This window comes from Pseudomonas salicis (assembly GCF_057128705.1).
Genome location: NZ_JBSKHU010000003.1, coordinates 219,243 through 276,062, shown reverse-complemented (window position 1 = coordinate 276,062; position 56,820 = coordinate 219,243). Strand labels below are relative to the sequence as shown.

The following is a 56,820-nucleotide window of genomic DNA, read 5'->3' as shown; positions in this document are numbered from 1 at the left end:
CCGCCACCCCTGATGAGCGGGATCTGACCATCGAAAAATACGTCGATGACGCGGTGGCCTGGAGCCAAAAACTCAAGACCGACTCGCGGCTCGGCCAATTGATCATCCTCGGTCACAGCGAGGGGGCGCTCGTTGCCTCGTTGGCGGCGGAACGGGCGGGCGCCACGGCGTTGATCTCCCTGGCGGGCACGGGACGACCGGTGGACCAGGTCATTCGCGAGCAATTACAGGACCGGCTTCCGCCTCCCCTGCTGGCTCGCAGCGAGGCACTGATCGAAGAAATGAAGGCTGGCAAGACCGACCCGGACGTGCCCGATCCGTTGCAGGTCGTGTTCCGCCCGAGCGTTCAGCCGTACCTGATTTCGCTGTTCCGGCAGAACCCGGCCCAAGCGTTCGGCAAGCTGAAGATTCCAACGCTGATCCTGCAAGGGCGCAACGACATGCAGGTGGGTGTGGGCGATGCCGAATTGCTACACAAGGCCAAGCCCGATTCACAATTGGCGATTATCGACGGCATGAACCACGTGCTGCGCATCGTGCCGATGGACATGAAACGTCAATTGGCCTCCTATAAAGACCCGCAGCTGCCGCTGGCCAGCGAGTTGTCGGATCGCATACTTACGTTTATCGGGTCGGTGCCCAAGGCTTAGCGCCAAGCCTCACCCCACCCTGTGGGAGCGAATTTATTCTGGGCGGCATTCCGACGAGGCGTCCATACAGTCGACGGAGATGTATCGAATGTACTGGCCAATCGCGAATGAATTCGCTCCCACAGGCGTTTCATCGCCGCCCGCACGGCTTCTCCCTTCAGATTCAGCAAAAACGGCCGATATCGGGTTGCTGGCATTGTGTTGCCGGGCAATGTCGAGAACACAGGATCGCCGTAATGACAGAAGCAATCATGGAAGCCAACGCGGTCGCGCCAATCGAGAGCCAGGAAGGCGATGCTGCACCCGTCTTGTGGGAAGACGTGCAGGCCGAGCATTTTTCGATGCTGCGCCTGGCACCGCTGCCGACGGACCGGGCCACCGGGGGCCGTCCGCTGCGCTTCGTCGAATTCGGCCGGGCAGAACGTCACAGCAAGGACTTCAGCCTGCTGCGCATGACGTATCACCTGCCGGGCCAGAAGACTCGCAAGGAACAGAACAACCTTGATATCTGGGTCGACCACGCCAACCGTGCCGTGCGAGTGGGTCCCGAATCCGGCTTGCAGATCGAACCGTGGAACCGGGGGCTGGGCCGTTTCATGCTGGCGCAAGGCATTCATTGGGCGCAGAAACGCTGGTCCGAGTACCGTATCGAAGGCACAGCCTTGGCGAACAAGGATGCGCTGAACGAAGACACTCGCCTGCGCCGTGACCACTTCCTCAAGACCCAAGGCTTCGAAGTGGCCTATGCCGACCCTCAGCACCTGAAAGGTTCGGTCAAGGACGCCAAGATCGGCAACCTGAACAACACCTGGAACACCGAAAAGGTGCAACTGGTCGAGATCCTCGACGCCGCGCAGATGTTGCAGCAGGCCGAGCAGAAGATCCAGGAGCAGGAAGTCGCGATCAAGAAAGCCGAAGATCGCGTTAACAAATTCCGCCGCGACGACGCCGGGCTGCGTTTCACCATCGCCTGCCTGGTAACCTTTGCAGTGTTTCAGGCGGGGCTATTGATCTGGATCGCGACTCACCGCTGAACAGCGTTCGCTGCCGTCGTCACCTCTGGCGTCTCCCAGGTTTTGTGTCGTGCCCAGGTTGTATGGTCGCGGCTGAACCTGAGAGAAACGCCGGAGGTGACGGCAGTGGCGAATCGGTTGCTTAAACCCGCGACGCAAACACCGCCTGATGCTGACGGCACTGCTCGGCCGTCAGCATGAACACCCCGTGCCCACCACGCTGAAATTCCAGCCAGGCGAAGTCCACCTCGGGGTACAACGCCTCGACGTGAACCTGGCTGTTGCCCACTTCAACGATCAGCAAGCCCTTCTCCGTCAGATGATCCCCCGCCTGAGCCAGCATCCGCCGGACCAGGTTCAGACCGTCATCACCGCAGGCCAGCGCCAGCTCGGGTTCGTGCTGGTATTCATCCGGCATGTCGGCGAAATCCTCGGCATCGACATAAGGCGGGTTGGACACGATCAGGTCAAACCGCTGCCCCGGCAAACCGTCGAAGCCATCGCCCTGAACGGTGTAGACGCGCTCGTCCAGCCCGTGACGCTCGATATTCTGGTTGGCGACTTCCAGCGCTTCAAACGACAGGTCCGCCAGCACCACTTCGGCCTCTGGAAACTCGTCGGCACAGGCAATGCCGATGCAGCCAGAACCGGTGCACAGGTCGAGAATGCGCGCAGGGACTTGAGCCAGCCAGGGCTCGAATCGGTGCTCGATCAATTCGCCGATGGGGGAGCGCGGAATCAACACACGCTCATCGACGATGAACGACATCCCGCAGAACCATGCCTCGCCCAGCAGGTAGGCGGTGGGCACACGTTCGTCGATGCGGCGCTTGATCAAACGCTGCACATTGACCAGTTCGTCGTCTTCGAGGTTGCAATCCAGGTAACTGTCGGAAATCTCCCAGGGCAGGTGCAACGCACCCAGTACCAACTGCCGGGCTTCGTCCCAGGCGTTGTCGGTGCCATGCCCGTAAAACAGGTCTTCCCCATGAAAACGGCTGACGGCCCAACGGATATGATCGCGCAGGGTGCGCAGGCGGGAAGTGATCACGGCAGACTCCTTGAAAAAACGACGGGCGATTCTAGCAGCCATCCTCGCAACAAACGATGCCCACGCCCGACAGCGCCTGGCCTTGAAAAACTTTCCGCCACCTTTCGTCAAATTTGCAGGCAATATGACAGCAACCGCGACCTGCTCGACGGCTTGACGCCCGGTAAAAAGCGACGGCTGTGAGCATTGAGATTCACAGAATCGCTCAGCCAGTGGACAATGTGGCAAAAGCCCCACTCGAAGGAGCCCCAGATGTCTGTTTCAACCAACGGTCCAAAGACCATGTTTCAACTCAGTGGCCGTGAATACGCAGCGGCCACTTTGAGTAATGCCACGTTGATCATCATCGACGCGCAAAAGGAATACCTCAGTGGCCCCCTGGCGCTGACCGGCGTTCAAGCGGCCATCGACAACATCGTCAAACTGGTCGACGCCGCGCGTGCCGCGAAGTCGCCGATCATTCACGTGCGCCACCTCGGCACCGTGGGTGGCATGTTCGATCCGCAAGGCGAACGCGGCCAGTTCGTTCCCGAGCTGCAACCCCAGGGCGACGAGATCGTCATCGAAAAACGCTTGCCCAATGCGCTGAACGGCACCGTCACCACCGACGACCGCAAGACCCTGCACAAGCTGCTGGAAGACCTCGGGCGCCTGGACCTGGTGGTGTGCGGCTTCATGAGCCATTCAAGCGTCAGCACGACGGTGCGCGCGACCAAGGATTACGGTTTCCGCTGCACGCTGGTTGAAGACGCCTGCGCCACCCGCGATCTGCCAACGCCCACCGGCGTGATCAAGGCCGAACTCGTGCAGCAAGCCGAGATGGCCATCATGAACGACAACTTCGCCAAGCTCGCCCTGACCAAAGACCTGATCTGACTGCGCCGCTTCATCAGGAGCTGACCCGTGATCCGCAGAGCCTTGACCGCGCCTCGGGCATCATTTTCAGGCAGTTCCTGAAGAAAAAGCGTACAAATGCAGTCGTCAGGTTATGTGATCCGTCTCACATAACCGCCTATCCGTTAATCACTCGTGTTTGGCTTCGTGCGCTGACCCGACGGGAACCACCCGGGCATAAGCAGGTCAGAGCGCCGATACCCATAGAGGAAGTCGGAATGAAGATATCCGATGGTTTTGATGCCCGTCGCCTGCGCCCCAAAGGCCAGGGCAACTGGCGGATGCGCATTGGCGCTGCCATTTCCGCCATTTTCGCCATGGCGGGCGTGTTGCTGGCCATGGCCGGCGTCGCCAGCCTGATAGGTCACCCGGCTGCACTGGGCGAACTCAATGCCAGCCCCGCAGGTGCCGTGGTCACGATCGTGGTTGGCCTGTTGTTGCTGTATATCGGCGTCTGGCTGTGGCGCCGCAGCCGTCGTCGGCGCCGTCGTGCTGGCGAGTTGAACATGTCTCCGCACCTGATGAAGAAGCACGACTGACCTCCCCTTCCGCGTCTCCCAACGCCCTTTGAGCTTTTTAGTCGCGCCGACAACGGCGTGACTTGGTTAAACTGGCGCCCTTCGCGGAGACCGACATGCAAGACGACGACTTTTCCCTGTTCAGAAACGAGACCCGTGGCGTCAAGCCCATCAAGACTGAACACGCCGACGTAGGCAAACCCAAAACTGACCGTAAGAACCTGGCCAAACTGCGGCAGGCAGCGACCGTGCGCTCGGACGCCACGATTACCGTGGACGGCCTGTCCGATCAGTTCGTGATCGACGTCGGGCCGGAAGACACGCTGTACTGGGCCCGCGACGGCGTTCAGGAAGGCCAGATGCGCAAGCTCAAACTGGGGCAGATCAGCTTCGACGGCAGCCTCGACCTGCACGGCATGAGTGTGGAGCTGGCGCGGGAGACCATGTGGGAGTTTCTGGCAGAAGCGACCAAACTGGAGATCCGCTGCGTGCGCATCACCCATGGCAAGGCCGTGCGACTGGACGGCAAGCGTCCGATGATCAAAAGCCACGTCAACACCTGGCTGCGTCAGCATCAACAGGTGCTGGGTTTTACGTCCTGCATCGCCAAGCATGGCGGCGCGGGCGCGGTATACGTGATGCTCAAGCGCACGATGATGGATGGGCGGGACGAGTAGCTCGCGCCCTGACGCTGCACTTCACTTTGCTCCCACAGGTGATGCACCCACGCGACATAAAAGGTCGCCCTCTGGCGCAATGCCTGGCTCAGCCAGCCCCTGCCCCACCAACGCTTCAGGTACAAAAAAGCCGCGACGAGGAATCCCTCCAGTCGCGGCCTTTGTCGTAGTGGCTGTCGAGATCCCGGCATCCGGCCTGGGATCGGTTCAGCCTCGATCAGCGATGGTAGTAGCCCGGTCCGGGGCCACCGTCGAAATACCGATGGTCGTGCCACCCACCGCCGTGGCGTCCCCATCCGGGACCGAAGAAACAGCCCGAAACCGACGACGTCAGGGCGATAATCAGTGCGATTTTCGCGATTCGGCTCAACATACATTCACTCTCTTCATCCGGGCATCGTTCACCCATTAACTCAGACACCGATTTGACACATTTCGACATACGCACTCGGTAAAGGTTAGGTAAAGGTGCCTGACGCTCCGTTCGAGCGGCGACGTGCCGCAGGTTTGTCGGTCGCCCGCCGTACCCCTCCCCGCCGAGCTACGCTACTATGTGCGCCTTTGCAGGCCACCTGCCCTGCGTTTCTTCGAACCCACACGGAACACACCCCTGTGACACTGGAACAGAACTACACGGCGATCCTTGGTCAACTTGGTGAGGACGTCTCCCGCGAGGGCCTGCTCGACACCCCGAAACGTGCGGCCAAAGCCATGCAGTATCTCTGCCGTGGCTACCAGCAAACCCTGGAAGAAGTCACCAACGGCGCGCTGTTCAGCTCCGACAACAGTGAGATGGTTCTGGTGAAGGACATCGAGCTGTATTCGCTGTGCGAGCATCATTTGTTGCCATTCATCGGCAAGGCCCATGTGGCGTACATTCCGAGCGGCAAGGTCCTGGGCCTGTCGAAGGTCGCGCGTATCGTCGACATGTTCGCCCGCCGCCTGCAGATTCAGGAAAACCTCAGCCGTCAGATCGCCGAAGCCGTTCAGCAAGTGACCGGTGCGCTGGGCGTGGCCGTGGTCATCGAGGCCAAGCACATGTGCATGATGATGCGCGGCGTCGAGAAGCAGAATTCATCGATGATCACTTCGGTGATGCTGGGCGAGTTCCGCGAAAACGCCGCCACCCGTACCGAGTTCCTCAGCCTGATCAAGTGATCCGGGCGTCCTGAAGCGCCGCAACGACCGTTGCGGCCGCGAGGTTTCAAGCATGTTGATGAAAGCACTGAGGGTCGGCCTTGGCCAATTGGTCATTCTGGTCGACTTCCTGACCCGTCCCGGCAAGAAAAAACGTTCGCCTGAAGCACAGGCAGCGGTCGAAGCGTCGGCGAAAGACCTGACGTTGTATCAGTTCAACGCCTGCCCGTTCTGCGTGAAGACCCGCCGCACCCTGCGCCGTCTGAACGTGCCGGTGGCGTTGCGCGACGCGAAGAACAACGAGCTGGATCGCCAGACCCTGCTCAATGAAGGCGGCAAGATCAAAGTGCCGTGCCTGCGGATCGAAGAAGCCGGCAAGACCGTTTGGATGTACGAATCCAAGGTGATCATCGAGTACTTGAATCAGCGGTTTTCAGCGGCCTGATCGCGCCGCTGTCGCTGTAGCAATCCGGCTTGCCGACGTTGGCGTCCTTCGGTTCGCGTCAGCGGGCAAGCCGGACTGCTTCAGCTCACCTTGGGCAGCCTTCCTGCCGACATGCATTGAAGGCCTTCAATTGTTCGACCCGCACCTTGGTCTGGTCCGAGAGGCACATCAGCTGCGACATCGGCCACATGCTGCCCCCGTCTTCACGCTTGCCCACCTGGTACAGGCAATCGGCATCACGAAACGCGAGCCATTTTTTCTGCGTCTCTTGCAGCGCTTTCTTGCTGGCGGGCGTCTTCAGGTAGGCCATCTGCGCCTTGTATTGCGCGTTCAGTTCGTCGTCCAGCGCCTTGTATTGCTTGCTGGCGCATTGATTCATCGACGCCTGTGTCGAATCGCAATCCTCGGCCTGTGCCGAGCAGCCAATCCCCAGGGCCATGAACATGCCCACCGCTATCATCATGTAGCGCATCGAATGCTCCCTTTTCTTCAAATGATCGTCCGATCAAAACCAGACCGTGCGCAGCTTGAGCGCAAAAACCGTGGCGCGTGATGACCGGGCACACACTTCAGACATAAAAAAACCGGCCATGGTTGCCCAGGCCGGTTTTTTCTTTCGGGAGCGGTCAGTCGAGCATGCCGACGTAGCCCGGTTGTTGCTGAACCCGCGCCAGCCAGGCCTGAATCGCCGGGAACTGAGCGAGGTCGAAGCCGCCCTGATGCGCCACGTGGGTGTAGGCGTACAGCGCGATGTCGGCGATGGAAAACTGCTCACCCACCAGGAACGGCGTGCGCAACAGCTGCTGCTCCATAACCTTCAACGCCTTGTAACCGCGCTTGTGCATCGAGCGGTATTCCTCCAGCCGCGCCTCCGGTAGCCCCAGGTAAAACTGGATGAAACGCGCGACGGCAATGGTCGGCTCGTGGCTGTACTGCTCGAAGAATTGCCACTGCAACACCTGCGTACGCAGGCGGGGTTCGGTCAACAGATAGGGTGTGCCTTCGGCGAGGAAATTGAGGATCGCGTTGGACTCCCACAGGCACGTGCCGTCTTCCAGTTCCAGCACAGGAATCTTGCCGTTGGGGTTCTTCGCCAGAAACGCTTCGGTCTCGGTCTCGCCATTGAGGATGTCCACCGGGACCCATTGATATTCTGCGCCCAGCAGGTTGAGCATCAGCTTGATCTTGTAGCAGTTGCCTGAATTGTAATCGCCGTAAACCGTGTACATCTGCTGCTCTCCCCTCGTGGGTGCGGTGGTACGTGTGCGTAAGGTATCAGGCCGCGAGGGCCTGTTGCGCCTGCTTGATGACAGCGGCCAGTCGCTTCAGGCCTTCGTCCAGCCGCGCCGGGTCGATATGGCTGAAATTCAGGCGCAGGTAACCGGGATTGGCGTCCGGGTCAGTGAAAAACGGTTCTCCGGGCATGAACGCGACATTTTGCGCCAGCGCGGTATCGAGCAGTATGCGGGTGTCGAGTTTATCCTTGAGTGTCAGCCAGAAGAACAGCCCTCCTTGTGGACTGTTCCATTCAGCGAGATCGCTGAAGTGCCGCTGCAAGGCCGCTTCGAATTGATCACGACGGGTCCGGTAAAAATCACGCAATTCGACCAGATGCCGCTCGTAAGGCTCGCTGCCGATCCACTGCAAGGCCTGCCACTGACCCACCCGGTTGGTGTGCAGATCAGCCGATTGCTTGAGTTTCAGCAAGTGCGGGAACAGATCCTTCGACGCGATCAGATAGCCCACTCGCAGACCCGGCATCAGGGTTTTCGACACGGTGCCGGTGTAGATCCAGCTGGCCTGCTTCAAGCGACTGACGATGGGCCGGGCGCTGCCGCCGTCAAACGTCAGGTCGCGATAAGGTTCGTCTTCGATCAACGTCACGCCAAACTCGTCCAGCAAGGCGGCCACGGCATCCCTTGCGGTTTCGCTATAGCGCACGGCGGACGGGTTTTGGAACGTAGGAATCAAGTAAGCGAATGACGGCGTGTGCTGCTCCAGTCGCTGGCGCAAAACGCCCAGGTCCGGGCCTTCGGCGAGCAACGGCACGGTCAGGCAATCGGCGCCGAACAGCTGAAAAATCTGCAACGCCGCAAGATAGGTCGGGCCTTCCAGCAGGATTTCGGTGCCCTTGTCGATGTAGAGCTTGGCGGCCAGATCGAGCGTCTGTTGGGAGCCGCTGACAATCATCACCTGGCTCGCCTCGCAGGCAATGCCCAACGCCCGGGCTTGCGCCGCAAGCACTTCGCGCAATTGCGGTTCACCTTCGCTCATGCCGTACTGACCGATGCTGCGGGGCATGTCGGACCAATCGCTGTGGGGCAGCATGGTCTCGGCAGGCAGGCCACCGGCGAACGACATCATTTCAGGGCGCTGGGCAGCGGCCAGGATTTCGCGAATCAGCGAACTCTTCAAACGGGTGACGCGTTCAGAAAATGCCATGTGATCACCGCTGGCGGAAATAAATGGAAATACGTCAAACTGGTTGACCGAAACTACGATGCCAAGCCTGGATACGTCAATATGCTTGACCTTAAAAATTCATCGACGCAGCAAATTGCCATGGAGGCGTTTTTCTATGGCTATCAGGCGTTCACCGCGAAGGCCGATGAAATGCTCGACCGGCGGGGCCTGAGCCGCGTGCACCAGCGCATCGTCTTTTTCATCGCTCGCTACCCCGGTTTGAGCGTGAAAGAACTGCTGACCGTGCTGGGGGTGAGCAAACAGGCGCTGAACACACCGCTGCGACAGTTGGTAGAGATGGAGCTGGTGCTCAGCGTTGCCTCCGAAGACGACAAACGCAAACGGCTGCTGGCGCTGACCGAGGAAGGCGCGAAGTTTGAAGAGTCGCTGCGTCGCGAGCAGGTGAAACTGCTGCAGAAGGTGTTCAAGGACGCAGGACGGGAAGCGGTGGACGGCTGGCTGGCGGTGAATCAGGCGTTGGGTAAAACACTGAATCGAGGCTGAGCAGCTTCAAATCTGCGTTGCACAGCCTTCTGTGGGAACGAATTCATTCGCGAAAGGTAGGCCAGACGATAGAGATGTATCGGCCGTACCACCGTCTCGCGAATGAATTCGCTCCCACAGGTGTCCGAGGTGGCCGCAGATTGTGTGCCCCGGCTCAGGCTCAGCTGTGGGAGGTGGCCGCAGATTGTGTGCCCCGGCTCAGGCTCAGCTGTGGGAGGTCGCCGCAGAGACTGCGCCCCGGCTCAGGCTTAACTGTGGGAGCGAATTCATTCGCGAACGATAGGCCAGACGATGGAGATGTGTCGGCTGCAACGGCCTCTCGCGAATGAATTCGCTCCTACCGGTTCATTGCCGATCTGGCGATTCGAGACCGGCAGCACGCCGCCGCGAACTGTGCCGATTAATGCGCGGGCGGCTGTATCGCAACGAATTGTGACAACTGCGTATAGGCTTGCTGATCTGTTCACATTGCCGCTCCAAGGATCGACCGCATGACTGACGCGACCCATACGCCGCTGCGCCCGCTCACTGACACTTCGCCCTCGGCCATCGTGGCGGGCTTCATCGCGATGATGACCGGGGTCACCAGTTCGCTGGTGTTGATCTTTCAGGCGGGGCAAGCCGCCGGGTTGACCTCGGCGCAGATTTCTTCCTGGATCTGGGCGTTGTTCATGGGCATGGCGCTGTGCAGCATCGGCCTTTCGCTGCGCTACCGTTCGCCGATCACAGTGGCTTGGTCTACGCCGGGCGCGGCGTTGCTGATCACCAGCTTGGGGCATGTGGCTTATCCCGAAGCCATCGGCGCCTACATGACCAGCGCGTTACTCGTATTCATCTGCGGCATTACCGGCAGTTTCGAAAAGCTGGTCAAGCGTCTGCCCACCTCACTGGCGGCAGCCCTGCTGGCAGGAATTCTGTTCAAGATCGGCAGCGAAATCTTCGTCGCCGCGCAGCACCGCACCGGCCTGGTGCTGGGGATGTTTTTCACCTACCTGATCGTCAAACGCTTCTCGCCACGCTATGCGGTGCTGGTGACGCTGCTGGTGGGCGTGGCGTTATCGGCCATGCTCGGCATGTTGAATTTCACCGGTTTCAATCTGGAAGTCGCGGTGCCGGTCTGGACCACTCCCTCATTCTCGTGGGGCGCGACCATCAGCATTGGTATTCCGCTGTTCGTCGTGGCCATGACCTCGCAGAACATGCCGGGCATCGCCGTGTTGCGCGCCGATGATTATCATGTTCCCTCCTCGCCGTTGATCAGCGCCACCGGGCTGATCTCACTGATCACCGCCCCGTTCGGTGCCCACGGCATCACCATGGCCGCCATCAGCGCGGCCATCTGCACCGGGCCTCATGCCCACGAAGACCGCAACAAACGCTACACGGCGGCCATCTGGTGCGGGCTGTTCTACGCGATTGCCGGGATTTTCGGGGCGACGTTGGCAGCCCTGTTCGCGGCCTTTCCGAAGGAGTTGGTGCTGTCGATTGCGGCACTGGCCCTGTTCGGCTCGATCATCAATGGCCTGACCGTGGCGATGAACGAACCCAAGGAGCGCGAAGCGGCGCTGATCACCTTCATGGTTACCGCGTCTGGGCTGACGCTGTTCTCCATCGGATCGGCGTTCTGGGGGATCGTGGCGGGGGTGTTGACGTTGGTGATTTTGAATTATCGGAAGTAACGGCGGGCGCACCCTGTAGGGGCGTGGCATGCCTCCTACAGCGGCGACCGTTCGCACGATACCGTCAAAGCCGGAAGTGCCCCACCATGCCTTTCAATTCCATCCCCAGCGACGCCAGTTCGATGCTCGACGCGGCGTTGCCCCGCATCGCCAGGGCTGACTGATCGGCGCTGGCACGGATGCTGGTGACGCTGCGGTTGATCTCTTCGGCGACTGAGCTTTGCTGTTCGGCCGCTGCGGCGATCTGCTGGTTCATTTGCTGAATCAACGACACCGCCACTGCAATGCTCCCCAGCGCGCTTTCGGTCTGTAGCGCGTCGCTGACCGCCAACTTGACCAGTTCACCACTGCTCTGAATCTGCGCCACCGACGCTTGCGCGCCGCTTTGCAGGCGGGTGACCAGCCGCTCGATTTCTTCTGTCGACTGCTGGGTACGTTTGGCGAGGGCCCGGACTTCGTCCGCCACCACCGCAAAACCCCTGCCCTGCTCGCCTGCCCGCGCCGCTTCAATGGCCGCATTGAGTGCCAACAGGTTGGTCTGCTCAGCGACGCTTTTGATCACGCTCAACACCTTGCCGATGTTCTGAATCTCGGCACTGAGGTTTTCGATGCTGTGGCTCGCCGAGTCGGCCGACGTCGCGAGTTGCTCGATGCGCTGCATGCTCTGCCGCACCACCGCCTGACCGCTGTCGACCTTGTCGTCCGCCGTTTGCGCCGCCTGGGCCGCTTCTTCAGCGTTACGCGCCACGTCGTGCACGGTGGCCGTCATCTGGTTCATGGCCGTGGCGACCTGCTCGGTCTCTTCTTTCTGGGTGCTGACTTCCAGATTGGTTTGCTCGGTCACCGCCGAAAGCGAGTGCGCCGAGGTCGCCAACTGCTCGATCCCCGCCTGCAACCCACTGACGATGCCACTCAGGCCCGCGCCCATTTGCTGCATGGCCTGCATCAACTGACCGATTTCATCTTTGCGTGTCACCTGGACATTGCCACTCAGGTCACCCGCCGCGATGCGCTGGGCAATCGCGATCACGCTGCGCAATGGTGCGACGATAATGCGGGTGATGACGAACGAGGCGATCAGCCCCACGAATAACGCCAGGATCGACGAACCGATTATCTTCAGCGAGTTGGCCTTCAGCTCGCCCATCATCGACTGGTCTTCGGCGTCGTACGCCTGATTGACCTGTTGCACCACGGTTTTCGCGTTGGTCGCCAGTTGCTGCGAGACCCGGGCCTCGTCGGCCAGCAGACCGGTGTATTCGTTCAGCTTGTCGCTGAAGTTGGTGATATGGCCGCTGACCTCGGTCAACACCGTGAGGTAGCCGGAGTCCTTGATGACGCCTTTGAGCTGTTCCGCCAGCTCCTGGGCCTGCACCGCCTGTTCGATCTTGCCGGTCTTGGCTTCCTCACCCGAGCCGGTCTTGCGGCTCTTGTCCAGGCGAACGCGCGCCTCATCCATGGCCTGCATCATCAGTTTGGAAATCTGGCTGACCTGCCCCGATTGCTCGATGACGTCCGCCCCTTGCTGGCCTTGCGAGTCCTTGAGGCTGTACGCGCCATCGTCCGCAAGACCCGCCTGCAGCACGTCGAGGTTGTTGGCCACGCTGGAGACCGACCAACTGGCCATTTCCAGCGCCAGGTCCTTGCTCTGGCTGATACTGACAAACTCGTCGAACGACTTGCGGTAGGCAGCCAGCGCTTGCTGGACCTGGCCCATCACCTGTTGATTGACCGCCGATAACGCCTTGAGCTGCTCGGCTTGAGCGTTCAGGGCATCGAGCCCCGCATGAAGTTCCTCGACCACCTTGGGGTCGCTGTGCAGGGCGTAATCCTGCTCCAGCAAGCGAACACGGCTAAGACCCGAGTTGAGCGCAGTCATTTCCTTGAGGCTGTCGAAGTGCACGCTGATGGAGCGCAGCGACCAGACGCCGATCGCGGCAACGAGGGCAGTCAGCAGCAAGACGAGGACAAACCCGATACCCAGTTTCTTCGCCATTCCGAGGTTGGCGAAACGCGATTGCACGGCCGAAATCATGATGTTCTATCCCCAGTTACAGCTCAAAAGAGGCACACAGCGAGTCCATGTTCAGCACGGCCATACAATTTTCGTGCAGATTCGCAACAGGTCAGCAGCAAAACGTGAATTTGACGTCGGAATAATGGCAAATAGCTACGCCAAGGTCGCTTCCAGAATAGTTATCGGCGCGAGTTGAATCTTCATCAGGGAGAGACGTGAGGTTCACCCTTCAAATGAAGGGTGAATGCGACGAAAGGTAACGCGCTGGACGGACCGAAATCGGGCAACCGGTGACACCCGTGCGCCGGTAACGCTCTTATTCAGCGGACGGCAGCCGCCACCGTCAATGTGCCCGCATCGGCATCCAGCGTGGCGGCACAGCCCAACGCCACCGCCCGGTTCCGGTCGCCGTGACCGATGGACAACCCGCCCAGCACGGGAATGCCCAAACCGCCGAGGCGCTCGCGCAAGACATCGGGAGGACGGATCGCGTTATTGCCGTGCCCCGGCTCGCTGAATTGGCCTATCGCGATGCCGGCCAGGCGCTGGAGCACTCCAGCGTTGCCCAGGTGGGTGAGAGAACGGTCGACGCGGTACGCCAACTCGCCCACGTCTTCGATCAGCAGAATCGCGCCGTCGACGTCTGGAAAAAAAGGCGTTCCAATGCAGGTGCTCAAGATGGTCAGGTTGCCACCCAACAAAGTGCCGTGGGCGATGCCCGACGTCCGCACGCTAAAGGTCGGCTCGTCCTGCTCGGCCTCGACCACCAACGGTTCATGGCTCATGAGCGCATGTCGCAAGGTGCTGGCAAACAACCCTCCCCGCTCAAGTTGTGCCGCGACCGGACCATGAATGGTCGCCAGCCCCGTGTGAGTCCACAACGCCGCGTGCAACGCCGTGATGTCGGAAAAACCGACCACCAGCTTCGGATCGCGGCGCACGGCGTCGTAGTCCACGTGGGCGAGAATTCGCTGAACGCCGTAGCCGCCCCGTGTGCACAACACCGCCCGGATCTCCGGGTCGGCCAGCGCGTCGTTCAGGTCCGCGACGCGATGGGCATCACTGCCCGCGAGAAAATGCTCGGCCTCCAGCGCATGGGGGTAAACCCGGGGGCGCAACCCCCACGACGCCAATTCGCGGACCGCCGCTTCCACTCTCGCTTCGGCCACCGGGCCAGCGGGCGACACCAGCGCGACGGCATCACCGGCACGCAGGATTTGGGGGTTGAGGGTCGGGCGGACTGCAGGCATTTCAACGACTCGGCTGACTTTCGAATGAGCGAGCAATTTAGAGCACTCCCTGTATTGAATCCAGAGGCGGGTTTCGCCGCGCCTCGTGTGATATCCCTGAAACAGAGCGAGAATCTCGCCCCGTGCGTGTGCGAAACATCAGCTCATTTTGTCAGTCGGCCCCGGTCCAGCACCCGGCCCACGACCGACCTGGAAGCGCGTCACGTTCTTGCGCAGCCAGCCCATGAAGCCGCTCGGGTCGGTGATCACCGGCTTGACGTCAAGCATCGAAGCGCGGGCTTTGGTGCGGAACTTCGCCAGCCCCGCCAATGCGCCGATGAGTTCGCTGTGCTCTTGCAGCCACGGCTCCAGATCGGCCTTGTCGATGCGGTAAATCATGCAGTCGGTATAGGCACAGAAACGGCCTGCGGTCGGCGTGCCATCGACGAACCCGGTCTCCCCGAACAGTTCGCCAGGCCCCATACGCCCGATTTCGAGCCAGCCATCGGGGCGCTGGATCGACACCGACATCACCCCGGACTCAATAATGTACAGCGCGTCCGGCACGATGCCGTCCGCGAGCACCACGTCCTTGGCCCCGTAGGCACCCAAATGCATGTGCAGTTCAAGCTGGGCGCGGTCTTCGTCGCTGAGCATGCGCAGCGCCCCGACCGTGTTGAGCACGGCAGACGGCCGGGTGGCAGGCCGAGACTGGTCGAGCCGGGTTTCCGTGGCCGCGAGTTGCCGGTGAATGAGGTCATACAGCTGATTGCGCACCGCCGAGCGTCGGTCGCGTGATTTCACGTAGCCGGTGACTTCGTATTCAACGCTGCGTAACCCGGTCTTCACCACCACGGCGGAAGACTTGGGCGTGACCAATAATTCGCGGCACCCGAGGATGGCCTTGTCGAGCGAGTCCAGCACCAGACTCGGCCGCAGGCGCGTCGGCAGCTCGATGCTCAAGGTGACGGAATGAAAATGGTCAGGGCGACTGAAGTTGACGATGCGGGTCTTGGCCGCCATGGAGTTGGGAATCACCGCCATGCTGCCTTCGGAGGTCAGCAGATGCGTGGAGCGCCAGTCGATTTCGATGACTTTGCCTTCGATGTCGTCGACGCGAATCCAGTCATCGACTCTATAAGGCTTGGTGGCGTTGAGGACGATGCCGGAAAACACGTCGCCCAGCGTGCTCTGCACCGCGAGACCGAGGATGATCGCCACGGCGCCCGACGTCGCCAACAGGCCTTTGACCGGCAGGTCCAGCACGTACGCGGCGGCGGCCACAACCGCGACCAGAAAGATGATCGCGCCCATCACGTCTTGCAGCAGGTGACCCTTGCCGCCAATGCGCGGCTCCATCACCACGACCGCGAGGACCGTGAGCGTGCGTGCGCCGAACAGCCACCACGCGATGGTCAGAATCGTCCCCAGCACATGGCGCGACACCGGCCAGTCGGCAGGCACCGGATACAGCGGGCTCAACCCGCCGTCGAGCAGCGCCATGCTGAACAACACGAACAGGGCCAGTCGGCAGGCGAGTTTGCGGCGTAGAAAACGCGGGTGCAGCCACTGCCACAGCACCAGATCGATGATCAACAGCACGGACGCGCTGATTAACGGGTAGGCAAACCACAGGTGATCCATCGGCGCTCCCTGGAGGTGACCAGCCCATGCAGCTTAGCTGAATACGGTGGGGGGAATAGCACGGCGAGCGGCAGCGCCGAACCGTAAGACACACACTGTAAAATCTGGCGTATGATCGCCTCCTATATTTTGTTGAACAGCGTCCACCGGAGAATCCCATGTCGCGCTCCCAGGCGGAGAAAGCCGTCATTCATGAACACATCGTCAATTTGGCAGCCGAGCGATTCCGCGAGGTCGGGCTGAACGGGATCGGCGTGGCTGACCTGATGAAAGAAGTGGGCCGGACCGGTGGCGGCTTCTACAAGCATTTCGAATCGCGGGAAAAACTGGTGGAAGAAGCGTTGCAGTGTGCGTTCAACAAACGCGCTGAGAAGCTCGAAAAATACACCGCCCCCGATTCAACACTCACCCTTGCGGACCTGGTGGAAAGCTACTTGAGCGAGCGTCATTTGCACGACCCGGGTTCAGGCTGTGCCTTGGCCTCAGTGATGAATGACGTGGCCCGCAGCAGCGACCCCATACGTGATCTCTACACCCGGGAACTGGAGAATGAACTGGCGGTGGTAGCCGCGCTGACCAGCAGCAAGCAGCCCGCCAAAAAACGCGCTCAGGCACTGTTGGCGATGAGCGCGCTGGTAGGGGCGCTCGGGTTGTCGAGGGCGGTGACGGATGAGGCACTGAAAGCCGAGCTGCTGAACACCGGCAAGACACTGCTCAAGGCGCTTGAATCGTAGAAGCAAGACCAAGGACGCTGCGTTTTTCTGACACACCACCCTCCCAAAAGAAGTGTGGCGTGCTCAAAAGTCGCGCACGGTCTGACGGGTCAAAACGCCGTCACCCCGCCATCCACAGCCAACGAATGCCCCGTGGTGAAGGCTGCTCCATCGCTGCACAGGTACAGCACGGCGCTGGCGATTTCCTCGACTTTGCCGATGCGTCCCACCGGGTGCATGGTGGCGGCGAATTCGGCCTTGCGCGGGTCAGCTTCGTGGGCGCGGCGGAACATGTCGGTGTCGATCACGGCGGGGCACACCGCGTTGACCCGGATGTGTTTCTTGGCGTATTCAATGGCCGCCGATTTGGTCAGGCCGATGACGGCGTGCTTGGACGCCGCGTAAATGCTCATCTTCGGCGCAGCGCCCAACCCCGCGACCGATGCGGTGTTGACGATGGCGCCACCGCCTTGGGCCAGCATCACCGGCAATTGATACTTCATGCACAGCCAGACGCCTTTGACATTGACGCCCATGATCGCGTCGAACTCGGCTTCGCTGCCTTCGGCCAGACGGCCCTTTTCGATCTCGATCCCCGCATTGTTGAAGGCGTAATCGACCCGCCCGAACACCTCGACGGCCTTGATCATCATCTGCTGCACGTCGGATTCTTTAGTGACATCACAACGCAGGAACAGCGCCTCGCCCCCGGCCTGACGAATCAGTTCGGCGGTCCCTTCCCCACCGTCGCTGTCCAGATCCACCGCCACCACCTTCAACCCCTGCTCGGCGAAGGCCAGTGCGGTCGCCCGACCGATGCCCGCTGCTGCACCGGTGACCAGCGCCACCTGCCCGGAAAACGTCATGCTCATGGAATGATCCTTTTGTTATGGGGTGACGCAGATCGTCTGTGCTGCCAGTTTAGCGAGGGCGATGGCGCGCGCATCAGCACTATCAAAACCCCGGTTACGGGATCATGGGTGCCAGTGATAAAGCCCAAATGCCGCATCATCGAAATGGATCGGCGCGCATTCGCTCCAAGCGCTTTGCTTGCGAGGACGCGACGGCGGGTCTATCACTGGCGTTTCTCCTTCCATCCAGGACGCTGCCATGACTGCCCTCTCCAATCGCCAATTCTTGCTGGCCCGTCGCCCCAAAGGCCCTGCGAGCCGTGACGACTTCACCTACCAGACCGCGCCGGTGGCCGAGCTGGCGCCAGGGCAGGTGTTGGTGAAAAGCGAATACCTGTCGCTCGACCCCGCCATGCGCGGCTGGATGAACGAGGGGAAATCGTATATCGCGCCGGTCGGCCTGGGCGACGTTATGCGCGCGCTGGGGGTCGGCAAAGTCATCGACTCGCAAAACCCCAAGTTCGCAGTGGGCGATTACGTTCAAGGTGTGCTGGGGGTTCAGGATTATTTCGTCGGTGAGCCCAAGGGGTTTCATAAGGTTGATCCGAAGCTATTGCCACTGCCGGTGTACCTGGCTGCGTTGGGCATGACCGGCATGTCCGCCTATTTCGCGTTGTTGGAAGTGGGTCAGCCGATAGCAGGCGACACGGTGGTCATCTCGGGAGCAGCGGGTGCGGTGGGCAGTGTCGCCGGGCAGATCGCCAAAATCAAAGGCTGCCGCGTGATCGGCATTGCCGGGGGCAAAGAGAAGTGCCAGTCACTGATCGACGAGTTTGGCTTTGACGGCGTCATCGACTACAAAAACGAAGACATTCACGCAGCCCTGAAACGCGAATGCCCGAAAGGCGTGGACGTGTATTTCGACAACGTCGGCGGCGACATTCTCGACGCGGTGCTCACCCGCCTGGCCTTGAAGGCACGCGTGGTGATCTGTGGCGCGATCAGCCAGTACAACAATAAGGCAGCGGTCAAAGGGCCGGCCAACTACCTGTCGCTGCTGGTCAACCGCGCGCGGATGGAGGGTTTCGTGGTCATGGATCATGCGGAGCATTTCGCCAAAGCAGGCATGGAAATGGCCGGTTGGCTGGCTCAAGGCCAATTGAAGAGCAAAGAGCACATCGTCGAAGGGTTGGAGACCTTTCCTGAAACCCTGCAAATGCTGTTCAACGGGGAAAACCATGGGAAGTTGGTGCTGAAGGTCTAAGCGCCAATGTGAAAAAAATGTAAAAAAACCTGTCAGCAGTGATAACAATTCGCAACTACTTCCTGCTAGCATCTGCGCCGAAGAAACATTCGCATTGCCAGGGAGGCTTTTCGCAGACTAGACCTCTACAGGAAGCTTCCCATGGCCATCCGCCTCCCCTCTCGTCCGACGTTGCTCGCTTTGTGCTGCTCGGTCAGTGTCAGCGCCTACGCTGCTGATCAAGCCATCGAATTGGGCGCCACTGCTGTCGATGCCCAAGCCATCAAACAGACGCCAGGCGCTTTGCCCGAAGCATTCGCAGGGGGCCAGGTCGCCCGGGGCGGGCAAATGGGCGTGCTGGGCAATCAGGACAACATGAGCGTGCCGTTCACCATGACCAGCTACACCTCGAAACTGATCGAGGATCAGCAGGCTGAAAACGTTGGCGATGTGCTGCTCAATGACCCCTCGGTGCGTCAGTCGGCCGGTTTCGGCAACCAGTCGCAAGCGTTCGTCATTCGTGGCCTGCCCTTAAACGGCGACGATATTTCCTACAACGGCCTGTATGGCGTCCTGCCTCGGCAAATTCTTTCCGTTGATGCCGTCGAGCGTGTCGAGGTCTTCAAAGGCCCCAACGCCTTCATCAATGGCGCCAGCCCAACCGGCTCGGGCCTGGGCGGCACCGTCAACTTGCAACCCAAACGCGCCGAAGACACGCCGACCCGCCGCTATACCCAGGACATCACCACCGATGGACGCATCGGCGAGCACTTGGACCTGGGGCAGCGCTTCGGCGAAGACAACCGCTTCGGCGCCCGTTTCAACCTGAGCCAGCGCGAAGGTGAAACAGCCGTCCATGATCAGGATCAACGCAGCAAACTGTTCGTCGGCGGCCTGGACTACCGGGGCGACACCTTCCGTTTGTCCACCGACTTCGGCTATCAGAAAGAACGCGTCAACCACATGCGCAACTCGGTGCAGCTGGGTGCCGGGCTGACCAGCATCCCCCATGCGCCAAGCGCCGACCACAACTACGGCCAAGCCTGGAGCTACACCGAAACCGAAGACACCTTCGGCATGGTGCGCGGCGAGTGGGACTTGAACGACAGCTGGACGGCGTATCTGGCCGGTGGCGGCAAGCACACCCGGGAAACCGGTCTCTACGGGACGCCGACCCTGACCAACGCCGCGACCGGCGCGGGCACCATCGGTGGGTCGATCATTCCGCACAATGAGGACAACGCCACGGTCATGGCAGGCCTCAACGGCAAGCTGCAAACCGGGCCGATCAGCCATCAGATCAGCATCGGCGCGTCGAGCATCTGGACCGAGCAGGAGAATGCCTACGAGTTTTTCCGCGCCCGGGCGACCAACATCTATAACACCCCGAGCCTCAGCAAACCGACCGCTGTCTCGCTGACTGGCGGTGACCTGGGCGATCCGGGCGTCACCGGCAAGACCCGCAATCGCAGCCTCGCCGTGTCCGACACCTTCGGCCTGTTCGACGACACGCTGCTGCTGACCTACGGCGTGCGTCGCCAGCAATTGCGCGTCGAAAATTACACCTATGAAGGCACGACCTCTGGTGGCGTGCCGTACGGCAACAACGACGGCAGCCGCAGCGCTCTGTATGACGATTCAATCACCACCCCGGTGTACGGCATCGTTTATAAACCGATCGAGAGCGTGTCCCTGTACGCCAACCGCATCGAGGGCCTTGCTCAGGGTCCGACCGCCAGTGGCACCGTGCTCAATGCCGGACAATCCTTCCCGCCAGGCCGCACCAAGCAGTTGGAAGCGGGGATCAAATTGGACATGGGGTCTTACGGCGCAAATCTGGCAGCGTTCCGCATCGAGAAACCGACCGATGGCTTCACCGACGCGGCGAGCAACCTGTTCGTGCGTGACGGCAAGCAAGTCAACCGCGGCATCGAGCTCAGCGTTTATGGCGAACCGATTGAAGGCCTGCGTCTGGTGGGTGGTGCGACGCGGCTGGAGTCCAAGCTGGAAGACACCCAAGGCGGCACCAACGACGGCAACCACGCGATCGGCGTTCCGACGTTCCTGATGAACGCCAGCGTCGATTGGGACGTGCCGGGGCTGCAAGGTGTGGCCTTGAACGCACGGTTCCTGCGCACCGGCGGGCAGTACGCCGATCAGGCCAACAACCTCAGCCTGCCGAGCTGGAACCGGTTCGACGCAGGCGCGCGGTATGGCTTCAAGGTTGCCGAGAAGGACGTGACCTTGCGCGTGAACGTCGAAAACATCGCCAACAAGGACTACTGGGCCTCGGCCAATGGCGGCTACCTGACCCAGGGCGATCCGAGGCTGGTGAAATTCTCCGGGACGATTGATTTCTGATCCGATCCCACCTCCTCCCTGGCGGTCATGGCGGCAGATCTGTGGGAGCGAACTCATTCGCGAAAGATTTATCCGGCGACAGAAATACGTCGAATGCACCGGCCCCTCGCGAATGAATTCGCTCCCACAGTTGAACCTGCGCCAGGACCGAGGCTTCGCGGCGCACTGACTTCTGTAGGAGCGAATTCATTCGCGAAAGATTTACCCGACGACAGAGATACGTCGAATGTACCGGCCCCATCGCGAATGAATTCGCTCCTGCAGGTTCTGCGGCCGCCTCGTAATCCGTGCGACGCTCTTGCTCGCTCACTCCCTGATATTTCGCTGAACAAGTCGCTGATCCCGCTGCCAAAGCCACCACAAGGCGCACTCTGGTGTAAGCTCGTGCGCTGTTGATTTCGATCCATCGAGAGGCTTATGCGGGCTCCCTTCCGACGTTCTACCCTTGCGGCGCTGCGCGGTTTCGAATCGTCCAGCGCGGCGATCACCATTCTGCCGAGCGCTGCCGACTATCGCCGCACGCTCCTGGAGAAGATTGCGTCAGCGACGCGGCGCATCTATCTCGTGGCGTTGTACCTGCAACAGGACGAAGCCGGTCAGGAAATCCTCGACGCACTGTATGCCGCCAAGGCCGCCCGGCCGGAGTTGGACATCGTTGTCTTGGTGGACTGGTTCCGCGCCCAACGCGGGCTGATTGGCGCGGGGAAACAGGCGGGCAACTCGGCGTGGTATCAGGCGCAGAACCTCGAACACAAACAGGAAGTGCCGATTTACGGCGTGCCTGTTCAGACCCGCGAGCTGTTTGGCGTCCTGCACCTCAAGGGCAGCATTGTCGACGACTGCGTGATCTACACCGGCGCCAGCATCAACAACGTCTACCTGCACAAACTTGGCAAATACCGTCTTGATCGCTATCAACTGCTGGAAAACAAAGACCTCGCCGACTCGTTCCAGCGTCTGGTGCAGAAGGACATCCTGCCGTCAGACGCCGTGCATCGGCTCGACCTGCCCTCCCCGCCGACCTCCCGCAGCATTCGTGGCGAAATTCGCCAGTTCCGCCAGCACCTCAAGCGCGCCAGTTACGACGTGAATGAGGGCATCCGCGAAAACGGCGAATTCCGCATCATTCCCTTGCTGGGTATTGGCAACAAAAACCCGCTGAGCAAGGTGCTGTGCGACCTGATCGCTGCAACCCGCGACCAACTGACCCTGTGTACGCCGTATTTCAACATGCCGCTGGTGGTCAAACGCGAGATCAACCGGGCGCTGAAACGCGGCGTCAGGATCGACATCATCATCGGTGACAAGACCGCCAACGACTTCTTCATCCCCCCTCAAGAGCCGTTCAAGGTCATCTCGGCGCTGCCGTACCTGTACGAAATCAGCCTGCGCCGGTTCATGCAGAAGCATCAGACCGCCGTGGCCAAGCACCACCTGAACATTCACCTGTGGAAAGACGGCGACAACACCTTCCACCTCAAGGGCCTGTGGTCGGACGAGCGCTACACCGTGCTCACTGGCAACAACCTCAACCCGCGTGCCTTCCAGCTCGACCTGGAAAACGCGGTGTTGATCGACGACCCCAAGGGCACCTGGCTGAAACCTCGCGCCGAGGAAATCGACCTGCTGATGCGCAACACCCATCGCGTGGGCAAGTTCGATGAACTGGACACCCTGAGCGAATACCCGATTGGGGTGCGGACCTTTCTGCGCCGCGTCAGCCGCGTGCGGGTCGAACGCCTTTTGTACCGGATTCTCTGACCGCCATGAGCAAGAACACCGGCGTCCGCGCGCAACAAGCTGAAGAAACCCGTGCGCGCATCCTCAAGGCGGCCATCACGGTTTTCACCCGCGATGGCTATTCGGGCGGCCGCATCGAAAAGATTTCCGCCGAGGCTGAATCCAACGACCGGATGATCTATTACTACTTCGGCAGCAAGGAAAAGCTGTTCGTCAAAGTGCTCGAACACACCTACGAGCGCTTCAATCAGGCCGAAAGCACCCTCAAGCTCGACCCCGCGACGCCGATTGAAACCCTGCGCCAGCTCGTGGCGTTCGTGTGGGAGTACTACGTGACCCACCCGGAATTCGTCGCCATCCTCAGCATCGAAAACCTGCACAAGGGCAAGCACGCCAAGCAGTCCAGCGAGCTGCGCAGGCTGTCGGGAGAAGCGGTGGGCGTGCTGCGGCCGATCATCGAAGCCGGCCAGCAACAGGGGCTGTTTCGCCCTGACGTGGATTTGAAACACGTCTACCTGATGATCGCGTCGCTTTGCTACTTCTATAACTCCAACCTTCACACCCTGACTTCGTTTCTCGGACAAGACCTCGCGGGTCAGGGGGAACGACGGGACTGGCTGGCGTTTATTCAGGATTTGGTGGTGCGCGGGGTGATGGTGTTCGGTTGACGCAGACCCTGTAGGAGTGAGCTTGCTCGCGATAAGGATGTATCAGGCGAAATCGTCGTTACAGATACATCGCTGTCGCGAGCAAGCTCACTCCTACAGGAGGTGTGGATTCAATGGCTTCCGGGATTGGCCTTGAGATACGCCACTTTCTCCTGCAATCCCGTCCACTGCGGTTCGTTCGGCGCGAATCGGCTGCGCAGATAGGCTGCGAGATCACTGATCTGCGTGTCGCTCAAACTGTCCTTGAACCCCGGCATGTAACCCAGATCCGGCGTTGCAGGGTTGGAAATCCCCTGCTGAATCACCTTGATCAGATTGTCCGGCAGCGCACTGTGGACGTTGGTGTTGCTCGCCAGCGAAGGGCTGACACCAAACAACTTTGGCCCCAGACCATCGGCGTGACAGCCCTGACACGATCCTTCGAATACCCGCTGACCATTGCTCAGCGCCAGGGCCGAAACACTCGGCTGCGGAACCGGTGCAGGCGCCGAAACCGTAGCCGTCGATGCCTCAGCCGACCCGTTCAGCGACGCCAGGTACACCGCCATCGCCCGCACGTCGGTCTTCGGCAGTTTTGCCAATTCCGAGACGACCGGCCCCATCGGTCCCGCCGCCACACCGTGGGCATCGGAATAGCCGGTGCTCAGGTAATTGAACAATTGGTCTTCGGTCCACGGCGTCGGCGATTTCGACAGGCTGTTGAGGGCCGGCGCTTCCCAGCCATCGACCATGCCTCCCGCCAGAAACGAGGCCCCGCCCTTCTCCGCGCCCATCACATTGCGCGGTGAATGGCAGGCGGCGCAGTGCCCCAACCCGTTGACCAGATACTGTCCGCGATTCCATTGAGCACTCTGCTCGGGCTTCGCTTGCACCTCCCCCTTGCGCAGAAACAGCGCGTTCCAGCCCGCCATCAACGGCCGCATGTTGAACGGAAACTGCATGTTATTAGCGGGCTGGACTTGTTTGACCGGGGGTTGCGACATCAGGTACGCATACAACGCCTGCATGTCCGCATCGTCGATGTTTCGGAACGCCGTGTAGGGAAATGCCGGATACAGGTGTTTGCCATCGCGACTGATGCCGTCGCGCATCGCCCGTTCGAACGCCGGATACGACCAGTTGCCGATGCCCGTTTCCGGATCGGGCGTGATGTTGCTGCTGTATAAGGTGCCGAACGGGGTTTGCATCGCCAGGCCGCCCGCGTTTTTCACGCCACCGGGGGCCGTGTGACAGACCGCACAATCCCCCGCTGACGCCAGCAAACGACCTCGCTCCAGCGTCGCGGCGGACCAGGTGCCCGCACTGGGTCGAGCAATGGGCGCGATCTCGGCGCGCCACGGCAACGCGGTTGCCGCGACACCCAGCACCGCCCCAAACGCGGCGAACAACGAGCCGAACAGCCATTTCGAGCGTTTGGCTTTCGGCGACTCCGGCGGATGGCTGTTGGCGTCGTCGCCTGCCGTTTTCAGCGCCGCCAGAACGCGCTCGGCGGTGATCGGCAGCTCACGGAAACGAATGCCGGTGGCGTCGTAGATGGCATTGGCGATGGCTGCCGCGCTCGGCACGGAGGCCGACTCCCCGGCGCCCATGGGTGGCTCGGCCTGGCGCGGCATCATCATCACGTCGACCTTGGGCACCTCCGGGAAGGTCAGGATTGGATAACCCCCCCACTCCTTGCTGGCGATGGTCGATTCTTCGAAGGTCACCCGCTCCTTGAGCACGCGGCTGGTGGATTGAATGACGTTGCCGTGAATCTGATGCTGCACCCCCGCCGGGTTGACCATCATCCCGGCGTCATGGCCGATGACCACCCGCGTCACCGAGACATCGCCGGTGTGCTTGTCCACTGCCACGTCCGCGACCCACGCCGCCCACGCTGCGCCAAAGCCGGGAAACTTGCTATGGATGTACCGGGCGTAGGCGAACCCACGCCCGCGCAGCACGCCGTCTTCTTCGGGGGTTTGCATGGGTTGGGTGCGCGGCGACCAGTCGGCGCGAGCGGCCGTGGCTTTGACCAGATCCGAGGCCCGGTCGTCGTGCAGATAGCGCAGGCGATACTCCACGGGATCAACGCCCGCCGCGAACGCCAGTTCGTCGATGTAGGATTCGTGAGCGAAGGTGTTGGGCAGCGCCGACACCCCGCGCATCCACGACGCCCGAACGATGGGCGCCATGTCGTTGATGGTCACCCGCATGTGCTCGATGTCGTAGGGCGGGATCGAGGTGCGGTCGCCCATTTCGAACATCACCGGCACCGGTTCCACACGCCCGGTCAGCAGCAGCGCGAGGGTCGGCGAATTGTTGGACGGGTAGCTGGTGGTGAAATCGTACCCGGCAATGCCGCCTTCGGACGTGAGGCCGCCGTCCACTTCCATCAACTGTGCCGTGCCTTTGGGCTCCCACGCGTGTTCCTGCTCGCGGGTGAGTTGCACGCGCACCGGCAGGCCTACCGCTTTCGACAGCAAGACCGCGTCGGCGCACACGTCATCGGCGCAGTTGCGGCCATAACAGCCTGCCGCCTCCATGCGAATGATCTCGATGTTTTCTTCCGGGTATTCCAGCAGCCAGGCGATGTCGGCGCGCAGCATGTGCGGGTTTTGCGTGCCTGACCAGATCCGGATGCCCTCGTCGTGGTAATCCGCTAGCCCACAAGAGGGTCCGATGGAGCCATGAATCTGGTAGGGCCACAGATAAGTGCGGGTCATCCGCTCGCTGGCGTTGTTCAGCGCTTCATCGACGTTGCCCTTGTCCAGCACCACTCGCTGCACCTTGGGGTTGTCGCGAATCGCCTGTTCGATATCGCTCATGTCAGGCAATTGATGCTGCCAGGGCTTCCAACTGACCTTCAATTCCTTGGCGGCTTTCGCGGCCTGCTCTTCGCGCATCGCCACAATGCCGACGAAATCCCCGATCACCACGACGCGCACGATGCCGGGGATGTGGGCGATGGACGACTCGTCCACGCCCAACAGACTGGTGCCCACGAATTCGCCGATGTCGTAACCCGCATACGGCGGGCGAACGACGCGGCCGTGAAGCATGTCCGGCAGACGCATGTCGTGGACGTAGGTCAATTCCCCAGTGGCCTTGCCCGGAATGTCCACGCGTGGTGCGACGGTGCCCACCAGCTTGTAGTCTTCGAGGCGCTTGAGCGGTGCGTTTCCGGAAATGCGCAGCTCGACATGCTGATCGGTCAGCAGCTCACCGAAGCGCGTGCTGCGACCGTCCTGGCTTTTGATGATGCCGTGCTCGATGACCAGCGTTTCCGCCTCGATGCCCCAACGCTCCGCCGCAGCATTCAACAGATAACGGCGAGCTTCGGCAGCGGCGTTGCGCAGCGGGATCGCGGAGATTTGCAACGTGGCACTGGCGATGGTCGCGCCCTGGTTCGGCGCCCGTTCGGTGTCGCCGAGGATCATGTTCACCTGATCCATGCGCAGATCGAGTTCTTCGGCAACGATTTGCGCCAGCGACGTGCGGATGCCGGTGCCGAGGTCGACGTGACCATTGAAGGCGTAGACCGTGTCGTTCTGATCGATGGCGATGAACAGCCCTAGCTCCTTGGGCTTGACCGTCGGCGTGCCGCCTTTGGCAACAGGACCGGACGGCGGCAGGATGTCATCGACGACGAGCAGGACGCCGTTTTTGGCCAGGAAGGAATCGCGGGTGTGTGTGGTCTGGGTCATGGCAAGGTCCCGTTCAAAGCGAATGACGGGCGGCCCGCATGACCGCGCGAAGAATTTCAATGTGGGTGCCACAGCGGCAGAGGTTGGCCGACAGTTCGTTGCGAACCTGCGCTTCGGTCGGGTGCGGATTGCGGTCGAGCAAGGCTTTGGCGGTCATGATCATGCCGTTCATGCAGTAGCCACACTGCGCGGCCTGCTCGTCGATGAACGCCTGCTGCACCGGATGCGGGCACTCGCGGGAGCCTATGCCTTCCAGGGTGGTGATGTCCCGCCCCTCAGCCCCGGCGAGCGGGAACACGCAGGAACGCGCTGCAACTCCGTCGACGATCACCGTACACGCGCCGCATTCCCCCAGACCGCAGCCGTATTTCGGGCCGTTGAGGCGCAGGTCATTACGCAGGATCAACAACAGCGGGGTGTCCGCCATCGCCGTGACGGATGTCACCTGACCGTTGACCTGAAAGGTCACGGTCTTCTCTCCCGCCACTCGCGGCTCGCTCATCTCGCCTTCCCTATCTGTTACCGAGTGTCTCGGCCTTTTGGTGAAGTAGTTACTTCATGAACAGAGAGCAGGAAGCGTGCCAGTGAGGAAATGGATGTAAGAAACAAGAGTTGTTCTGCTGGAATGAAGATCCCCAACGGTAGGAGCGTGGCTTGTCCCGCGATCTGGCGCGAAGCGGCAGCAGAACCAGCGCTTGCGATCATCCAGAAAAATTTGATCGTGAGGTTTTGCGACTGCTACGCAGCCGATCGCGGGACAAGCCACGCTCCTACAGGTGGCGATTCACGGGAAGGCTTATTCGTCCGGCTCATCAATGAGCTTGCGCAGCAAGAACAAAACGGCCACGCGCTCGGCGGGGTTGAGTTTGCCGAGGGTGATTTCGCTGATCTGCGCAGCGCGGGGAACGGTTTCCTGCACCAACTGGAGGCCGCTGTCGGTGAGGCTGCAGATGACTTTGCGGCGGTCCTGCGGGTCTGGATCGAGGCTGATGAGGTCGCGGGCCTTGAGCCGGTCAACGATCCCGCGAATGGTCGCCTGATCCACCGCCGTGGCTTTAACCAGCTCGGTCTGCGAACTGGGGCCGTGGTCCCGGAGTGCACAGAGGGTGACAAACTGCACCGCCGTCAGCTGCGAGTCGCCGACGTTCTGCTGAAATATCGCCAGATGCCGCTGGTAGGCCTTGCGCAGCAAGTGGCCGACCTGTTCGGAAAAGGTGTAGGACTGATCGTTGTTGGAGGGGTTATCAGTGGACACGGATGACTCGTTCGGCGGGCTATTGAGAATGGTGGGTACATTAACGGTTGCGGCAGTTTAAGGGGAGTCTCAAGACCCACCCGGATCGAAACTGTGGGAGCGAATGTATTCGCGATACGGTGGTGCAAGCGACGGAGATGCGCCGAATGCACTGGCCAATCGTCGGAATGCCGCCAGAATGAATTCGCTCCCACAGGGTTCGGTGACCGGATCTTAAACGGTATATGTCAGGCCTTCGAGGCCTCCGGCGCCACCACATCCCCACTCAACACCACGGCCAGATCATCCAGATAAATGTCGCAATGACGCAGCGGAATATCCAGGTGACACGGCGTCTTGCGCTTGCCGCCCACTTCAGTGTTCGGGCCAGTGGAAAACAGGAAGTTGCCGTAGAACGCCCGCGCGTCCATGCACATGCCGTCGTTCTTGTCGTGCAGCCCCATGGCCGTCCACTGCGCGCGCGGCTGCAAACCCCAGCCGATGTGGGAAATGCCGTACACCTCCGGGTCGTTGAAATACTTCATGTAATCACGCAGGTATTCGGCCTCGAACCCGCCGTGAATCCGGGTGATAAAGCCTTTCTCGATCTCCAGGGTGATCTGCTCGCGGGAGTAGGTTTTGAACGGCAGCACGATGTCGCCCACGTCGATGACCAGCGTGCCTTCGGCGGTTTCTTCGTTCGGCCACGAGAACAGAAAGCCGCTCGGCCAGTGGTCCCAACGCCCCGGCTCATCGGCGAATCCGTACTCGGTGACTGAAGGGTATTGCCCCAGTTGCGCCCGGAAATCGCTGCCTGCACGGGATTTCACATGGATCGACCGCGCGCCTTTCAGCACCTGCTCAGCCGCCAGCACCCGCTCCTTGTCAGCCAGCGTTGGCAGCATGCGCGCCAGCACTTCCGGTGGCTCTACCGCCAGCAGAATCCGTGTTCCGGTCTTGAGAATCTGCTCCTGCTCTGGCGAGTGCAGCAGCATCATCGTGTCGACGATCAGGTCCGCCGCCTCCAGCGCCCGTTGCGCGGCGATATTGCCGGTCAGCGCCGTGTCGCCGCAGTACGCGGTCATGTCGTTGCCCATGGCCTTGGGGTGATTGAACGACGGCAGTTCCACCGCGTACACCTTGGCGCCCAGGCGCTGTGCGGCATCCATCGCAGCCCGCACCGTGCGCTGATCGGAGTAGTGACTCTTGAGCACCGCAACGCTCTGAGTGGCGTCGACTTTCGACAGTTTCAGCACGTGTTCGAACATCTGGGTCAATTCGCAATCGCTAACCGGCATCTCTCGTCTCCTCGGCATTCGGCTGGGTGTGCCCACGCGGCCTGCATGCACCATTGAAAGGCATCACGCTTCAGACTAGTGCATTTTTTAAAGCGTACACACTAATTAAAAGCGATAAGACATCAAATGGATGCAGTCTGCAATAGACACGCCACATCGTTACCCATGTACACAAGCCCCGTAATTGTTGGGTTACAAACAGTGACATGCCTGTTTGCGACGTCGCATGAGATTTTTTGAAATAGCTATTCACATTTCAAAAATTGAGCGTATACACTTTAAAAACGCAACACGGCGACAACCATCAATCGCCTGTCACTCATCCAGGATTCACGAAACACGAAGGAAAGCGCGCCATGCCTATTACGCAAAAAATCGCCATCGTCGGAGCCGGTCTGGGTGGGGCAGCCGCCGCCACTCTGCTGCAACAAGCAGGCTTTCACGTCGATGTTTATGAGCAAGCGCCGGAGTTTTCCCGCATTGGTGCTGGGATTCATATGGGCCCGAATATCATGAAGATTTTCCGCCGCATGGGCATCGAGCAGCCGCTGAGCGACATGGGTTCGCACCCGGATTTCTGGTTCAGCCGGGATGGCGCCACCGGCGACTACCTGTCGCGCATCGCACTGGGTGAATTCTCACGCAAGGAATATGGCGCGGCCTACATCACCGTGCACCGTGGTGACTTGCACGCGTTGCAGATGTCGACCCTGGCGCCGGGCAGCGTGCATTTCAGCAAATGCCTGACCACCCTTGAAGAGCGCGACAACGGCGTGCGCCTGAACTTCGCCGACGGCACCCATGCCGATGCCGACATCGTGATTGGCGCCGACGGCATCAACTCGAAAATCCGCGAAGAATTGCTGGGCCATGAAAAACCGCTGTACAGCGGCTGGGTCGCTCACCGCGCGTTGATCCGCAGCGACGTGTTGACCAAATACAACCTGGACTTCGAGAACTGCGTGAAATGGTGGAGCGAGGACCGTCACATGATGGTCTACCACACCACCGGCAAACGCGACGAGTACTACTACGTCACCGGCGTGCCCCACCCTGCGTGGGAATTTGACGGCAACTTCGTCGACAGCAGCCAGGCCGAAATGTACGAAGCCTTCGCTGGCTATCACCCCACCGTGCAGGCGCTGATCGAGTCCACCGAGAGCGTCACCAAGTGGCCGCTGCTCAACCGCAACCCGCTGCCGCTGTGGAGTCGTGGGCGCCTGGTGCTGCTGGGCGATGCCTGCCATCCGATGAAGCCGCACATGGCCCAAGGCGCGGGCATGGCGATTGAAGACGCCGCGATGCTGACCCGTTGCCTGCAAGAAACCGGTGTGAGCGACTACCGCACCGCCTTCGAACTCTACGAGGCCAACCGCAAGGAACGCGCCTCTCGCGTACAGGCCGTGTCCAACGCCAACACCTGGCTGCGCACTCAAGAAGACCCGGCCTGGGTCTACGGTTACGACCTCTATGGTCAGGAACTGAAATCGGGGGTGATCGCGTGAGCACGTTCATTCACGGCGGTAACGTCCAGGCCAACGGTATTCGTCAGCATTACCTGCGCTACGGCGGCACGAAACACGCGGGCAAACCCGCGCTGATCCTGATTCCGGGCATCACCAGTCCGGCAATCACCTGGGGCTTCGTCGCGGAACGCTTCGGTCAGTCGTTCGACACCTACGTGCTGGACGCCCGCGGTCGCGGTTTATCGTCCACCGGTCCCGACCTGGATTACAGCGTCGACACCTGCGCCGACGACATCAGCGCCTTTGCCGCCGCGATTGGCATCGACAGCTATCACTTGGTGGGGCATTCCATGGGGGCGCGTTTCGCGGTGCGGACGTCGGTGCGCAACCCGAAAGGCCTGAAAAGCCTGGTGCTGATCGACCCGCCGGTGTCCGGTCCAGGGCGTCGCGAATACCCGTCGAAACTGCCGTGGTACGTCGATTCGATCCGCCAGTCGCAGCGCGGCATGACCGCCGACGATATGCGCGCCTTCTGCGCGACCTGGACCGACGAGCAATTGCAGCTCCGTGCAGAATGGCTGCACACCTGCTACGAACCGGCCATCGTCCGCGCCTTCAACGATTTCCATGACGAGGACTTCCATCAGGACCTGCCGAACCTGCCGGTCCCTGCCCTGCTCCTCGTCGCGACGCGCGGCGGCGTGATTCAGGCAGAAGACGAAGCCGAAATCCGACAGCTGCAACCGACGATTCAGATTGCACGGGTGGAAGACGCCGGGCACATGATCCCGTGGGACAATCTGCCGGGGTTCTTTGCGGCGTTTGGTGATTTTCTGGGTGCGCCATTGGCTTAGCGCCATGCGCCCCCTCTGTAGGAGTGAGCCTGCTCGCGATTGAGATTTGTCAGGCACCGTTGCAGCGTCTGATTCAACGCATCGCGAGCAAGCTCACTCCTACAGGATCTGTATCAGACTTCAGACCGGATGCCACTTTTCGAAGCCGTGCTTCCCAAGGAGAACACAATGAGCAACCACCAAAGCGCCGACGCCAACTATCAAGGCGTCTGGGGCAATCGCATCGGCTTCGGGAAGAAACCGGCCTTGCTGATGATCGACTTCATGCAGGGCTACACCCAGCCCGGCGCACCGCTGTTTGCGCCCGGCGTGGTCAGCGCCGTGGCCGAGAGCGTAGAGCTGCTGGCCAGTGCGCGGCAGCACGGCATCCCGGTGGTGCACACCAACATCCGCTACCACCCGACGCATTTCGCCGACGGCGGCATGTGGGTGAAAAAAGCGCCGGTGATGAAGGACATGGTCGAGGGCAACCCCCTCGCGGCGTTCTGCCAAGAGGTCCTGCCGTTGCCCGAGGAAGTGGTGATCAGCAAGCAATACGCCAGTTCGTTTTTCGGCACCTCGCTGGCATCGATGCTGCACGCCCAGGGCATCGACACCGTGGTGCTGGCCGGTTGCTCCACCAGCGGCTGCATCCGGGCGACCGCCGTGGACGCCGTGCAGCACGGGTTCAGGACCATCGTCGTGCGCGAATGCGTCGGCGACCGCCACCCCGATCCCCATGAAGCCAACCTGTTCGACATCGACAGCAAGTACGGCGACGTCGTCAGCAAACACGCGGCGATGGAGCAGTTTCGAGCTACACGCCGGGAGCTATGAGCTATGAGCTAGAAGCTAGAGCTTAAGCGCGACGCAACCTTGCTCTTCTCTTGCAGCTTGAAGCTTGCCGCTTGCAGCTTGCCGCTTGCCCCTTGCCCCTTGCCCCTTGCCGCTCGCAACTAACGACGCCAGGAGACACCCATGCCCTCTGCGAATGTAGAAACCGCCGCGACAGACGCTGCGGACCCGATCAAAGCGCTGTACCACAAGATCACCTGGAAGCTCATTCCGTTCCTGTGTTTCTGCTACCTGGCTGCCTACCTGGACCGCATCAACATCGGCTTCGCCAAATTGCAGATGCTCGACCAACTGCACTTCAGCGAAACGGCGTTCGGCCTCGGCGCCGGGCTTTTTTTCGTCGGCTACATCCTCTTCGAAGTGCCGAGCAATCTGGTGCTGGAAAAAGTCGGCGCGAAGATCTGGATCGCCCGGATCATGATCACCTGGGGCGCGCTGTCGGTGTGCACCCTGTTCGTCAGCACCCCGATGCAGTTCTACGTCCTGCGTTTCTTCCTCGGCGCCGCCGAAGCGGGCTTTTTGCCAGGGGTGCTGTTCTACCTGACCACGTGGTTCCCGACCTACCGTCGCGGCCGCATCATCGCGCTATTCATGATCGGCTTGCCGCTGTCCAGCGTCATCGGCGGGCCGCTGTCGGGCTGGATCATGGGGCATTTCGATCAGTCCGCCGGGCTGCGCGGCTGGCAGTGGCTGTTCCTGATCGAAGGCATCCCGAGCATGTTGCTCGGCGTGCTGACCTTCTGGGCCTTGCCGAACGGCCCGAAAGACGCCAAATGGCTGAACACCGCTGAGCAGGCATTGCTCGAAGGCGAGCTGCGGCTGGACGATGCCGAGGGCAAGGACAGCAAGCACAGCTTCCGTGACGGCTTCTTCAACCTGAAAGTGTGGATGCTCGGCGGCATCGACTTCTCGATCCTGCTCAGCGCGTACGCCATGGGTTTCTGGATGCCGACCTTCATCAAAAACGCCGGGGTCACCGACACCTTCCACATCGGCGTGTTGACGGCCCTGCCCAGCGTTGCGGCCCTGATCGGCATGCTGATGATCGGTGCCAGTTCCGACCGCCGTCGTGAGCGTCGCTGGCACATCATCGTGCCCTTCTGGATCGGCGCCGTGGCCATGGCGGCCAGCCCGTTCTTCACCCATAACGTCGTGGCGACGGTGGTGCTGTTCGCGATTGCCTCGGCAGCGATCATCGGTGCGGTGCCGGTGTTCTTCAGCCTGCCCGCGACCTTCCTCAAAGGCCGCGCTGCCGCGACCGGCTTTGCACTGGCCTGCTCGCTGGCGAACATCGCGGGACTGGTGAGCAACTCGATGATGGGCATCGCCATCGACGTCACCGGCAGCAGCGCGGGGGCGTTGTGGTTCTTTGCCGGGTGCCTGATTCTCAGCAGCCTGCTGGTGGTGGCACTGCCAGCGAAGTTGGTGAATCGATAGAAAGCGGCACCCCATTCCACCTGTGGGACCGAATTCATTCGGGACAGCGATTGATCAGACGAAAGAGATGTAGCGTGTGATCGGGCGCCTCGCGAATGAATTCGCTCCGACAGGTATTCATGTCAACAGATACCCATGTCAACGCTGCCTCATTCCCTCACCCCATCAACGCGATCAACTGCTGCCGCTGCGCATCGGTCAACAACTGCCCCATCGCTGCGCCCGCGTTGTCCTTCATGTACTTGGGATTGCCCGTCCCAGGAATGGCGCAGGTGACGGCGGGGTGGGAGATCAGAAACTTCAGCGCCAGTTGCGCCCAACTGGTCGCCTGCACTTCCCCCGCCCAGCCGGGCAGTGGCTTGTCTTTCAGACGCCCGAGCAACCCACCCCCGCCAAACGGTCGATTGCAGATGACCGCCACCCCACGCTCGCGACACAACGGCAACAGCCGCGCCTCCACCGCCCGGTCGTCCAGCGCGTAATTGATCTGCAGAAAATCCAGCTGTTCAGCCTTGAGAACTGCTTCCACTTCGTCATAGGCCGACGAGGTGTAGTGGGTGATGCCGATGTAGCGAATGCGGCCCTGCTCTTTCCACGCACGCAAGGTCGGCAGGTGGGTTTTCCAGTCCAGCAGGTTGTGGATTTGCATCAGGTCGATGCGGTCGGTCTGCAACAGGCGAAAGGAGTCCTCCATCTGCGCGATGCCCTCCCGCTTCCCACGGGTCCACACCTTGGTGGCAAGAAACGCCGGGGAACGCGGCTGATGAATCGACAGCAGTTCGCCGGTGGTTTGCTCGGCCCGGCCGTACATGGGGGAACTGTCGATCACCGTGCCCCCGGCCATGAACAGCTCATCGAGGACGTGGGGCAATGCCTTGTATTCATCACTCCCTGGCGCAACGTCGAAGCCGCGATAGGTGCCGACGCCGATCATCGGCAGGGCTTCGCCACTGGAAGGAATGTTTCGAGTGAGCATCTTGCGGCCTCCTTGAGTGCCGGGCGTTGCCGCCGGTGAGAGGGAATCTGCATCTGCGGCGGCGGAGTCAAACACCAGCGCCGCCGAGACGCCCGCCGCGAGGGTCAGCAGGCGCCTGCGGGTGAACAGCGTTGAATGATTCATGGCGAGCCCCTCGATCGGACATTGATTGATCGACCGGCAAGGTCGGCGTCGGTTCAATGGCCATTTCGTCCGGTCGGACAGGTTTGCGGGAACGCACTGTGTCCGCTGCGCGTCACACAATAAGCACTGACCCTGGAGCCCCGACATGAAGACAGTGATCACTCTGCAAGAACTCGTTGAAGCAGACCTGCGGCCCTACAAGGAAGTCTGGCTGACATCAGCGCAGGCGCTGGCGGAAAGCGGGCATAAAGAAGACGAACTGTGCCTCTGGCGTTCCGAACTGGCCTTCACCCACGACATGATGAGCGAAGGCTGCCACGACCAGAACATGCACGGTGTCTGGCTGGTGGTCGACGATATCGACAATCCCGAAGAAGTGCTGGAGGTCGAAAACGACGTGCGCCAGCGGCTGCAGGATCTGGGGCTTCAAGGCGAGTTCTACCCGGCGGAAGTGGGCGATGGGCATGCGTTTGCGCGGTGAACGCTGCGCCGACAGAGCGATCGCGGCTGACACGTGTACTCCTGCCGAAACACGGTTTTCCTGTGGGAGCGAATTCATTCTGGGCGGCATCCCGACGAAACGTCGATACACGCGTCACATCTCTATCGTCTGAACCGATTCGCGAATGAATTCGCTCCTACAGAGGGTCCGCGCTTGCCCCCTGTTCTGCCGGAGCGCGCTTCCACAATGAGGTGTGCAGTCGGCACAATCGACACCATCCGTCAGGGCAGTCAGACGCCACTTGCGGAGAAACATGTCTGCACGTATAAATGAGCACCTACTCACTCATTACATGATGTTTCCATGGCCCGCCCGAAAAGCGAAGACAAGCGCAACGCCCTGATCGATTCTGCCCTGCGGGTGTTCGCCGAGCAGGGACTGGGGGCGCCGACGTCAAAAATCGCCAAAGGCGCGGGGGTGGCCGAGGGAACGCTGTTCAATTATTTCGAGACCAAGGACGACCTGCTCAACCAGGTCTATCTGGAACTCAAGGCCCAGTTGCGCGACGCGATGATCCCCGGTTATCCCAAGGACAAAGACGTCAAATCCCGCCTGCACCACGCCTGGCACACCTACGTTGGCTGGGGCGCGGCAAACGCTGAAAAACGCAAGGCCATGGCGTTGCTGATGATGTCTGATCGCATCACTGACACCACCCGCGTCGCTGGCAGCGAGGCCTTCAACGACATCAGCGCCCTGCTCCACGAAGGCTCGTCGTGCAACACCTTTCGCGACCAACCCCCGGCTTTCGCCGCCGCGATCATGCGGTCGCTGGCCGACACCACCATGGATTTCATGAGCAATGAGCCTGAGCACGCCGAGCGTTACTGCGAAGCAGGCTTTGTGGCGTTCTGGAATGCAATTGCAAGGGACTGATTTTTTTGACAAATAAATGAGTGATTACTTACTCACATACCTCTCACGAACAGGATTTACACCATGTCCAACGTCTGGTTGATCACCGGCGCCGCCAGCGGCCTGGGTCGAAACATCGCCGAGGCCGTTCTGGCCTCGGGAGACCGGCTGCTCGCCGCTGCGCGCAATATTCAACGCCTCGACGATCTGGTGGAACGCTATGGCGCCCAGATCCTGCCCTTCGAACTGGACGTGACCGATGCCATTGCCGCCAAGGCCGCCGTACAGAAGGCAGTGGAAACGTTCGGGCGACTGGACGTGCTGGTCAACAACGCCGGTTTCGGCCACATGCTGCCCTTCGAACAAACCGAAGAGGCCGCCTTCCGCACCGAATTCGAGACCAACTTCTTCGGCGTGGTGAACCTCTGCCGCGCTGCGGTCCCGGTGATGCGTGAACAAAGCGCGGGGCGCATCATTCAAATCTCGTCGGTGGGCGGCCGCCTGGCGACACCGGGCATGACCGCGTACCAATCCGCGAAATGGGCCGTCGGCGGTTTCTCCGACGTTCTGGCCACCGAAGTCAAACCCTTGGGCATTCACGTGACCACGCTGGAGCCGGGCGGCATGCGTACCAATTGGGCCGTGCGCGCTCGGGGCCATGACACGCCAGTGATGCCCGCCTACGAGGCCAGCGTCGGCATGATGTTCGGCGTGCTGCGCAAAATCGCCGGCAACGAAAACGCCGATCCGGACCGCGTCGCCCAAGTCGTGCTCAAGGTGGCGGCCCATCCACAACCGCCGCTTCGACTGTTGCTGGGTAGCGACGCGCTCAAATACCTGACGCCCGTCGAAGCGGACCGCGCCGACACCGCCGAACGCTGGAAATCCATCAGCACCTCGGTGGACGTCGACGCCAGCGGCCCCGTGCCGCCGTTGCCACCACACTAAGGGCACTGCCATGAACGTCTTGATGTTCGGCGCCACTGGCAGGGTGGGCCAAGGCGTACTGCGCGAGTGTCCGGTGGAGTCCTGAAGGAATCATCAAGGAGAGCCCTGTGTAGGGGCTTTCCGAAAATCCTGTAGTCAGGCCGTTTTGGGCGGGTGGGTTGATGACACGTGCCGAATCGCGTCTTTATTGTCGCCTCCTCATTTCGCCGAAACAGGAGGCTACTCCCGTGTCGAAACCTTACGCGTTCGTGAACGAACGGCCCCAGTCCTACCACTACCTGCGCGATCACCTGCTCGCCATCCCGCTCGGCGCTCGCCCGAAGTTCGATCAACTCAATCCGTACCTTAACAACGTCGTCGTCATGCCCGGAGAAGTCGTGATCGTGGGCGACGGCCCTGCACACCTGTGTACGCCTGAAGAGACGCAACTGATGCAACTGGCGCAGGACGTGCGCATGTCCATGATCGGCACCTCGGGCACCGAGCGCGAAATCATGGTTCAGAACTTCGACATGCTCCAAAGCATCATGTCCTATGGCTCGATCGGGATCGGCGCCAGCACCGGGGCGTGGAACAAGCACCTCAGGGAAGTCGAGAACACCCTCAAGGAAATCGAAGCGCTGCATCAGCGGTGGAGATCCGGGGCGTTGACCAATGACCAGTTCTTTACTCAACGCCGTACGTTGTTCGCCCGGATGGAGACTCTCCTGAAAGGCATCGGACGATTCGGGACCGGGCTGAATAACCAGGGGAAGATGAAGCGCATTCTTGGGATTTCGAGCAAGAGCTATCTGCACACTGGCGAGATTGCGGACTATGCGAAGAACGTCAACGGCGTTTCCAAAATGGCGGGGGCGATGAGCAAGGGAGCTTACGTTGGTATAGCGCTGGATGTCGGCGCAGGGGCGTTGGAAATCAAGGAGGCTTGTTCGACTGGGCGGGACGAGGAATGCAGCAGGGCTAAGTACGTGGAGGGCGGAAAAGCGGCAGTAGGTATTGGGCTAGCGACAGTGGGCGGTACGGCTGGGCTCTACTTGGCAGGGGCTTTTTGCATTGCGATAGGAATACCAACCGGAGGCATGGGGACATTGGCATGTGCCGTAATAGGAGGTTCTGTAGGGGCATACGCAGGTGGCCAGGCAGGGTCGTACTTCGGCGAACAGGCTGGGGAAAAACTGTTTGAGCACATCGAACGATGACCCCCGACAATTCTGCCTGGATCGCCGTTTCTATTAGCGCACTGACACTGCTCAATTTTGCGTTTCTGATGTACTCGGCCTATTGGAAGCTCCCGCTTGCCGAGCGGCATTTGGCGGATAGCCTTATCGTTTCGAGCACAAAGTCAGTCTGGAAAGGTAACGGCCCCGTTGCACGATTGAACAGGCTGAGCGCTATAGCACTGGTCTTCACAATGCGAGGTTTGCTTGAAAGGCGAGGCTTGGTACAGCACGACATCGTTAATGATGTGCCGCTGAGCCTGCGTATCTGGACAGCGGGCCCCATCTTGAGCAGTTGTCTGATGCTCGTGACCGCCGTTGGTTACTGGTTTTTGGAGCAGATCTGAAAGTAGCAGTCCGGCTTGCTGGCGGTGGCGATTTGAATGGCGCCACCGCCGGCAAGCCGGACTGCTACGAAACGATAACGCCTTCATCAACAAGCGGAACGGTTACACAACGACCGCTCCCTTACTTCTTCAACGCATCAAACGCCTCAAGCGCATGCATTGAGTAGATGTACGCCGCCCCGGCATTCAGCGAGATGGCGGTCGCGGCGGCGGCCGCCACTTCTTCACGGGTCGCACCGGCGGCAATGGCGGCTTCGGCGTGAGCCCCGAGACAACCGTCGCAGCGGGTGGTGATGGCCACGGCGAGTGAAATCAGTTCGCGGGTCTTGGCGTCTAGCACGTTGTTTTCCGCCGAGGCATCGCCAAGGGCCATGTAGGCCTTGACCATTTTCGGGTTGGATTTGGACAACGAGCCAAAGGATTGCTTGATGGTGGAAACGAGGTCGGGCCAATTGCTGAACATGGTGGTATCTCCTGAGAGCGGCGGCTAGACTGCGCCGGGAACACGCACAGTCTCCGCCAACCAGGTATTTGTAACTTGCTCGTTTGGCTCATTTCTTTGTCAGAAAGTCGCATATGCACGCCATCGACACACTCATCACCCTCGCCGACGTCCGTGGACGCCTCGATCTGCGCTGCCAGTTTCAGGGCGACTGGGCGCTGGACCACGAACAGGAAGCGGACGGCGTTGCGCCCTATCACATCGTGCTGGCGGGGCAGTGCCAGGTCGAACTCTCCGATGGCCGCCGCTTGAAGCTGGTCGCGGGGGACATCCTCGTATTGCCCGATGGCATGAGCCATCTGTTGATCAGTCCCGGCCCACGCGTGCCCGCGTCGAGACCGCAGCTGGAGACCGGAGGCCTGTTGACGGTGCAGCGGTTTGGTCACGGTGCAGAGCCGGACCTGCTTTGCGGGCGATTTCTCTATCAGCGTCATTCGATGCTGTTTTCTGCCCTGCCGGATTATCTGCTGATTTCGACCCAAGCCCTGGACGCCTGCGATCCCCTGCCCGCGCTCGTGGCATTGCTGCGCAGCGAAGCGGACGCCAATCGACCGGGCGGCCAGTTCATGGTCAACGCGCTGACTTCGGCGCTGTTCACCTTGGTGCTGCGCGCACATCTGCAACAGTCGCCGCAAAGCGAAGGCAGCCTGGCGTTACTGGGAGACAAACGCTTGGGACGCGCGTGGCAAGCCATGCTCGACGACCCCGCCCACCAATGGACTGTCGACACCCTCGCAGAACGGGCGAGCATGTCCCGCGCCACTTTCGTGCGCGCGTTCGGCAAACTCAGCGGCAGCTCGCCCTGGACCCTGCTCACCCAAGTGCGCATGCAAATGGCCTACGGGTTGTTGAGCCGGTCGCAAAGTGGCCTGAGCGACATCGCCGCGCAGGTGGGGTATCAGTCGCAAGCAGCGTTCAGCAAGGTGTTCAAGGACACCTATGGCATGGCGCCGGGGCAATTGCGGCGACGTCTCGATTCCCGGGAGTCCTGAACGGGTCAACCTGCGACGCAAAAATGGATGGCACGCCAAGCTCCCCGTGGGGCGGCATCAACTCGGCGCCTTCACCCCCAGCCGCTTCCACATCGGTTTGGTAATGCGCTGGGTATTCTTGTACCCCGCCCACGGATCGGCCTTGAGCTTGCGCAGGCGTTTTTGCAGGTTGGCGATGTTCCATTGGGCCGAGGATTTGAGGCTGGTCAGCTCATCCCGGGCAATGGGCACCGAGACCGGTAATCCAGGTCGGGCGCGAACCGAGTAGGCCGCGACGGTGCTGGCGCCTCGGGTGTTGCGCAGGTAATCGATGAAGATTTTGCCGATGCGATTCTTCGGGCCGGACGTCGCGGTGAACCGTTCCGGTAACTGCTGCGAGATGAACTGCGCCAGCGCTTTTGCGAAGGCTTTCACTGTGTCCCAATCGGCCTTGCGCGCCAGCGGCACGAGGATGTGCATGCCCTTGCCGCCGCTGGTCTTGATGTACGCATCCAGCCCCAGTTCGTCGAGCACCGACAGGGTCAATTGCGTCGCCTCGACCATGCTGCGCCACGGCAGATCAGTGTCCGGGTCGAGGTCGAGGACGAAGTGATCGGGCAGTTCAATCTGGTCGTACGTCGAACCCCAGGTGTGCAGTTCGATGGTGCCCATTTGCGCCGCCCCGACCAGTGCCTGCACGGTGTCGATTTCCATCAGCCGCGCATGACCGGGGTCGAGCTCAGGGTCGAGCTGTTTTATGTTGGGAATCGCCAGCCGCTCAGAGTGCTTCTGAAAGAACTGTTCGCCCTCGACGCCTTCCGGACAGCGCAGCAGCGCCACGGGACGATGGTCGAGATGCGGCAGAATCCAGTCGGAAATCGATTCGTAGAAATGCGCGAGGTCAATCTTGTGCAAGCCGCTTTCCTTGTCGATCACCCGCTCCGGGTGACTGATCAGCACGCCCGCCACTTCGATCTTATCCTTGCCCGACCGTGTGCGGGCAGGCTTGGAGGGCGGCTCTTCAGTCTTGGAAGCCCCTGATTTAGAGGCCTTGGGCTTGAACGGCGCTTTGATGTCTTTCGGGGTCCTCGGGTATTCGTGGACCACTTCCTCAGCCGGTTTGTCGCTGCGCAAGGCAATAAAGGATGAGTGACGGATGATGCCTTCGCGGGTCCATTCGCCAAACTCCACCTCACCCACCAGCGTCGGCTCGATCCAGTGCACCCCTCGGGCCTGGGCGCTGGTGAGTTTTTTCGCCAAGGGCGAGGCGTCCTGTTCAAGCGCCTTCATCTGCCCGAACATGTCGTCGAGCATTTTCTGATTGAAACCCGTGCCGACCCGCCCGGCGTACACCAAACCGGCGCCCTCCTCGTTCACCGCCAACAGCAACGCGCCAAACCCGCTGCGCGTGCCCTGGGGCTTGGTGAAACCGACGATGACGAACTCCTGCCGCAACTTGCACTTGAGCTTGATCCAGTCCGGGCTGCGGCGGGACTGGTATACGCTCCCCGCCCGTTTGCCGATCACGCCTTCAAGGGACAACGAACACGCGCTCTCGATGATGTCGCGATGGTTGGCCGAGAAGGCATCGGAAAAACGCAGCAGCCCCTTGGCTTGCCGACCAAGCAGTTTTTTCAACGCAGCCCGACGCTCTTCCACGGGCTTTTCGCGGATGTCTTCGCCGTTGAGAAACGGCACGTCGAACAGGTAGTACACGATGTCCTTGCTGCGGCCGATCTCGAACGCGTTCTGCAATGCCTGAAAATCCGGCAGCCCGGCGTCGTTGAGCACCACCACTTCGCCGTCGAGCCAGCCATCGCCCAGGTTCAGATCGGCGATGGCCTTGGCCTGCAACGGCAGACGGTCGGTCCAGTCATGGCCGTTGCGGGTGATCATGCGCACCTCGCCGTCGCGAATCCGGGCCATGATTCGGTAGCCGTCGAATTTGATCTCGTACAGCCAATCACCCGCCGGCGGGGTGTCCATCAGGGTGGCGAGTTGAGGGGAAAGCTTGTCCGGGATGCTGGATTTCTTCGTCGCCGCTTTCTTACTTGCAGGTTTTGAGGCCGCTGGCTTCTTCTCGGCTACCGGCGCCGAGGCCGCCTTGCGTTTCGGGGCTTTAGCCGTGCTTCGTCCCTCGCCCACCATCGCACCACTGACCACGCTTTCCGGCTTGTCGGCGACGATGTCGTATTCGTCCGCCGAGCGCACTGCCTCGTCCTTTTCCTTGATCAACAGCCACTGTTCCTTGTCGCCGCTGCCCTGCAAATGGGTGCGGACCAAGGCCCAGTCGCCGGTCAGTTTTTCGCCGATCAGGGTGAATTTTAGTTTCCCGGCTTTGTAGGTGGCGCGAGGGTCGCCGTGGGGCTGCCAGATCCCCCGGTCCCAGACGATCACGTCTCCGGCGCCATACTGCCCCTCGGGGATGCTGCCCTCGAAACTGCCGTAGCCCAGCGGGTGATCTTCGACGTGCACCGCCAGGCGTTTGTTTTTTGGGTCCAGACTCGGGCCTTTTGGCACGGCCCAACTCTTGAGCGTGCCGTCCAGTTCCAGTCGAAAGTCGTAATGCAGATTGCGCGCATCGTGCTTGTGAATGACGAACGTCAGCGCCTTGCCTTTGCTGCTGCGAGCCCGGCCCGAGGTTTCGGGGGGCTCGGAAGTGATGTCGAAATTGCGCTTGCGGGTGTACTCACTCACAGGTTTTGCCATGATCGATCAGTCCTCTGCACCCCGCGTTCGATACGCCGGGCAGTTCTCAACACAAGGCGCTGCGTCTTAAAAGAGGGGCTCAGGACGCCTTGGTCGTCTTTTTCCTTGCAGGGGCTCGCCGTTTGGCCGGGGCTACATCATCAGCGGCTGCGGTTTTGCTCTTGCTGGCAGGTTTGGTTTTCACTGGGGCCTTGGCGGAACCGCCGCGGCTGCCCAGACTGCGTTTGAGCAATTCAGTCAAATCGATGACATCAGCGGATTTGCGCTCGGTCTCCCCGGCGTCGGTTTCCACGTCTTCAATCTTGCCTTCCCGGGCCTTGGTCTCGACCAGCGTCATGATCTGGTCCTGGAACGTGTCACGGTATTCTTCGGCGTCCGGGGTCCAGTCGGTGCTCATGTCCTTGACCAGCCGCTTGGCCATGTCCAGCTCGCTCTTGCTGAGCTTCACGTCGGTGGCTTCCTTGGGCAGGTCCAGACTGTCCAGCCCGCGCACTTCAGCGGGCCAGCGCAGCAACACCAGAATGATCGCCGACTCCAGCGGCATCACTGCCGCCAGATGTTGACTGGTACGGATCACCACATGAGCCAGCGCGACCTTGCCGGTGTCCACCAGCGTCTGCCGTAAGAGAGCGTAGACCTTCTCGCCGCGCTTGTCGGGTGCAAGGAAGTACGGCGTGTCGATGTTTTGCAGCGGAATCTGCGCGCTGTCGACAAAACCGAAGATGTCGATGGTCTGCGTCGACTTGGGGTGCGCGGCGCGAATCTCGTCTTCGCTGATGACCACGTAGCGGCCCTTCTCGTACTGCACGCCCTTGACGATATTTTCCTTGGTCATCTCCTTGCCGGTAACCTTGTTGATCCGCTTGTAACCGACCGGGTCCATGCTGCGCTTGTCCAGCCAGTCGAAATCCACGCCCTGCTGCGACGTCGCCGACACCAGCGCCACAGGGATGTGCACCAGCCCAAAACTGATCGCGCCCTTCCAGATTGCCCGAGCCATCGCGTTAATTCCCAAGGGGTGTGTAAGGGAATGACCGGGGCGCGAGGGGAAAAGTTTCGGGCGGACGACGGAACCACGCTTGAGGGGCGTCGTACCATTCCTTTCAGGCATAGGTCATATCAATCCAACAGACCTTCTTAACGCAATGGAAAAGCGTTAGCCTGCTCACCATTCTTCATCCATGCCCGTGCCAGAGCGTTTCCGGCATCGGTGCTACGTCTTTTGAGAACCCGCCATGACTTCCACGTCCCAGACCGCTGCCCTCGGTGCAACCATGACCAAAGGGCTGGCGATGCTGTTTGCGTTTTGCTGCGGCGCCATCGTTGCGAACATTTATTACGCTCAACCGATCATTGGCCTGATTGCCCCGGACATCGGGCTGTCGAGCACGCTGGCCAGCCTGATTGTGTCGCTGACGCAGATTGGCTATGCCGTGGGCCTGTTTTTCCTGGTGCCGCTGGGCGATTTGCTGGAAAACCGCAAGCTGATGATGGCGACGACGGCGGTGGCGATTCTGAGCCTGTTGAGCGCTGCGTTCGCCGAGACGCCCAATCTGTTCCTGCTCGCCTCGCTGCTGGTGGGATTCAGCTCGGTGGCGGTGCAGATTCTGATTCCGTTGGCCGCGCATCTCGCCCCCGAAGAAACCCGTGGACGGGTCGTCGGCAGCATCATGGGTGGCCTGCTGTTGGGCATTCTGCTGGCCCGTCCGGCGTCCAGCCTGATTGCCGACCACTTCGGCTGGCGCGCGGTGTTTGGCACCGCCGCCGTGATGATGTTGCTGATCAGCGTCGTGCTGGCCACGACCATTCCCAAACATCAGCCGACTCACAACGCCAGTTACGGACAGTTGCTGAAGTCCCTGTGGACGCTGTTGGTCAAGCAGCCGGTGCTGCGCCAGCGGGCGTTTTATCAGGCCTGTATGTTTGCGACGTTCAGCCTGTTCTGGACCGCCGTACCGCTGGAGCTGGCCAACAACCACGGCCTCTCGCAAAGCCAGATTGCGCTGTTTGCGCTGGTCGGGGCGATTGGCGCCATTGCCGCGCCCTTTGCCGGTCGGCTGGCGGACGCCGGGCATAGCCGTCAGGCAAGTCTGTTCGCGATGCTGTTCGCCGCCCTGAGCTTTCTGCCCAGCCTGGTGCAACCCGCGTACGCCGTCATCGGCATGGCCGTGACCGGCGTGGTGCTGGATTTCTGCGTGCAGATGAACATGGTGGTCGGCCAGCGCGCCGTTTATGCCCTCGATGCGAAGAGCCGCAGCCGCCTGAATGCGCTGTACATGACGAGTATTTTCCTCGGCGGCGCCACAGGGTCGGTGATCGCCAGCGCGCTCTACGACCACGGCGGCTGGGGCTGGATCGTGATCGCGGGCAGTGCGTTTCCGCTGGTGGCGCTGCTGATGTTTTTGAAAAACTCGACGGGATCACGCGCTGCCTGAACCGTTGAGAGCACGACGAACGCAAGACCTGTGGGGGCGAAGCATTCGCGAAAAATGTACAGCCGACGCCGCTCTGTCGACTGGAAGATCATTCGCGAATGAATTCGCTCCCACAGAGATCCCCACCCCATTCATGACTTATTTTCCGACTCCCAAGGAGTGATTCCATGACCTCCCGCACCTTCCTCATCACCGGCGCCAGCAAAGGCATTGGCCGCGCCCTGTCCGAATCCCTGGCGGCCGCAGGGCATCAGGTGGTCGGCATCGCCCGCAACGCCGATGACCCGACTTTCCCCGGCGTGCTGATCGAACTGGACCTCAGCGACAAGGCGCAGACCCGCTGCGGCCTGACCGAACTCGCGCAGCATTACCGCTTCGACGGGCTGGTCAACAACGTAGGGCTGGTGCGCCCACAGCCTTTGGGTGAAATCGAACTGGAAGACTTCGACGCCGTGATGAGCGTCAACCTTCACTCCGCCCTCCTCGCCACCCAGGCCCTGCTGCCGAACATGCGCGAACAGGGTTGGGGCCGCATCGTCAACATCTCCAGCCTGACGGTGCTCGGCATCACCCAACGCACGGCCTACGCTGCCGCCAAGGCCGCGCTGATCAGCTTCACCCGCTCTTGGGCACTGGAACTGGCCCAAACGGGCATCACCGTCAACGCCATCGCCCCCGGCCCGACCGAAACCGAACTGTTCCGCCAGAACAACCCACCGGGCAGCGAAGGCGAAAAGCGCTACCTCTCCGGCGTGCCCATGGGCCGCTTCGGCCAACCGGAAGAAATCGCTTCGGCGATCGCCTTCCTGCTGTCAGAGCAGAGCGGGTTCATCACCGGGCAAACGTTGTTCGTGGATGGCGGGGCGTCGGTGGGTAAGGCGGGGTTTTGAACCGCTAACCCCTGACCCCCGTGATTCCGGCAGCCAACGCAAACACCCTGTGGTAGCGAATTTATTCGCGAAGGGCCAGGTCTACCGACGCATCTCTATCGGCTGGTCCATTGTTCGCGAATGAATTCGCTCCCACAGTCAACGAATCGCCGCAAACCCTCTTTCCAGGTCTTCGATCAACGCGCTGACGTCCTCCAGCCCGATGTGCAATCTCAGCAGCGGGTTGAGGGTTTTGTCGGTAGCGTTCTGTCGGTCGTGGACGTTGGCGGGGATGATCAGGCTTTCGAAACCGCCCCACGACGCGCCAAGGCCGAACAGGTTGAGGGCTTCGATGAACGGCGCCTGCAAGGTGGGATCGTTGTCAGCCAGTTCGAAGGTGAGCAGGCCGTTGCTGCCGGTGAAGTCGCGTTTCCACAGGGCGTGGTTCGGATGATCGGGCAGCGCCGGGTGGAAGACGCGTTTGACCTGAGGATGCTGCTGAAGCCAGCGCGCGACCTCCAGGGCCTGGCGCTGATGGGCGTCCAGCCGCGTGGCGAGGGTGCGGGCGCCGCGCAGCACGAGGTAAGCGTCATCGGGGCTGACGACGCTGCCGAAGGTGTCCGTCATGACGGCCAACGGTTGCCAGACGGCTTGGGTGGTGCAGACGCTGCCCATCACCACGTCGCTGTGCCCTGACAGGTATTTGGTCAGGGCCATGATGGAAATGTCCGCGCCCAGTGTCAGCGGTCGGTACTGGTAGCCCGAGCCGTAGGTGTTATCCACCGCCAGCAAAATTCCCCGCGCCTTGCACAGCGTGGCAATGGCCGGCAGGTCGGCCAGTTCGTACAACAGTGAACCGGGCACCTCGGCATAGACCATTTTGGTGTTGGTTTGCAGTTTGTCTTCCAGCCCGCTGCCGTCGGCATTGAAGTAGCTGTATTGAATGCCGAACGGTTTGAGGAACTCCTCGGCCACTTGCCGCACCGGCGAGTACACCGCGTCGGTGATCAGCACGTGATCGCCGGGGCGCAGGTACGCCAGAAAGGTCTGCGCGACGGCTGCCAGTCCGGTACTGAACAGGCGCGTGCGATAGCCGCCTTCCAGTTCCGTGACCAGATCTTCCAGCTCGAACGCCGTCGGATTGCCCCGCGCGCCGTAGGTCAGCACGCGTTCGGTGTCGCGGCGTTTGCGCGCGTCGCGCATGTCGTCAAGGCTGTCGAACAACACCGTGCTCATGCGCGACACGGACGGGTTGACCCAGCGCACGCCGCTGCCCTTTTCCCCGCGGGCCGCGTGGATCAAGCGCGTGCGCACCCGGCTCTCGTTTGCGCTGGATGCCAAGGGCTTGAGGCTGGCAATTTCCTGCGTTGTCATCTGCCCCAGCAAGCCGATTTCCCACGCCAGGTATTGGCGTGCGGCGTCTTTGTTGCCCGAGTGGCGATCATGGGTGAAGAACAGGAAATCGATGCACTGCTCGTCGGGTGGATTGCTGGCATCTTCGGCCAGCGCAAAACCCGCTGCCTGCCAGGTTTTGAAATCCAGCCAGCGGACGTGCTGACGTTGCGATTCCGGCAGTTCAAGGGCGGCGATGGCGGCAAGGTTTGCATCGTCTGCGACGAGGACGATCGGCTGGGTCTGAGCAGCAAGATCATCCGCCAGGCGCGTGCGAATCGACCACACCGACCCGGCAATGTGTGCTTTGCGATAGGCCATGCTGCTGCGCAGATCGATCAGCGCAACGGTGTCGTCGCGCAGCGCATCCTGCAAAGCCGCCGCGCTGATTTCAGGCAACGCCGGCGCATACGACTCAGCCCTGACCGGCAACGCCAGGCCACTCTGCAAACCGCCTTCCAGCACATAGGCCTCATGCCCCAACTGACGCAGCCAACTGGCAACGATGGGGGCACGGACGCCGTCGTTGTCGAGCAGCACCAGACGCGCCCCGCGCACCCCGACATAAAGATCAGTGGACTGAATCAGCTGCCCGCCAGGCGTATGTTGTGCACCCGGCAAACTGCCAAGGGCAAATTCTTCAGGGGTGCGCACGTCGCCCAGAAACAGGCTGCGTGACGGGTCCTGCGACCACGCGATGACCTGGTCGGCCTTGACCGTCTGCACACCGGCACGTTGTGCCAGCTGTTGCGCGGCGTCACGTTGCGGGGCCAACGACGCGGTGGGCGATACGTCCGGATAGCGCCGCGCACTGCCGTGTTCAAGCGGCAGATCGGCGAGGTACCAGCCCTGCGTGCCGTTTTCCAGCGCGTAGACCGGGTTCTTTACGCCAAGGTCGATGAGGGTCTGTGCGCCGATGATACTGCGGGTGCGACCGGCGCAATTGACGACGATGGGGGTGGTGTCATCCGCCACCAGTTCCTTCAGGCGATAGCCCAGTTCGCCGTTCGGGCAGCAGATGGAACCGGGAATGGTCATCTTGCGGTATTCGTCGAACGGGCGGCCATCGAGGACCACCAGCGGCTCACCTTTGGCCTGCCACTCCGCCAGTTCGTTGGCACTGATGTGCGGCGTGTGACTGGCCTCTTCCACCAACTCACCAAACGCCTTGGACGGCACATGCACCCCGGCGAACAATTGCAAACCCGCCGCCTGCCAACCGTCGGCGCCGCCGTCAAGCACGTGCACGCGACTGTAGCCCAACGTCTCCAGACGCTGCGCGGCCTTGCGCGAAATGTCATTGCCGGTCTGGTCGTAGATCACCAGACGCACGTCAGGGTTGGGCGCCAGACGGCGGGCTTCGAGTTCAAGGCGGCTATAGGGCACGTTCACCCCGTGAAACAGATGCGCTTCGCCGTACTGGCCGTGCTCTCGCACATCGAACAGGGCGATTTCCTGGCCGTCGAACAGCCAGGTTTGCAGGTGGTGCGGGGTGACTTTTTGGCTCATGGGGGTTCTCGTGATTCTGTCGTGTGGCTTGGTCTTGTGACTAACGCGACCTTGTAGGAGCGCGGCTTGTCCCGCGACCGGCTGCGAAGCAGTCGCAAATCCATACACCCGGCCGTGTCAGATGAGCCGAATTCAACAGATTTACGACGACTTCGTCGCCGGTCGCGGGACAAGCCACGCACCTACAGGGACAGGGGTGGGGTTACTGCAACACCAACGACTTCTCGCCCGCCGCCACTTCCCGGCCCTTCTCGTACGCACGTTGTACGGCTGGTCGGGCCTTGATGCGTTCGCGCCAGGCATGGATGTTCGGGTAATCCGCCAGGTCCTGGCCCTGACGCAGCGGCTGAATCCACGGGAAGATCGCGATGTCGGCAATCGAATAATCACCCGCCACATACGGCACTTCACCCAGGCGTTCTTCCAGCACGCCATACAACCGCGCGGCTTCAGCGCCAAGCAGGTCGAGGGCGAATGGAATCGGCTCCGGCGCCTTTTCCCTGAACACCTGCCACTGGCTCAGGTACGGCGTGACATGCCCCACCTGCCAGAACAGCCACTCCTGCACGCGCTGGCGCTCGGCGGTGCCTTCTGGCGGCAGAAAACGCCCGGCCTTATTCGCCAGATAATTGAGAATAGCCCCGGATTCGAAGAGGCTCAGCGGCTCGCCCGCGGACACAGGAGAATGATCGACAATCGCCGGAATCCGCCCGTTGGCGCTGATCTTCTGGAAGAAATCCTGCTTCTGCTCGCCGGTGCGAATGTTGATGGGCAACAGTCGATATTCTTGCCCGAGCTCTTCGAGGAGAATGCCGACTTTCAGGCCGTTGCCGGTGGGCCAGTAGTAGAGGTCGATCATGCGAAGGCCTTGATGGACGGCGCCATTTGCGAAGCGTTGTAGTTGAGAACCTTGCCTTCGGTGTTGACGCCGTAACGCCCGTTCAGCGACTCCAGCGGACGGCCGTACAGGTGGAAATGCAGGGTCGGGGTTTCGCCGTCGACTTTGATGCCGTGCAGGTCCTCGCCGAGGAAGCTGATCGACGTGCCCGGTTGCACCACGACTTCCTTTTCCAGCTCCAGCCTGGCGAACGTCGGGTCACTGCCATCGTCGGTGCGGGCCCAGACGTAGTTGATCTCCTGACCCTGCACCGCCACGATCACCGCCCAGGTTTCGTGGTTGTGCGGCAACGTGCTTTTGCCCGGCAGCAGCGAGTTCATATAGAGCGTCGGGGTCTCGCCGTCGTCGTTCAGGCGATAACGAAACGCAGTGTCGCCCTCCCCCGGAACCGGCGCCGGGAAGGTGTCGAAGTTGAACAGGTCGTGACGTTCGGCCAGGCCTTCCAGCAGGCTGACGATTTCTTTCAGCGCTGCGCGGTCCACGCCGCGTTGGTGAATGACGCGGATTTTCTGAAGGAAATCTTCGATCACGGGGCTGCGAGTTTCGATGCTCATCAGGTGCTCCTTTTATTAGTCATTGATCGCCAGTCGCGGCCCGTCAAACCGACAGGCTGTACCGGCTGATATTGCTCAATAGAAACGGGTCGCCGCTGGCCACCGGACGACGTCCAGCATCGCCCAGGGCGTGGCGCAAAAAGGTCTGGGTGCGCTCGCTGGTGGGGCGCTGGAAAATCTGTTCGGCGCTGCCGTGCTCGACGATCAGGCCGTTTTCGGTGAAATACACCACGTCGCTGATGTCCTCGGCGAAGCGCATCTCGTGGGTCACCAGCACGCAGGTCATGCCTTCTTCGGTCAGCTCGCGAATCACCGTCAACACTTCGCCCACGGTTTCCGGGTCCAGCGCCGAGGTCACTTCATCAAAGAGGATCAGCTCGGGCCGCATCGCCAGTGCGCGGGCGATCGCCACCCGCTGCTGCTGGCCGCCGGACAACTGCCCCGGATACGCATCGGCCTTGTGTTCCATGCGCACCTTGGTGAGCAAGGCGCGGGCTTCTTTCTCGGCGTCCACCGAATTGCGCCCCAGCACCTTGCGCGGCGCGATGACGAGGTTTTCCAGCACCGACAAGTGCGGGAACAGGTTGTACTGCTGAAACACGAACCCCACGCGCTTGCGCAATTGGATGCGCTGCGCCTCGTTGGCCAGCGTGTGCACCTCGGTGTCGCCCACGCGAATCGTGCCGCGCTGGGGCTGCAACAGGCCGGTGATACAACGCAGGATCGTCGACTTGCCCGAGCCCGACGGGCCGATGATCGACACCGCCTGGCCGCGCTGCACGTCGAGGTCGATGCCCTTGAGCACGCGGTTGCTGCCGAACGACAGATGAATGTCGCGCAAGCTGATCAGGGGTTGCTCGGCGCGCGTTTCAGGAGAAGGCATAACGTCGCTCCAGGAATTGAGTGAGTCGGGAAATCGGGTAGCAATAGGTGAAAAACAGCGCCAGCACACTGAAGTAAATCAGTACCGTAAAGCCCGTGCGGTTGACCGTATTGCTGGCGATCTGCGCGGTGTCGATCAGGTCATGCACCCCCACCAACGAGGCCAGCGCGGTGCCCATGGTGATCACCGCGTAGAGGTTCATCCACGGCGGCAGCATGCGCTTGAAGCACTGCGGCAGGATGATCGAACGGAAGATTTGCCCACGGGTGAACGCCAGCGAACGCGAGGCTTCCCACTGGGTGCTGGGGATCGAGCCGATGGCCCCGCGAAAGATTTCCGCGACGTTGGCGCTGGCGGGCAACGCCAGGCCGATGGTGACTTTCACCCAGTCGGGAAAGCCGATCCACGATTTGCCAATGTGCAGCTCGAACGGAAAGACGTAGGTGGTGAAATAGATCAGCACCAGCCACGGCGCGTTGCGAAACACCTGCACCCAGATTCGCGCAGGGAGCCGCGTGATCCACAGCGGCGACACGCCCAGCGCGCCGATCAACAGGCCCAATACCGAGCCGATGGCAATGGCCAACAGGCTGATCAGAATGTTCTGCCCGAAGCCCACGGCCAGTGCGGGCGACCACTCGTAAAGCGCCGCGAACACCGGGCTTTTCGGCGCACCAAAGACCAGAAACGCCAACAGTGCAGCAACGATAACAAGCGTGCCCGGATGACGCCGGGGCCAGGACAGCGGCAGGGTCGCGGACGATTCAATGGCCATAACCGGGCATCCTCAATTTGGCTTCGAGGGCGCGGCCCACACAGTTGACGATGAAGCTGAGCAGGCCGAAAAACGTCAGCAGCAGGATCATCAGTTCCAGCACGTTGTCGCTCTGAGTCCAGATCATGATCGAGGCGTACGTGATGTCGCCCACGGCGATGGCCGAGGCCACGGCGGTCATCTTCACCAGGTCGATCAGGTTGTTGATCAGCGACGGCAAAGCGAAGCGCAGGGCCAGCGGCAGTTGTACATTCCACAGCAGTTGACGGCTGCTGAAGGCCAGGGAACTCGCCGCTTCCAGCGTCACGGCAGGCACCGCTTCGATCCCGGCGCGCAGGGCCTCGGCATGAAACGCGCCCTTGTGCAGCGAGATCACGATCACCACCCAGGCGAACGGCGTCAGCGGGTTCGCCGCACCCACGGCCTGGGTCAAGAGCATGTTCAACACCAGGAACGCGCAGTACAGCTGCACCAGTGTCGGCGTGTTGCGGGTGACTTCGATGAACACCCGCGCAGGCTTGGCGAGATAGGGCTTGCCGCTGGTCAGCATGGCCGCCAGCCCGACGCCGGCCAGCAGGCTGCCGACGATGGTGAACAGGCACAGCAACACGGTCGTCAGCGCGCCGTTGACCATCGAACCGCGCTGATACGCGTCCAGCAGAAAGCTGTAGTTCAGGCCAAACCTGGCCGTCCACTGCACGAAGCCTGTTAGCCATTCATCGGGGGCCAACCAATGACTCATGCCAGCGCCTCGACACGCAGCTGTGCGCAGGCATCGGCAATCCGCCGCCCGGCCTCGATGACGCTGCTGGTGGCGGTCGCGATGGACAGGCGGAACCACGGCGACAAGCCATACGCGCTGCCCGCCACACCTGCGACGCCCTGTTCCAGCAGGTAATCCACCACGTCGCCGTCATCGTTCAGGCGCTGACCATCGGGGCGAATGCGCCCCAGCAAACCGGTACAGCGCACGAACACGAAGAAGCCGCCTTCCGGCGTGAGCACGTCCAGCCCGTCCACCTCGCTCAGCGTCGCGATCAAGAGATCACGACGCTGCTGATAGGCCTGAACCTGCTCCGGCAGAAACGCCAGCCCGCCTTCGAATGCCGCCAGCGCAGCCGCCTGGCCGACCGACGAGGCGCCGGAGGTCGATTGCGACTGAATCACCGTCATGGCGCTGGTCAGTTCCTTGGGACCGGCACCAAAGCCGATGCGCCAGCCGGTCATGGCGTAGGTCTTTGAAACCCCGCCCACCAGCAAGGCACGGGATTGCAGATCGGGCGCGACGTTGAGCAGACTCAGCGGCGGATTGCCGTCGAAGCGAATGTGTTCGTACAGCTCATCCAGCAGCACCAGCACCTGGGGATGACGGCGCAGCACCTCGGCCAGCGCCAGCAGTTCCGCCTCGCTGTACACCGCGCCACTGGGGTTGCCGGGGCCGTTGAGAATCAGCCAACGGGTGCGCGCATTGATGCCGTTTTCCAGCTGTTGCGGGGTCAGTTTGCAGCCTTGTTCAAGGCCGCATTCGATGAACACCGGCTCGCCACCGTTGACCCGCACGATGTCCGGAAACGACGGCCAGTAAGGCACCGAGACCAGCACTTCATCGCCGTCATCGAGGGTCGAGGCGAAAGCGTTGAAGATGATCTGTTTAGCGCCGTTGCCGACCACAATCGAGGGCAGTGCGTAGTCGAGACGGTTCTCCCGCTGAAGTTTGCGCTGGATTGCCTCACGCAGTGTCTTCACGCCGGGGGTCGGCGTGTACTTGGTGGCGCCGCCGTCGATGGCTTTGTAGGCGGCCTGTTTGATGTGCTCGGGCGTGTCGAAATCCGGCTCGCCGGTGGTCAGGTCGAGGATGTCGCGACCGGCATCACGCAGCTCGGTGGCGCGGGATTTGGCGGCGGCGTTGGCAGACAGGGAAACGCGCTGCACGCGTCGGGACAGACGAACGCTCATGAAGGATTACTCTCGCTGTCGATGGGGATCAGAACCTTGCCCGGGTTGAGCAAATGGAGGGGGTCGAGGGCCTGCTTGATGCGGCGCATCAGGTCCAGTTCGACGCGGCTTTTGTAACGCGGCAGCATCGCTCGCTTGCGTTGGCCAATGCCGTGCTCGGCGCTGATCGAGCCGCCGAAGGCGTGGGCGCTGTCGTGCACCAGTTCGCTCAGTTCGGCGTAACGCGCCATGTGCGCCTCGACCGTGGAGTTCAAGGGGTGGGCGACGTTGTAATGCAGGTTGCCGTCGCCCAGATGGCCGAAGGTGAAGTTGCGCACGCCAGGAAAATGCTGTTGCAGCAAGGCGTCGGTGTGCTCGACGAACTCAACGATGCGCGAGATCGGGATCGAGATGTCGTGCTTCATGTTGCGACCGGCCCGACGTTGCGCATCGCTCATGTTCTCGCGCAGCAGCCACAACGCCTCGCTTTGGGCCAGGCTTTCAGCGATCAGCGCATCGGCCAGCAGCCCTTCTTCGAAGGCGCTGCCCAACACCTCTTCAAACGCCTGACGCGCATGGGCTTCACTGTGGTTATCCGACAGCTCCAGCAAGGCGAACCAGGGCTGCGGCGCATCGACGAAGGCTTGCGGGCCGTCGGGGAACTGCTCGCGCAACAGCGTCAGGCAATCGGCGGTCAGCAATTCGAACGCCGTCAGGCTTGCGCCAAAACCGGCACGGGCGTGAGAGAGAAAACTCACCGCCTGAGCCAGTGAATCGAACGCCAGAAACGCTGTGGTCTGGGCCTTGGGCAGCGGGAACAGTTTCAGGGTCGCAGCAGTAATGATGCCGAGTGTGCCTTCGCTGCCGATGTACAGATCGCGCAGGTCATAGCCGGTGTTGTCCTTGCGCAGACCGCGCAGGCCGTTCCAGATTTCGCCCTCGGCGGTCACCACTTCCAGGCCCAGGGTCAGCTCGCGGGTGTTGCCGTAGCGCAGCACCGCCGTGCCGCCCGCGTTGGTGCCCAGGTTGCCGCCGAGGGTGCAACTGCCCTCCGCGCCGAGGCTCAACGGGAACAACCGCCCGGCCTTGCGCGCCACGTCCTGAACGTTTTGCAGAATGCAGCCTGCCTCGACCGTCAAGGTGTCATTATCCGTGTCGACCTCACGTACGCGATTGAGCCGGTCAAGAAGCAGCAGCACCGAACGGCCACTGGCGTCGGGCGTTGCAGCGCCCATCAGCCCGGTGTTGCCGCCCTGCACCACAATCGGCGCTGTATGGGCGACACAGGCCCGCACCACCGCCGCCACTTCTTCGGTATTGGCCGGGCGCACCACGGCCAGTGCCTTGCCGACGTACGTGCCCTGTTTGTCGGTCAGTTGCGTGGTCGAGTCGGTGCCCGCCTGCACGTAGTCGGCGCCGATCAGTCTTTGCAAGGTCTGGAACAGGTCGCTGCTCATGGCAAGCCTCGGTTATTGCGCAGCCAGTGGCGCGGCATTGCGGAATTGCTCATGCATGTCGCGCAGGGCTTGAGACGGGGCCATGCCGGTGCGTTGACCGACGTCGATCAGCCAGCCGCTGCGGTGCCAGTCGCGGATGATCGCGTCGATTTTCGCCTGGGTGTCGTGCTCGCCCTTGCGCACCCAGATCACCGATTTCGACGGGATCAGGTCGTTGGCAAGCGGGATGTTGTAATCGGCCCATTCCGGGTCATCCAGCAGCGCGTGCATGGTGGGGCTGACGTGAACGGCAGCGACGCAACCTTTGCCGCGCAGGGACAGCAGCGATTCGGACTGGCTGCGGAACGCCTTGATTTCGGCGCCGTAGGTTTCCTGCAACGGCTTGATGAAGTTGCTGCCTTGGGACACGCAGACCGGCTTGCCCTTGAGGTCTTCCCACGTGGCGATGCCCGCGCCTTTGCGGATCAGCGCGGCGCCGCCGACTTCTTCGTACGGCGTCGGGGCGTAGTCGAGAATCCCGGCGCGCTCGTCGGTGTACTGCATGTTGGCGATCAGGATGTCGACCTTGCCCTGCTGCAAGAACTGCACGCGGTTGGGCGCCAGGACGGACACCGTTTCCAGGTCCACGCCCAGCTT

At 61.3% G+C, this 56,820-nt stretch carries 51 protein-coding genes and 1 pseudogene (2 of these 52 running past the window's edge); 26 read left to right on the top strand and 26 right to left on the bottom strand.

The features are described 5' to 3' along the window. Together ACWKWE_RS11965 and ACWKWE_RS11960 are read left to right on the top strand one after the other, a co-directional pair. Positions 1–650, top strand: partial view of an alpha/beta hydrolase gene (locus ACWKWE_RS11965; protein ID WP_341963710.1) — the 3' portion only. 346 nt of this gene lie to the left of the window's left edge; only the last 650 of its 996 coding nucleotides appear in the window; the start codon falls outside the window, past its left edge; its stop codon occupies positions 648–650. A 236-nt stretch (positions 651–886) separates the two neighbouring features. After that, complete coding sequence (locus tag ACWKWE_RS11960; RefSeq protein ID WP_166594938.1) at positions 887–1,684, top strand: hypothetical protein; 798 nt, start codon at positions 887–889, stop codon at positions 1,682–1,684. A 121-nt stretch (positions 1,685–1,805) separates the two neighbouring features. On the opposite strand, the gene prmB is transcribed toward ACWKWE_RS11960, so the two are convergent. Then, positions 1,806–2,714, bottom strand: coding sequence for a 50S ribosomal protein L3 N(5)-glutamine methyltransferase (gene prmB / locus ACWKWE_RS11955; protein ID WP_166594937.1), 909 nt, complete (start codon positions 2,712–2,714; stop codon positions 1,806–1,808). A gap of 252 nt (positions 2,715–2,966) precedes the next feature. Here prmB and ACWKWE_RS11950 point away from each other — a divergent pair, with 252 nt between their 5' ends. The 5 genes from ACWKWE_RS11950 (at position 2,967) to ACWKWE_RS11930 (ending at position 6,385) form a co-directional block, all read left to right on the top strand. Next, positions 2,967–3,590, top strand: a complete 624-nt coding sequence (locus ACWKWE_RS11950; protein ID WP_166594936.1) for a cysteine hydrolase family protein — start codon at positions 2,967–2,969, stop codon at positions 3,588–3,590. A gap of 236 nt (positions 3,591–3,826) precedes the next feature. Further along, positions 3,827–4,147, top strand: coding sequence for a hypothetical protein (locus ACWKWE_RS11945; protein ID WP_166594935.1), 321 nt, complete (start codon positions 3,827–3,829; stop codon positions 4,145–4,147). A 95-nt stretch (positions 4,148–4,242) separates the two neighbouring features. Continuing rightward, positions 4,243–4,803 carry a Smr/MutS family protein gene (locus tag ACWKWE_RS11940; protein ID WP_166594934.1) on the top strand — a complete coding sequence of 187 codons (561 nt, stop codon included), beginning with the start codon at positions 4,243–4,245 and terminating at the stop codon, positions 4,801–4,803. A 612-nt stretch (positions 4,804–5,415) separates the two neighbouring features. Continuing rightward, entirely contained in the window at positions 5,416–5,961 is a 546-nt protein-coding gene (folE, locus tag ACWKWE_RS11935; protein ID WP_166594933.1) for a GTP cyclohydrolase I FolE, read from the top strand. A gap of 52 nt (positions 5,962–6,013) precedes the next feature. Further along, complete coding sequence (locus tag ACWKWE_RS11930) at positions 6,014–6,385, top strand: glutathione S-transferase N-terminal domain-containing protein (RefSeq protein WP_166594932.1); 372 nt, start codon at positions 6,014–6,016, stop codon at positions 6,383–6,385. Between the two features lie 85 nt (positions 6,386–6,470). Here ACWKWE_RS11930 and ACWKWE_RS11925 read toward each other — a convergent pair whose 3' ends face one another. From ACWKWE_RS11925 to ACWKWE_RS11915, 3 genes are all read right to left on the bottom strand, one after another. Continuing rightward, on the bottom strand, positions 6,471–6,857 hold the full coding sequence (locus ACWKWE_RS11925; RefSeq protein WP_483850635.1) for a lysozyme inhibitor LprI family protein: 387 nt from the start codon (positions 6,855–6,857) through the stop codon (positions 6,471–6,473). Between the two features lie 154 nt (positions 6,858–7,011). Continuing rightward, the gene (locus ACWKWE_RS11920; RefSeq protein WP_166594930.1) at positions 7,012–7,614 is read right to left on the bottom strand and encodes a glutathione S-transferase family protein; all 603 of its coding nucleotides are present in this window, start codon (positions 7,612–7,614) and stop codon (positions 7,012–7,014) included. Positions 7,615–7,660: 46 nt separating this feature from the next. Then, a complete protein-coding gene (locus ACWKWE_RS11915) occupies positions 7,661–8,827 on the bottom strand; it encodes an aminotransferase-like domain-containing protein (protein ID WP_483850634.1) in 1,167 nt (388 codons plus the stop codon). An 81-nt stretch (positions 8,828–8,908) separates the two neighbouring features. Between ACWKWE_RS11915 and ACWKWE_RS11910 the strand changes: the two genes are divergently transcribed. Both ACWKWE_RS11910 and ACWKWE_RS11905 read left to right on the top strand, forming a co-directional pair. Then, on the top strand, positions 8,909–9,352 hold the full coding sequence (locus ACWKWE_RS11910; RefSeq protein WP_166594928.1) for a MarR family transcriptional regulator: 444 nt from the start codon (positions 8,909–8,911) through the stop codon (positions 9,350–9,352). A gap of 491 nt (positions 9,353–9,843) precedes the next feature. Beyond that, positions 9,844–11,031: a benzoate/H(+) symporter BenE family transporter gene (locus ACWKWE_RS11905; RefSeq protein ID WP_483850633.1), complete on the top strand. Its 1,188-nt coding sequence runs from the start codon at positions 9,844–9,846 to the stop codon at positions 11,029–11,031. 64 nt (positions 11,032–11,095) lie between these two features. Here ACWKWE_RS11905 and ACWKWE_RS11900 read toward each other — a convergent pair whose 3' ends face one another. The 4 genes and pseudogenes from ACWKWE_RS11900 to ACWKWE_RS11885 all read right to left on the bottom strand — a co-directional run bounded on the left by ACWKWE_RS11900 (position 11,096) and on the right by ACWKWE_RS11885 (position 15,921). Further along, entirely contained in the window at positions 11,096–11,800 is a 705-nt protein-coding gene (locus ACWKWE_RS11900) for a methyl-accepting chemotaxis protein (RefSeq protein ID WP_371928523.1), read from the bottom strand. A gap of 204 nt (positions 11,801–12,004) precedes the next feature. Continuing rightward, positions 12,005–12,178 (bottom strand): annotated as a pseudogene (locus ACWKWE_RS11895) (hypothetical protein); the annotation flags it as partial. Between the two features lie 1,190 nt (positions 12,179–13,368). Continuing rightward, a complete protein-coding gene (locus ACWKWE_RS11890; RefSeq protein WP_483850632.1) occupies positions 13,369–14,298 on the bottom strand; it encodes a S66 peptidase family protein in 930 nt (309 codons plus the stop codon). Between the two features lie 138 nt (positions 14,299–14,436). Then, positions 14,437–15,921, bottom strand: a complete 1,485-nt coding sequence (locus tag ACWKWE_RS11885) for a mechanosensitive ion channel domain-containing protein (RefSeq protein ID WP_483850631.1) — start codon at positions 15,919–15,921, stop codon at positions 14,437–14,439. 158 nt (positions 15,922–16,079) lie between these two features. Here ACWKWE_RS11885 and ACWKWE_RS11880 point away from each other — a divergent pair, with 158 nt between their 5' ends. Then, on the top strand, positions 16,080–16,655 hold the full coding sequence (locus ACWKWE_RS11880) for a TetR/AcrR family transcriptional regulator (RefSeq protein ID WP_166594923.1): 576 nt from the start codon (positions 16,080–16,082) through the stop codon (positions 16,653–16,655). A gap of 89 nt (positions 16,656–16,744) precedes the next feature. On the opposite strand, the gene ACWKWE_RS11875 is transcribed toward ACWKWE_RS11880, so the two are convergent. After that, a complete protein-coding gene (locus tag ACWKWE_RS11875) occupies positions 16,745–17,506 on the bottom strand; it encodes an SDR family oxidoreductase (protein WP_341963689.1) in 762 nt (253 codons plus the stop codon). A gap of 238 nt (positions 17,507–17,744) precedes the next feature. On the opposite strand from ACWKWE_RS11875, the gene ACWKWE_RS11870 reads away from it, so the two are divergent. The 4 genes from ACWKWE_RS11870 (at position 17,745) to ACWKWE_RS11855 (ending at position 23,497) form a co-directional block, all read left to right on the top strand. Continuing rightward, on the top strand, positions 17,745–18,749 hold the full coding sequence (locus ACWKWE_RS11870; RefSeq protein WP_483850630.1) for an NADP-dependent oxidoreductase: 1,005 nt from the start codon (positions 17,745–17,747) through the stop codon (positions 18,747–18,749). Between the two features lie 141 nt (positions 18,750–18,890). Then, on the top strand, positions 18,891–21,089 hold the full coding sequence (locus ACWKWE_RS11865; RefSeq protein WP_166594920.1) for a TonB-dependent receptor: 2,199 nt from the start codon (positions 18,891–18,893) through the stop codon (positions 21,087–21,089). 417 nt (positions 21,090–21,506) lie between these two features. Next, positions 21,507–22,850 carry a CDP-diacylglycerol--serine O-phosphatidyltransferase gene (gene pssA, locus ACWKWE_RS11860; RefSeq protein ID WP_483850629.1) on the top strand — a complete coding sequence of 448 codons (1,344 nt, stop codon included), beginning with the start codon at positions 21,507–21,509 and terminating at the stop codon, positions 22,848–22,850. A gap of 5 nt (positions 22,851–22,855) precedes the next feature. After that, positions 22,856–23,497 (top strand): TetR family transcriptional regulator, encoded by a 642-nt coding sequence (locus ACWKWE_RS11855; protein WP_483850628.1) that lies wholly within the window; start codon positions 22,856–22,858, stop codon positions 23,495–23,497. 110 nt (positions 23,498–23,607) lie between these two features. Here the strand turns inward: ACWKWE_RS11855 and ACWKWE_RS11850 are convergent, their stop codons facing one another. The 4 genes from ACWKWE_RS11850 to ACWKWE_RS11835 all read right to left on the bottom strand — a co-directional run bounded on the left by ACWKWE_RS11850 (position 23,608) and on the right by ACWKWE_RS11835 (position 29,715). Further along, positions 23,608–27,183, bottom strand: a complete 3,576-nt coding sequence (locus ACWKWE_RS11850) for a molybdopterin cofactor-binding domain-containing protein (RefSeq protein ID WP_483850627.1) — start codon at positions 27,181–27,183, stop codon at positions 23,608–23,610. 13 nt (positions 27,184–27,196) lie between these two features. Beyond that, positions 27,197–27,685, bottom strand: coding sequence for a (2Fe-2S)-binding protein (locus tag ACWKWE_RS11845; RefSeq protein ID WP_483850626.1), 489 nt, complete (start codon positions 27,683–27,685; stop codon positions 27,197–27,199). A 294-nt stretch (positions 27,686–27,979) separates the two neighbouring features. After that, positions 27,980–28,438 (bottom strand): MarR family winged helix-turn-helix transcriptional regulator, encoded by a 459-nt coding sequence (locus ACWKWE_RS11840; protein WP_166594915.1) that lies wholly within the window; start codon positions 28,436–28,438, stop codon positions 27,980–27,982. Between the two features lie 227 nt (positions 28,439–28,665). Next, entirely contained in the window at positions 28,666–29,715 is a 1,050-nt protein-coding gene (locus ACWKWE_RS11835) for a 2,5-dihydroxypyridine 5,6-dioxygenase (protein ID WP_483850625.1), read from the bottom strand. Between the two features lie 356 nt (positions 29,716–30,071). Here ACWKWE_RS11835 and ACWKWE_RS11830 point away from each other — a divergent pair, with 356 nt between their 5' ends. From ACWKWE_RS11830 to ACWKWE_RS11815, 4 genes are all read left to right on the top strand, one after another. Then, the gene (locus tag ACWKWE_RS11830) at positions 30,072–31,220 is read left to right on the top strand and encodes an FAD-dependent monooxygenase (protein WP_166594913.1); all 1,149 of its coding nucleotides are present in this window, start codon (positions 30,072–30,074) and stop codon (positions 31,218–31,220) included. Continuing rightward, positions 31,217–32,035: an alpha/beta fold hydrolase gene (locus ACWKWE_RS11825; RefSeq protein ID WP_483850624.1), complete on the top strand. Its 819-nt coding sequence runs from the start codon at positions 31,217–31,219 to the stop codon at positions 32,033–32,035. The genes ACWKWE_RS11830 and ACWKWE_RS11825 overlap by 4 nt, the downstream gene beginning before the upstream one ends. Before the next feature lie 168 nt (positions 32,036–32,203). Beyond that, complete coding sequence (locus ACWKWE_RS11820) at positions 32,204–32,851, top strand: N-carbamoylsarcosine amidohydrolase (RefSeq protein ID WP_483850623.1); 648 nt, start codon at positions 32,204–32,206, stop codon at positions 32,849–32,851. Positions 32,852–32,992: 141 nt separating this feature from the next. Continuing rightward, positions 32,993–34,306 carry an MFS transporter gene (locus tag ACWKWE_RS11815; RefSeq protein WP_483850622.1) on the top strand — a complete coding sequence of 438 codons (1,314 nt, stop codon included), beginning with the start codon at positions 32,993–32,995 and terminating at the stop codon, positions 34,304–34,306. Positions 34,307–34,463: 157 nt separating this feature from the next. On the opposite strand, the gene ACWKWE_RS11810 is transcribed toward ACWKWE_RS11815, so the two are convergent. Next, on the bottom strand, positions 34,464–35,426 hold the full coding sequence (locus ACWKWE_RS11810) for an aldo/keto reductase (protein ID WP_483850621.1): 963 nt from the start codon (positions 35,424–35,426) through the stop codon (positions 34,464–34,466). A 145-nt stretch (positions 35,427–35,571) separates the two neighbouring features. Here ACWKWE_RS11810 and ACWKWE_RS11805 point away from each other — a divergent pair, with 145 nt between their 5' ends. From ACWKWE_RS11805 to ACWKWE_RS11785, 5 genes are all read left to right on the top strand, one after another. Continuing rightward, the gene (locus tag ACWKWE_RS11805; protein WP_166594908.1) at positions 35,572–35,907 is read left to right on the top strand and encodes a hypothetical protein; all 336 of its coding nucleotides are present in this window, start codon (positions 35,572–35,574) and stop codon (positions 35,905–35,907) included. 324 nt (positions 35,908–36,231) lie between these two features. Then, positions 36,232–36,804 carry a TetR/AcrR family transcriptional regulator gene (locus ACWKWE_RS11800; RefSeq protein WP_483850620.1) on the top strand — a complete coding sequence of 191 codons (573 nt, stop codon included), beginning with the start codon at positions 36,232–36,234 and terminating at the stop codon, positions 36,802–36,804. A 63-nt stretch (positions 36,805–36,867) separates the two neighbouring features. Further along, on the top strand, positions 36,868–37,731 hold the full coding sequence (locus ACWKWE_RS11795) for an SDR family NAD(P)-dependent oxidoreductase (RefSeq protein WP_483850619.1): 864 nt from the start codon (positions 36,868–36,870) through the stop codon (positions 37,729–37,731). Between the two features lie 227 nt (positions 37,732–37,958). After that, a complete protein-coding gene (locus ACWKWE_RS11790) occupies positions 37,959–38,930 on the top strand; it encodes a hypothetical protein (protein ID WP_483850618.1) in 972 nt (323 codons plus the stop codon). Beyond that, the gene (locus ACWKWE_RS11785) at positions 38,927–39,295 is read left to right on the top strand and encodes a hypothetical protein (RefSeq protein ID WP_483850617.1); all 369 of its coding nucleotides are present in this window, start codon (positions 38,927–38,929) and stop codon (positions 39,293–39,295) included. The genes ACWKWE_RS11790 and ACWKWE_RS11785 overlap by 4 nt, the downstream gene beginning before the upstream one ends. A gap of 121 nt (positions 39,296–39,416) precedes the next feature. Here ACWKWE_RS11785 and ACWKWE_RS11780 read toward each other — a convergent pair whose 3' ends face one another. Further along, complete coding sequence (locus ACWKWE_RS11780; RefSeq protein WP_166594903.1) at positions 39,417–39,758, bottom strand: carboxymuconolactone decarboxylase family protein; 342 nt, start codon at positions 39,756–39,758, stop codon at positions 39,417–39,419. A 113-nt stretch (positions 39,759–39,871) separates the two neighbouring features. Between ACWKWE_RS11780 and ACWKWE_RS11775 the strand changes: the two genes are divergently transcribed. Continuing rightward, positions 39,872–40,789, top strand: a complete 918-nt coding sequence (locus ACWKWE_RS11775; RefSeq protein ID WP_483850616.1) for an AraC family transcriptional regulator — start codon at positions 39,872–39,874, stop codon at positions 40,787–40,789. A gap of 57 nt (positions 40,790–40,846) precedes the next feature. Here ACWKWE_RS11775 and ligD read toward each other — a convergent pair whose 3' ends face one another. Then, a complete protein-coding gene (gene ligD, locus ACWKWE_RS11770) occupies positions 40,847–43,477 on the bottom strand; it encodes a DNA ligase D (protein ID WP_483850615.1) in 2,631 nt (876 codons plus the stop codon). Positions 43,478–43,556: 79 nt separating this feature from the next. Further along, a complete protein-coding gene (gene ku, locus ACWKWE_RS11765) occupies positions 43,557–44,477 on the bottom strand; it encodes a non-homologous end joining protein Ku (protein WP_166594900.1) in 921 nt (306 codons plus the stop codon). A gap of 235 nt (positions 44,478–44,712) precedes the next feature. Here ku and ACWKWE_RS11760 point away from each other — a divergent pair, with 235 nt between their 5' ends. Both ACWKWE_RS11760 and ACWKWE_RS11755 read left to right on the top strand, forming a co-directional pair. Beyond that, on the top strand, positions 44,713–45,912 hold the full coding sequence (locus ACWKWE_RS11760) for an MFS transporter (RefSeq protein ID WP_483850614.1): 1,200 nt from the start codon (positions 44,713–44,715) through the stop codon (positions 45,910–45,912). A gap of 167 nt (positions 45,913–46,079) precedes the next feature. Then, a complete protein-coding gene (locus tag ACWKWE_RS11755; protein ID WP_483850613.1) occupies positions 46,080–46,802 on the top strand; it encodes an SDR family oxidoreductase in 723 nt (240 codons plus the stop codon). Between the two features lie 138 nt (positions 46,803–46,940). Here the strand turns inward: ACWKWE_RS11755 and metC are convergent, their stop codons facing one another. The 9 genes from metC to ACWKWE_RS11710 all read right to left on the bottom strand — a co-directional run. Then, positions 46,941–49,682 (bottom strand): cystathionine beta-lyase, encoded by a 2,742-nt coding sequence (metC, locus tag ACWKWE_RS11750; protein ID WP_483850612.1) that lies wholly within the window; start codon positions 49,680–49,682, stop codon positions 46,941–46,943. Positions 49,683–49,884: 202 nt separating this feature from the next. After that, complete coding sequence (locus tag ACWKWE_RS11745) at positions 49,885–50,541, bottom strand: glutathione binding-like protein (protein ID WP_483850611.1); 657 nt, start codon at positions 50,539–50,541, stop codon at positions 49,885–49,887. Continuing rightward, positions 50,538–51,134, bottom strand: a complete 597-nt coding sequence (locus ACWKWE_RS11740; protein ID WP_166594894.1) for a cysteine dioxygenase family protein — start codon at positions 51,132–51,134, stop codon at positions 50,538–50,540. Before ACWKWE_RS11740 ends, ACWKWE_RS11745 begins: the two co-directional genes overlap by 4 nt. Before the next feature lie 43 nt (positions 51,135–51,177). Further along, the gene (locus tag ACWKWE_RS11735; protein ID WP_483850610.1) at positions 51,178–52,017 is read right to left on the bottom strand and encodes an amino acid ABC transporter ATP-binding protein; all 840 of its coding nucleotides are present in this window, start codon (positions 52,015–52,017) and stop codon (positions 51,178–51,180) included. After that, positions 52,004–52,792, bottom strand: coding sequence for an amino acid ABC transporter permease (locus ACWKWE_RS11730; RefSeq protein ID WP_483850609.1), 789 nt, complete (start codon positions 52,790–52,792; stop codon positions 52,004–52,006). Before ACWKWE_RS11730 ends, ACWKWE_RS11735 begins: the two co-directional genes overlap by 14 nt. Continuing rightward, a complete protein-coding gene (locus tag ACWKWE_RS11725) occupies positions 52,782–53,534 on the bottom strand; it encodes an amino acid ABC transporter permease (RefSeq protein WP_166594891.1) in 753 nt (250 codons plus the stop codon). Before ACWKWE_RS11725 ends, ACWKWE_RS11730 begins: the two co-directional genes overlap by 11 nt. Continuing rightward, the gene (locus ACWKWE_RS11720) at positions 53,531–54,748 is read right to left on the bottom strand and encodes an aminotransferase class I/II-fold pyridoxal phosphate-dependent enzyme (RefSeq protein ID WP_483850608.1); all 1,218 of its coding nucleotides are present in this window, start codon (positions 54,746–54,748) and stop codon (positions 53,531–53,533) included. Before ACWKWE_RS11720 ends, ACWKWE_RS11725 begins: the two co-directional genes overlap by 4 nt. Beyond that, the gene (locus ACWKWE_RS11715) at positions 54,745–56,184 is read right to left on the bottom strand and encodes an FAD-binding oxidoreductase (RefSeq protein ID WP_483850607.1); all 1,440 of its coding nucleotides are present in this window, start codon (positions 56,182–56,184) and stop codon (positions 54,745–54,747) included. The genes ACWKWE_RS11720 and ACWKWE_RS11715 overlap by 4 nt, the downstream gene beginning before the upstream one ends. A 12-nt stretch (positions 56,185–56,196) precedes the next feature. Continuing rightward, positions 56,197–56,820: the 3' portion of a transporter substrate-binding domain-containing protein gene (locus tag ACWKWE_RS11710; RefSeq protein WP_483850962.1), read on the bottom strand. 171 nt of this gene lie beyond the right edge of the window; only the last 624 of its 795 coding nucleotides appear in the window; its start codon lies beyond the right edge, outside the window; its stop codon occupies positions 56,197–56,199.

What these genes read in the sequence shown, in the direction of transcription:
- ACWKWE_RS11960 (WP_166594938.1), top strand. Translation starts at nt 887, where the DNA reads ATGACAGAAGCAATCATGGAAGCCAACGCGGTCGCGCCAATCGAGAGC.
- ACWKWE_RS11950 (WP_166594936.1), top strand. Translation starts at nt 2,967, where the DNA reads ATGTCTGTTTCAACCAACGGTCCAAAGACCATGTTTCAACTCAGTGGC.
- ACWKWE_RS11945 (WP_166594935.1), top strand. Translation starts at nt 3,827, where the DNA reads ATGAAGATATCCGATGGTTTTGATGCCCGTCGCCTGCGCCCCAAAGGC.
- ACWKWE_RS11940 (WP_166594934.1), top strand. Translation starts at nt 4,243, where the DNA reads ATGCAAGACGACGACTTTTCCCTGTTCAGAAACGAGACCCGTGGCGTC.
- ACWKWE_RS11930 (WP_166594932.1), top strand. Translation starts at nt 6,014, where the DNA reads ATGTTGATGAAAGCACTGAGGGTCGGCCTTGGCCAATTGGTCATTCTG.
- ACWKWE_RS11925 (WP_483850635.1), bottom strand. Translation starts at nt 6,857, where the DNA reads ATGCGCTACATGATGATAGCGGTGGGCATGTTCATGGCCCTGGGGATT.
- ACWKWE_RS11920 (WP_166594930.1), bottom strand. Translation starts at nt 7,614, where the DNA reads ATGTACACGGTTTACGGCGATTACAATTCAGGCAACTGCTACAAGATC.
- ACWKWE_RS11915 (WP_483850634.1), bottom strand. Translation starts at nt 8,827, where the DNA reads ATGGCATTTTCTGAACGCGTCACCCGTTTGAAGAGTTCGCTGATTCGC.
- ACWKWE_RS11910 (WP_166594928.1), top strand. Translation starts at nt 8,909, where the DNA reads ATGCTTGACCTTAAAAATTCATCGACGCAGCAAATTGCCATGGAGGCG.
- ACWKWE_RS11905 (WP_483850633.1), top strand. Translation starts at nt 9,844, where the DNA reads ATGACTGACGCGACCCATACGCCGCTGCGCCCGCTCACTGACACTTCG.
- ACWKWE_RS11900 (WP_371928523.1), bottom strand. Translation starts at nt 11,800, where the DNA reads ATGACGGCCACCGTGCACGACGTGGCGCGTAACGCTGAAGAAGCGGCC.
- ACWKWE_RS11890 (WP_483850632.1), bottom strand. Translation starts at nt 14,298, where the DNA reads ATGCCTGCAGTCCGCCCGACCCTCAACCCCCAAATCCTGCGTGCCGGT.
- ACWKWE_RS11885 (WP_483850631.1), bottom strand. Translation starts at nt 15,921, where the DNA reads ATGGATCACCTGTGGTTTGCCTACCCGTTAATCAGCGCGTCCGTGCTG.
- ACWKWE_RS11880 (WP_166594923.1), top strand. Translation starts at nt 16,080, where the DNA reads ATGTCGCGCTCCCAGGCGGAGAAAGCCGTCATTCATGAACACATCGTC.
- ACWKWE_RS11875 (WP_341963689.1), bottom strand. Translation starts at nt 17,506, where the DNA reads ATGAGCATGACGTTTTCCGGGCAGGTGGCGCTGGTCACCGGTGCAGCA.
- ACWKWE_RS11870 (WP_483850630.1), top strand. Translation starts at nt 17,745, where the DNA reads ATGACTGCCCTCTCCAATCGCCAATTCTTGCTGGCCCGTCGCCCCAAA.
- ACWKWE_RS11865 (WP_166594920.1), top strand. Translation starts at nt 18,891, where the DNA reads ATGGCCATCCGCCTCCCCTCTCGTCCGACGTTGCTCGCTTTGTGCTGC.
- pssA (WP_483850629.1), top strand. Translation starts at nt 21,507, where the DNA reads ATGCGGGCTCCCTTCCGACGTTCTACCCTTGCGGCGCTGCGCGGTTTC.
- ACWKWE_RS11855 (WP_483850628.1), top strand. Translation starts at nt 22,856, where the DNA reads ATGAGCAAGAACACCGGCGTCCGCGCGCAACAAGCTGAAGAAACCCGT.
- ACWKWE_RS11850 (WP_483850627.1), bottom strand. Translation starts at nt 27,183, where the DNA reads ATGACCCAGACCACACACACCCGCGATTCCTTCCTGGCCAAAAACGGC.
- ACWKWE_RS11845 (WP_483850626.1), bottom strand. Translation starts at nt 27,685, where the DNA reads ATGAGCGAGCCGCGAGTGGCGGGAGAGAAGACCGTGACCTTTCAGGTC.
- ACWKWE_RS11835 (WP_483850625.1), bottom strand. Translation starts at nt 29,715, where the DNA reads ATGCCGGTTAGCGATTGCGAATTGACCCAGATGTTCGAACACGTGCTG.
- ACWKWE_RS11830 (WP_166594913.1), top strand. Translation starts at nt 30,072, where the DNA reads ATGCCTATTACGCAAAAAATCGCCATCGTCGGAGCCGGTCTGGGTGGG.
- ACWKWE_RS11820 (WP_483850623.1), top strand. Translation starts at nt 32,204, where the DNA reads ATGAGCAACCACCAAAGCGCCGACGCCAACTATCAAGGCGTCTGGGGC.
- ACWKWE_RS11815 (WP_483850622.1), top strand. Translation starts at nt 32,993, where the DNA reads ATGCCCTCTGCGAATGTAGAAACCGCCGCGACAGACGCTGCGGACCCG.
- ACWKWE_RS11810 (WP_483850621.1), bottom strand. Translation starts at nt 35,426, where the DNA reads ATGAATCATTCAACGCTGTTCACCCGCAGGCGCCTGCTGACCCTCGCG.
- ACWKWE_RS11805 (WP_166594908.1), top strand. Translation starts at nt 35,572, where the DNA reads ATGAAGACAGTGATCACTCTGCAAGAACTCGTTGAAGCAGACCTGCGG.
- ACWKWE_RS11800 (WP_483850620.1), top strand. Translation starts at nt 36,232, where the DNA reads ATGGCCCGCCCGAAAAGCGAAGACAAGCGCAACGCCCTGATCGATTCT.
- ACWKWE_RS11795 (WP_483850619.1), top strand. Translation starts at nt 36,868, where the DNA reads ATGTCCAACGTCTGGTTGATCACCGGCGCCGCCAGCGGCCTGGGTCGA.
- ACWKWE_RS11785 (WP_483850617.1), top strand. Translation starts at nt 38,927, where the DNA reads ATGACCCCCGACAATTCTGCCTGGATCGCCGTTTCTATTAGCGCACTG.
- ACWKWE_RS11780 (WP_166594903.1), bottom strand. Translation starts at nt 39,758, where the DNA reads ATGTTCAGCAATTGGCCCGACCTCGTTTCCACCATCAAGCAATCCTTT.
- ACWKWE_RS11775 (WP_483850616.1), top strand. Translation starts at nt 39,872, where the DNA reads ATGCACGCCATCGACACACTCATCACCCTCGCCGACGTCCGTGGACGC.
- ligD (WP_483850615.1), bottom strand. Translation starts at nt 43,477, where the DNA reads ATGGCAAAACCTGTGAGTGAGTACACCCGCAAGCGCAATTTCGACATC.
- ku (WP_166594900.1), bottom strand. Translation starts at nt 44,477, where the DNA reads ATGGCTCGGGCAATCTGGAAGGGCGCGATCAGTTTTGGGCTGGTGCAC.
- ACWKWE_RS11760 (WP_483850614.1), top strand. Translation starts at nt 44,713, where the DNA reads ATGACTTCCACGTCCCAGACCGCTGCCCTCGGTGCAACCATGACCAAA.
- ACWKWE_RS11755 (WP_483850613.1), top strand. Translation starts at nt 46,080, where the DNA reads ATGACCTCCCGCACCTTCCTCATCACCGGCGCCAGCAAAGGCATTGGC.
- metC (WP_483850612.1), bottom strand. Translation starts at nt 49,682, where the DNA reads ATGAGCCAAAAAGTCACCCCGCACCACCTGCAAACCTGGCTGTTCGAC.
- ACWKWE_RS11745 (WP_483850611.1), bottom strand. Translation starts at nt 50,541, where the DNA reads ATGATCGACCTCTACTACTGGCCCACCGGCAACGGCCTGAAAGTCGGC.
- ACWKWE_RS11740 (WP_166594894.1), bottom strand. Translation starts at nt 51,134, where the DNA reads ATGAGCATCGAAACTCGCAGCCCCGTGATCGAAGATTTCCTTCAGAAA.
- ACWKWE_RS11735 (WP_483850610.1), bottom strand. Translation starts at nt 52,017, where the DNA reads ATGCCTTCTCCTGAAACGCGCGCCGAGCAACCCCTGATCAGCTTGCGC.
- ACWKWE_RS11730 (WP_483850609.1), bottom strand. Translation starts at nt 52,792, where the DNA reads ATGGCCATTGAATCGTCCGCGACCCTGCCGCTGTCCTGGCCCCGGCGT.
- ACWKWE_RS11725 (WP_166594891.1), bottom strand. Translation starts at nt 53,534, where the DNA reads ATGAGTCATTGGTTGGCCCCCGATGAATGGCTAACAGGCTTCGTGCAG.
- ACWKWE_RS11720 (WP_483850608.1), bottom strand. Translation starts at nt 54,748, where the DNA reads ATGAGCGTTCGTCTGTCCCGACGCGTGCAGCGCGTTTCCCTGTCTGCC.
- ACWKWE_RS11715 (WP_483850607.1), bottom strand. Translation starts at nt 56,184, where the DNA reads ATGAGCAGCGACCTGTTCCAGACCTTGCAAAGACTGATCGGCGCCGAC.